General features: G+C 44.6%; 58 protein-coding genes (2 of these 58 running past the window's edge). 25 read left to right on the top strand and 33 right to left on the bottom strand.

Annotated features, from left to right (window positions below; all coding sequences use genetic code 11):
- The 7 genes from VF412_RS01485 to rfaE2 all read left to right on the top strand — a co-directional run.
- Positions 1-1,017 carry the 3' portion of a hypothetical protein gene (locus VF412_RS01485; protein WP_331337421.1) on the top strand. 147 nt of this gene lie to the left of the window's left edge, so 1,017 of the gene's 1,164 nt are visible here — the last part of the coding sequence; its start codon lies off the left edge, out of view; its stop codon occupies positions 1,015-1,017.
- The gene (locus VF412_RS01480) at positions 996-2,279 is read left to right on the top strand and encodes a PQQ-binding-like beta-propeller repeat protein (protein ID WP_331337420.1); all 1,284 of its coding nucleotides are present in this window, start codon (positions 996-998) and stop codon (positions 2,277-2,279) included. Before VF412_RS01485 ends, VF412_RS01480 begins: the two co-directional genes overlap by 22 nt.
- Positions 2,280-2,363: 84 nt before the next feature.
- Positions 2,364-3,143, top strand: coding sequence for a hypothetical protein (locus VF412_RS01475; RefSeq protein ID WP_331337419.1), 780 nt, complete (start codon positions 2,364-2,366; stop codon positions 3,141-3,143).
- Entirely contained in the window at positions 3,136-4,047 is a 912-nt protein-coding gene (locus VF412_RS01470; protein ID WP_331337418.1) for a 50S ribosomal protein L11 methyltransferase, read from the top strand. The genes VF412_RS01475 and VF412_RS01470 overlap by 8 nt, the downstream gene beginning before the upstream one ends.
- A 3-nt stretch (positions 4,048-4,050) precedes the next feature.
- Positions 4,051-4,812 (top strand): 16S rRNA (uracil(1498)-N(3))-methyltransferase, encoded by a 762-nt coding sequence (locus VF412_RS01465; RefSeq protein WP_331337417.1) that lies wholly within the window; start codon positions 4,051-4,053, stop codon positions 4,810-4,812.
- An 18-nt stretch (positions 4,813-4,830) separates the two neighbouring features.
- A complete protein-coding gene (locus VF412_RS01460; protein ID WP_331337416.1) occupies positions 4,831-5,619 on the top strand; it encodes a metalloendopeptidase in 789 nt (262 codons plus the stop codon).
- A gap of 7 nt (positions 5,620-5,626) precedes the next feature.
- Complete coding sequence (rfaE2, locus tag VF412_RS01455; protein ID WP_331337415.1) at positions 5,627-6,097, top strand: D-glycero-beta-D-manno-heptose 1-phosphate adenylyltransferase; 471 nt, start codon at positions 5,627-5,629, stop codon at positions 6,095-6,097.
- Between the two features lie 135 nt (positions 6,098-6,232).
- On the opposite strand, the gene VF412_RS01450 is transcribed toward rfaE2, so the two are convergent.
- The 6 genes from VF412_RS01450 to VF412_RS01425 all read right to left on the bottom strand — a co-directional run bounded on the left by VF412_RS01450 (position 6,233) and on the right by VF412_RS01425 (position 14,004).
- Positions 6,233-6,961, bottom strand: coding sequence for a hypothetical protein (locus VF412_RS01450; protein ID WP_331337414.1), 729 nt, complete (start codon positions 6,959-6,961; stop codon positions 6,233-6,235).
- Between the two features lie 33 nt (positions 6,962-6,994).
- On the bottom strand, positions 6,995-8,053 hold the full coding sequence (locus VF412_RS01445; protein ID WP_331337413.1) for a hypothetical protein: 1,059 nt from the start codon (positions 8,051-8,053) through the stop codon (positions 6,995-6,997).
- A 151-nt stretch (positions 8,054-8,204) separates the two neighbouring features.
- The gene (locus VF412_RS01440; protein WP_331337412.1) at positions 8,205-11,252 is read right to left on the bottom strand and encodes a CusA/CzcA family heavy metal efflux RND transporter; all 3,048 of its coding nucleotides are present in this window, start codon (positions 11,250-11,252) and stop codon (positions 8,205-8,207) included.
- Positions 11,253-11,265: 13 nt separating this feature from the next.
- Positions 11,266-12,198, bottom strand: coding sequence for an efflux RND transporter periplasmic adaptor subunit (locus VF412_RS01435; RefSeq protein WP_331337411.1), 933 nt, complete (start codon positions 12,196-12,198; stop codon positions 11,266-11,268).
- Complete coding sequence (locus tag VF412_RS01430; protein WP_331337410.1) at positions 12,195-13,418, bottom strand: TolC family protein; 1,224 nt, start codon at positions 13,416-13,418, stop codon at positions 12,195-12,197. The genes VF412_RS01435 and VF412_RS01430 overlap by 4 nt, the downstream gene beginning before the upstream one ends.
- Positions 13,419-13,575: 157 nt before the next feature.
- The gene (locus VF412_RS01425) at positions 13,576-14,004 is read right to left on the bottom strand and encodes a hypothetical protein (protein WP_331337409.1); all 429 of its coding nucleotides are present in this window, start codon (positions 14,002-14,004) and stop codon (positions 13,576-13,578) included.
- Positions 14,005-14,231: 227 nt separating this feature from the next.
- Here VF412_RS01425 and VF412_RS01420 point away from each other — a divergent pair, with 227 nt between their 5' ends.
- Positions 14,232-14,720 carry a hypothetical protein gene (locus VF412_RS01420; RefSeq protein WP_331337408.1) on the top strand — a complete coding sequence of 163 codons (489 nt, stop codon included), beginning with the start codon at positions 14,232-14,234 and terminating at the stop codon, positions 14,718-14,720.
- Between the two features lie 4 nt (positions 14,721-14,724).
- Here the strand turns inward: VF412_RS01420 and VF412_RS01415 are convergent, their stop codons facing one another.
- From VF412_RS01415 to VF412_RS01395, 5 genes are all read right to left on the bottom strand, one after another.
- Positions 14,725-15,105, bottom strand: a complete 381-nt coding sequence (locus VF412_RS01415) for a YkgJ family cysteine cluster protein (protein ID WP_331337407.1) — start codon at positions 15,103-15,105, stop codon at positions 14,725-14,727.
- Positions 15,106-15,111: 6 nt separating this feature from the next.
- The gene (locus tag VF412_RS01410; protein WP_331337406.1) at positions 15,112-16,263 is read right to left on the bottom strand and encodes a polysaccharide deacetylase family protein; all 1,152 of its coding nucleotides are present in this window, start codon (positions 16,261-16,263) and stop codon (positions 15,112-15,114) included.
- A 7-nt stretch (positions 16,264-16,270) separates the two neighbouring features.
- Positions 16,271-17,698: a hypothetical protein gene (locus VF412_RS01405; protein ID WP_331337405.1), complete on the bottom strand. Its 1,428-nt coding sequence runs from the start codon at positions 17,696-17,698 to the stop codon at positions 16,271-16,273.
- Positions 17,699-17,799: 101 nt separating this feature from the next.
- Complete coding sequence (locus VF412_RS01400) at positions 17,800-19,086, bottom strand: O-antigen ligase family protein (protein ID WP_331337404.1); 1,287 nt, start codon at positions 19,084-19,086, stop codon at positions 17,800-17,802.
- On the bottom strand, positions 19,086-19,646 hold the full coding sequence (locus VF412_RS01395; protein WP_331337403.1) for an SLBB domain-containing protein: 561 nt from the start codon (positions 19,644-19,646) through the stop codon (positions 19,086-19,088). The genes VF412_RS01400 and VF412_RS01395 overlap by 1 nt, the downstream gene beginning before the upstream one ends.
- A gap of 100 nt (positions 19,647-19,746) precedes the next feature.
- Here VF412_RS01395 and VF412_RS01390 point away from each other — a divergent pair, with 100 nt between their 5' ends.
- From VF412_RS01390 to VF412_RS01380, 3 genes are read left to right on the top strand one after another with little or no spacing between them, the layout of a single operon-like run.
- A complete protein-coding gene (locus tag VF412_RS01390) occupies positions 19,747-20,745 on the top strand; it encodes a hypothetical protein (RefSeq protein WP_331337402.1) in 999 nt (332 codons plus the stop codon).
- A 38-nt stretch (positions 20,746-20,783) separates the two neighbouring features.
- Positions 20,784-21,722 (top strand): hypothetical protein, encoded by a 939-nt coding sequence (locus tag VF412_RS01385; RefSeq protein ID WP_331337401.1) that lies wholly within the window; start codon positions 20,784-20,786, stop codon positions 21,720-21,722.
- Complete coding sequence (locus tag VF412_RS01380) at positions 21,719-22,969, top strand: hypothetical protein (RefSeq protein WP_331337400.1); 1,251 nt, start codon at positions 21,719-21,721, stop codon at positions 22,967-22,969. The genes VF412_RS01385 and VF412_RS01380 overlap by 4 nt, the downstream gene beginning before the upstream one ends.
- 107 nt (positions 22,970-23,076) lie before the next feature.
- Here VF412_RS01380 and VF412_RS01375 read toward each other — a convergent pair whose 3' ends face one another.
- The 12 genes from VF412_RS01375 to VF412_RS01320 all read right to left on the bottom strand — a co-directional run bounded on the left by VF412_RS01375 (position 23,077) and on the right by VF412_RS01320 (position 35,915).
- Entirely contained in the window at positions 23,077-23,940 is an 864-nt protein-coding gene (locus VF412_RS01375; protein ID WP_331337399.1) for a HesA/MoeB/ThiF family protein, read from the bottom strand.
- Entirely contained in the window at positions 23,940-24,914 is a 975-nt protein-coding gene (locus tag VF412_RS01370; RefSeq protein WP_331337398.1) for a hypothetical protein, read from the bottom strand. Before VF412_RS01370 ends, VF412_RS01375 begins: the two co-directional genes overlap by 1 nt.
- Before the next feature lie 9 nt (positions 24,915-24,923).
- The gene (locus tag VF412_RS01365; protein ID WP_331337397.1) at positions 24,924-26,027 is read right to left on the bottom strand and encodes a GNAT family N-acetyltransferase; all 1,104 of its coding nucleotides are present in this window, start codon (positions 26,025-26,027) and stop codon (positions 24,924-24,926) included.
- A 12-nt stretch (positions 26,028-26,039) separates the two neighbouring features.
- The gene (locus tag VF412_RS01360) at positions 26,040-27,317 is read right to left on the bottom strand and encodes a hypothetical protein (RefSeq protein ID WP_331337396.1); all 1,278 of its coding nucleotides are present in this window, start codon (positions 27,315-27,317) and stop codon (positions 26,040-26,042) included.
- Positions 27,318-27,324: 7 nt separating this feature from the next.
- Positions 27,325-28,650: an ABC transporter permease gene (locus VF412_RS01355; RefSeq protein ID WP_331337395.1), complete on the bottom strand. Its 1,326-nt coding sequence runs from the start codon at positions 28,648-28,650 to the stop codon at positions 27,325-27,327.
- Between the two features lie 10 nt (positions 28,651-28,660).
- A complete protein-coding gene (locus tag VF412_RS01350; protein WP_331337394.1) occupies positions 28,661-29,386 on the bottom strand; it encodes an outer membrane lipoprotein-sorting protein in 726 nt (241 codons plus the stop codon).
- Position 29,387: 1 nt separating this feature from the next.
- Positions 29,388-30,695, bottom strand: a complete 1,308-nt coding sequence (locus VF412_RS01345; RefSeq protein ID WP_331337393.1) for an ABC transporter permease — start codon at positions 30,693-30,695, stop codon at positions 29,388-29,390.
- Positions 30,695-31,393 carry an ABC transporter ATP-binding protein gene (locus VF412_RS01340; RefSeq protein WP_331337392.1) on the bottom strand — a complete coding sequence of 233 codons (699 nt, stop codon included), beginning with the start codon at positions 31,391-31,393 and terminating at the stop codon, positions 30,695-30,697. The genes VF412_RS01345 and VF412_RS01340 overlap by 1 nt, the downstream gene beginning before the upstream one ends.
- Positions 31,394-31,490: 97 nt before the next feature.
- Positions 31,491-32,795 carry a class I SAM-dependent rRNA methyltransferase gene (locus tag VF412_RS01335; protein ID WP_331337391.1) on the bottom strand — a complete coding sequence of 435 codons (1,305 nt, stop codon included), beginning with the start codon at positions 32,793-32,795 and terminating at the stop codon, positions 31,491-31,493.
- A gap of 2 nt (positions 32,796-32,797) precedes the next feature.
- Entirely contained in the window at positions 32,798-33,898 is a 1,101-nt protein-coding gene (locus VF412_RS01330) for an esterase-like activity of phytase family protein (RefSeq protein WP_331337390.1), read from the bottom strand.
- A 1-nt stretch (position 33,899) separates the two neighbouring features.
- The gene (locus VF412_RS01325; protein WP_331337389.1) at positions 33,900-34,940 is read right to left on the bottom strand and encodes an aromatic ring-hydroxylating dioxygenase subunit alpha; all 1,041 of its coding nucleotides are present in this window, start codon (positions 34,938-34,940) and stop codon (positions 33,900-33,902) included.
- A 120-nt stretch (positions 34,941-35,060) separates the two neighbouring features.
- Positions 35,061-35,915: a bifunctional 5,10-methylenetetrahydrofolate dehydrogenase/5,10-methenyltetrahydrofolate cyclohydrolase gene (locus VF412_RS01320; protein ID WP_331337388.1), complete on the bottom strand. Its 855-nt coding sequence runs from the start codon at positions 35,913-35,915 to the stop codon at positions 35,061-35,063.
- 166 nt (positions 35,916-36,081) lie between these two features.
- On the opposite strand from VF412_RS01320, the gene VF412_RS01315 reads away from it, so the two are divergent.
- From VF412_RS01315 to VF412_RS01290, 6 genes are all read left to right on the top strand, one after another.
- Positions 36,082-36,372 (top strand): hypothetical protein, encoded by a 291-nt coding sequence (locus VF412_RS01315; RefSeq protein ID WP_331337387.1) that lies wholly within the window; start codon positions 36,082-36,084, stop codon positions 36,370-36,372.
- A gap of 95 nt (positions 36,373-36,467) precedes the next feature.
- Positions 36,468-36,734 carry a hypothetical protein gene (locus VF412_RS01310; protein ID WP_331337386.1) on the top strand — a complete coding sequence of 89 codons (267 nt, stop codon included), beginning with the start codon at positions 36,468-36,470 and terminating at the stop codon, positions 36,732-36,734.
- 2 nt (positions 36,735-36,736) lie between these two features.
- Positions 36,737-37,108: a hypothetical protein gene (locus tag VF412_RS01305; RefSeq protein WP_331337385.1), complete on the top strand. Its 372-nt coding sequence runs from the start codon at positions 36,737-36,739 to the stop codon at positions 37,106-37,108.
- The gene (locus tag VF412_RS01300) at positions 37,109-37,870 is read left to right on the top strand and encodes a hypothetical protein (RefSeq protein WP_331337384.1); all 762 of its coding nucleotides are present in this window, start codon (positions 37,109-37,111) and stop codon (positions 37,868-37,870) included. It begins immediately after the preceding gene.
- Between the two features lie 99 nt (positions 37,871-37,969).
- Positions 37,970-38,449 carry a hypothetical protein gene (locus tag VF412_RS01295; RefSeq protein WP_331337383.1) on the top strand — a complete coding sequence of 160 codons (480 nt, stop codon included), beginning with the start codon at positions 37,970-37,972 and terminating at the stop codon, positions 38,447-38,449.
- A gap of 9 nt (positions 38,450-38,458) precedes the next feature.
- On the top strand, positions 38,459-39,340 hold the full coding sequence (locus VF412_RS01290) for a hypothetical protein (RefSeq protein WP_331337382.1): 882 nt from the start codon (positions 38,459-38,461) through the stop codon (positions 39,338-39,340).
- Here VF412_RS01290 and VF412_RS01285 read toward each other — a convergent pair.
- Entirely contained in the window at positions 39,337-40,599 is a 1,263-nt protein-coding gene (locus VF412_RS01285; RefSeq protein ID WP_331337381.1) for an amidohydrolase, read from the bottom strand. The two genes, VF412_RS01290 and VF412_RS01285, sit on opposite strands and share 4 nt — an antisense overlap.
- Before the next feature lie 54 nt (positions 40,600-40,653).
- On the bottom strand, positions 40,654-42,825 hold the full coding sequence (locus VF412_RS01280) for a hypothetical protein (protein ID WP_331337380.1): 2,172 nt from the start codon (positions 42,823-42,825) through the stop codon (positions 40,654-40,656).
- Between the two features lie 221 nt (positions 42,826-43,046).
- On the opposite strand from VF412_RS01280, the gene VF412_RS01275 reads away from it, so the two are divergent.
- The 3 genes from VF412_RS01275 (at position 43,047) to VF412_RS01265 (ending at position 46,643) form a co-directional block, all read left to right on the top strand.
- Positions 43,047-44,150: a hybrid sensor histidine kinase/response regulator gene (locus VF412_RS01275; RefSeq protein WP_331337379.1), complete on the top strand. Its 1,104-nt coding sequence runs from the start codon at positions 43,047-43,049 to the stop codon at positions 44,148-44,150.
- Positions 44,151-44,238: 88 nt separating this feature from the next.
- On the top strand, positions 44,239-45,528 hold the full coding sequence (locus VF412_RS01270) for a pilus assembly protein (RefSeq protein WP_331337378.1): 1,290 nt from the start codon (positions 44,239-44,241) through the stop codon (positions 45,526-45,528).
- A gap of 2 nt (positions 45,529-45,530) precedes the next feature.
- Positions 45,531-46,643, top strand: coding sequence for a CpaF family protein (locus VF412_RS01265; RefSeq protein WP_331337377.1), 1,113 nt, complete (start codon positions 45,531-45,533; stop codon positions 46,641-46,643).
- Here VF412_RS01265 and VF412_RS01260 read toward each other — a convergent pair.
- Positions 46,576-47,037, bottom strand: coding sequence for a hypothetical protein (locus VF412_RS01260; RefSeq protein WP_331337376.1), 462 nt, complete (start codon positions 47,035-47,037; stop codon positions 46,576-46,578). The two genes, VF412_RS01265 and VF412_RS01260, sit on opposite strands and share 68 nt — an antisense overlap.
- Positions 47,038-47,241: 204 nt before the next feature.
- Between VF412_RS01260 and VF412_RS01255 the strand changes: the two genes are divergently transcribed.
- A complete protein-coding gene (locus tag VF412_RS01255; protein WP_331337375.1) occupies positions 47,242-47,748 on the top strand; it encodes a DUF1993 domain-containing protein in 507 nt (168 codons plus the stop codon).
- 34 nt (positions 47,749-47,782) lie between these two features.
- On the opposite strand, the gene VF412_RS01250 is transcribed toward VF412_RS01255, so the two are convergent.
- Positions 47,783-48,550, bottom strand: a complete 768-nt coding sequence (locus VF412_RS01250) for a DUF1266 domain-containing protein (protein WP_331337374.1) — start codon at positions 48,548-48,550, stop codon at positions 47,783-47,785.
- 54 nt (positions 48,551-48,604) lie between these two features.
- Between VF412_RS01250 and VF412_RS01245 the strand changes: the two genes are divergently transcribed.
- Complete coding sequence (locus VF412_RS01245) at positions 48,605-49,264, top strand: hypothetical protein (RefSeq protein ID WP_331337373.1); 660 nt, start codon at positions 48,605-48,607, stop codon at positions 49,262-49,264.
- Here VF412_RS01245 and aspS read toward each other — a convergent pair.
- A complete protein-coding gene (gene aspS / locus VF412_RS01240; RefSeq protein ID WP_331337372.1) occupies positions 49,248-51,095 on the bottom strand; it encodes an aspartate--tRNA ligase in 1,848 nt (615 codons plus the stop codon). The genes VF412_RS01245 and aspS overlap by 17 nt on opposite strands.
- 263 nt (positions 51,096-51,358) lie before the next feature.
- Between aspS and VF412_RS01235 the strand changes: the two genes are divergently transcribed.
- Complete coding sequence (locus VF412_RS01235) at positions 51,359-51,664, top strand: polyhydroxyalkanoic acid system family protein (protein ID WP_331337371.1); 306 nt, start codon at positions 51,359-51,361, stop codon at positions 51,662-51,664.
- 5 nt (positions 51,665-51,669) lie between these two features.
- Positions 51,670-52,836, top strand: a complete 1,167-nt coding sequence (locus VF412_RS01230; protein WP_331337370.1) for an RNA polymerase factor sigma-32 — start codon at positions 51,670-51,672, stop codon at positions 52,834-52,836.
- Here the strand turns inward: VF412_RS01230 and VF412_RS01225 are convergent.
- Together VF412_RS01225 and VF412_RS01220 are read right to left on the bottom strand one after the other, a co-directional pair.
- Positions 52,833-53,165 carry a hypothetical protein gene (locus VF412_RS01225; RefSeq protein ID WP_331337369.1) on the bottom strand — a complete coding sequence of 111 codons (333 nt, stop codon included), beginning with the start codon at positions 53,163-53,165 and terminating at the stop codon, positions 52,833-52,835. The genes VF412_RS01230 and VF412_RS01225 overlap by 4 nt on opposite strands.
- A gap of 95 nt (positions 53,166-53,260) precedes the next feature.
- Positions 53,261-53,446, bottom strand: a complete 186-nt coding sequence (locus VF412_RS01220) for a hypothetical protein (RefSeq protein WP_331337368.1) — start codon at positions 53,444-53,446, stop codon at positions 53,261-53,263.
- 142 nt (positions 53,447-53,588) lie between these two features.
- On the opposite strand from VF412_RS01220, the gene VF412_RS01215 reads away from it, so the two are divergent.
- Entirely contained in the window at positions 53,589-55,463 is a 1,875-nt protein-coding gene (locus VF412_RS01215; RefSeq protein ID WP_331337367.1) for an acetyl-CoA hydrolase/transferase C-terminal domain-containing protein, read from the top strand.
- On the opposite strand, the gene VF412_RS01210 is transcribed toward VF412_RS01215, so the two are convergent.
- From VF412_RS01210 to VF412_RS01200, 3 genes are all read right to left on the bottom strand, one after another.
- Positions 55,450-56,217 (bottom strand): ABC transporter substrate-binding protein, encoded by a 768-nt coding sequence (locus VF412_RS01210; protein ID WP_331337366.1) that lies wholly within the window; start codon positions 56,215-56,217, stop codon positions 55,450-55,452. The genes VF412_RS01215 and VF412_RS01210 overlap by 14 nt on opposite strands.
- An 81-nt stretch (positions 56,218-56,298) precedes the next feature.
- Positions 56,299-57,084: a FliA/WhiG family RNA polymerase sigma factor gene (locus VF412_RS01205; RefSeq protein WP_331337365.1), complete on the bottom strand. Its 786-nt coding sequence runs from the start codon at positions 57,082-57,084 to the stop codon at positions 56,299-56,301.
- A 71-nt stretch (positions 57,085-57,155) separates the two neighbouring features.
- Positions 57,156-57,671, bottom strand: partial view of a MinD/ParA family protein gene (locus VF412_RS01200; RefSeq protein ID WP_331337364.1) — the 3' portion only. Its footprint extends 318 nt past the window's final position; the window shows 516 of its 834 coding nt (coding positions 319-834); its start codon lies beyond the right edge, outside the window; the stop codon is at positions 57,156-57,158.

The following is a 57,671-nucleotide window of genomic DNA, read 5'->3' as shown; positions in this document are numbered from 1 at the left end:
CTGGATTTGAATCAAAGCGTTTGTTGGCCTTTCTTTACTAGCTGTGATGTAGCAAAATCTTTTTTGTCTCCGCTGGCAGGCGTGATTCTACCAGCCTATTTTTCTTTGACCATTCTTCTGTTCGGACTGTCGTTCCGAAAACCTCAAACAGTCTGGTGGAGTCTGTTCTGGCTCGAGTTTATCAAGCTCGCACTGTCAGCCTTAGACTACAGATTCATGGGGAACTATCACTTCATTCCCCATGTCATCACACTTTATGTTTTATTTTTTCCGCAAAAAAGATCCTGGTCTAAGTTTTGGATTTTCACTCTCTATATCGGGGCAGCTTCTTTAAAATTGAATTGGGAGTGGCTAAGCGGAGCAAGTCTTTCTTGGAAAACTCCACTAGATCGTCCCGAGCTTTTGCCTTGGCTTGCAATATCGGGACTTATCGTAGAAATTAGCGGAGCCCAACTGCTTTACTTTAAAAATTCAATGGCCCGATGGTTTGGATTTTTTCTTTTATTAGCATTTCATGCCGTTTCTTTTTATTGGGTCGGCTTCTTTTACCCATGCATTATGTTGTGCGTGCTGTCCCTTATTTACTTCGAAATCAAAGATTCAAAAAGTCCGATCGCATTTAAGCTTCATGAGAAGAATTTGATTTTACCGGGATGTATTTGGGCCGCGTTCTGCATCTTCCAAGTGATTGCTTTTAGCGATGCAAGAACAGCCTCGCTAGACGGAATGAAACGCCTGGCCTCTCTGAATATGTTTGATGCTAGAAGCACTTGCAAAGGTCTCTTCATCATTCATCAGGATAGCTCGTCCATCGAAATCCCCTTCCAGAATCGCGATTTGCCAGTTCGAAACAAGTGCGACAACATTTTCTTTTTAGCCCAGGCTAGAAAAATCTGTGCGGATTCAGAAAGTCACAACCCAAAAGTCAGCGCCTTCCTTGTCGCACAAAGAACTTCTGATTCAGATTTTATCGATATTGTTCGAGAGGAGGATATATGTTCACGTTTCAAAAATTAAAACATATCTCCTCAGAAAAAGCTCGAATAATTGCGCTTAGCTTATCGCTGATCTATGTCATCTCCATTTTCACCATGTTACACCGAGCACAACCGCTCAACAGTGTGCCTCACTTTACCGTGACCGGTTTTGAGTCCTCTCCAAAAGAAGAGGCTATCGTCACTTCCTTATTCAGAGGAAACAACGAACGCACTGGAAGCTTTAGTGTTCCTGCTGATATCAAAAATGCTCACGTCGCATGGGCGACAGAAGATCTTTTCGCTGATATCCATTCGGCGTCAAAAAGCACACCCGCAGTAGACGCAACGGGAATTTATTTCGGCACGGATTTAGGAATTTTCTATCGCTATTCTTTAGAAGGTAAAAAGATTTGGTCCTTCAAAGTGGATGGCGGAACTCAAGGTATTCACGGGACAGCTTTGTTAGATGAAAAATACGTCTATTTTGGCAGTTATGCGGGAAACTTTTATTGCCTCGAAAAGAGCTCTGGTAAATTAATTTGGACTACGACAGTTGCTCATGCGGTGGGCTCCTCACCTCTGATAAATGGCGAACTTATCATTGCTGCGGCAGAGTTCTCAAAACCTCATGAGGGCTACGTCGTCGCAATAAATAAATTCACAGGCAAAGTAAAGTGGACGTCTGCTTTCTTTGGTGAACAAGTCCACTCGTCACCGGCATTGTCTCCTGAAAATGGAATTCTTGGGGTTGGCAGCAATGCGAATACGTTCTTTGGGATCGATTCTTTCACTGGGGAAATCGCTTGGCAAATTCCGACTGCGGGTCCGATCAAGGGCACACCTGCCGTTTTCAAAGACGCTTTTTTGTTTACCTCTTGGGATAAAAATCTTTACGTCGTGTCGAACACTGGCCACCTTCGACAAAGAATTAATATCGACGGAACTTCTCAATCCAGTCCAGCGATAGATGTTCCGGCAGGAAGGGCCTATGTAACAAGCTCCTCGGGCAATCTTTATAAAATTGATCTCGATAAGTCTGAACCAGTGCAGGCCGTGTCCCTTATCAACGGCGGCATTAATAAAATGAGTATGCCGAGCCCTATTGTGCTTCAATCCTCCCATAGATCATGGGTTGTCAGCTCTTGCTTTGGGGATTCCGTCTGCATTTTCGAGACTCGCCACATGAAGCTACTTAAGCGAGTTCCCGTCGGGGGCCTGGTCTCTGGCTCTTTTGCCGTCTGGGATTCATCTTTATTCGCCAACGTGAATAACAAGGGCCTAGTACGCATTGATTTGAACTAGACCTCCGCCTGGGGTGTCTCACATGTCTCAAGTTTCAAAATAAGACAACCGATAGAGAGTATGACAAACCACGGAAGGGTTTTTATGATGCTCATCTTTTTATGCTTTCTAGGGCTTTTTCAGAATGCAAAAGCTGCAGACATGTCAGTCATTGATGTTCGAAGAAACATCACGCTGGCCGAGGATGATACCGTTTACAAGGATTTCTATATCAATGCCGGCCCCGATTCAGGGTTGAAGAAAAACTTGGTCGTTACAGCCGTTCGCAAAATCAATATTCGTGATGCTGCCGGTGCCAACTCATTCGGTGAAATTTTAGTTCCGGTTGGACAGCTCAAAGTTATTGCAATTTACGATAAAGTTGCTGTGGCTCGCGAGTTCAATCTACTTTCTCGCGATGAGCTTCCCATGCTTGAACAAATAGGCATCATGAGTGGTGATCGCATCGATTTACGCGGATCGTTCATCGATAATTCGAAACCAAAAGTAAAACACAAAGTCTCTGAAGCTCAGCCAACCTCGGGGACCACAGTAGTGACGACCACTTTAACGACGACAACAACAACGACTTCAACCGCATCGGGGGCAGCTCCCCTCCCAAATATTGCTGCTGCTCCTGCCGCTGCGGCTGTTGTTGCTCCAGTCGTAGCTAAAGCGTCAGCTCCACCTGCCACTGAGAAGCTTTTACAAGGTGGTGCAGAGTTAAAGTCCCCGGTGGCAACCGTCGGTCCCGCTAAACAAGCTACAGAGGTAGCCAAAGCGAGTCCGCCTCCAGCCCCAACAACACCTGCTGCCGAAGTGCCCGAAACCGCAGAAAAACTTGAAAAAGTAGCGGATTCTGGTAACAACTCGGAGCATGAGTGACAATTCTTATTTTCGTATTCGCCTAAGCCAAGTTCCTGCGGAACTTGAAGACATCATCACCACATATTGTTTCGACAGTGGAGCCTCTGGAGTCTCAGAGGCTTTGGTGTTTACACAGCCTGACCTTACTTACGATCCAACCGTCGTAAATGTTCGCAATCACGAAATGGACGTGTTCTTCGCTGAAACTCCGAACAAGGATTTCTTTGAAGGCCTTCACGAGTACAACACTCAAATCAAATGGAATATCTTTGAAGAAGAAAACAAAGACTGGCTTGCCGAATGGAAGAAAGGTTTTAAACCTTTCAAGCTTGTCGGTGACTTCTGGGTGATCCCCTCTTGGTTGCAACCTCCTGAAGAATGCAAACACGCGATCTATATCGATCCGGGCATGGCATTCGGTACGGGCACTCACGCCACAACACAAATGATGGCCTTCTTCATTCACAAATTGGCCGAAAAATATAAAGCCAATCTTGCGGACTGGGCGATGCTTGATGTCGGCACAGGAACTGCGATCTTGGCAATGCTTGCGCAAATGAGCGGCATGGGTCTGACTGTCGGTATCGAGATCGATCCTGAAGCACGCCGTGTGGCTCGTGAAAACGTAAAATTGAACAAGCTTGATGAGATCTCTATTCCTGAAACTCAACTTGAAGACATCCGCGATCAGTACGACGTGGTTGTTGCGAACATCATCGATGGTGTTTTGATCAATTTGAAAAAAGATTTGATGCGCGTTTTGAAACCAGGTGGCCACATGTTGCTCACAGGTATTCTTGAAGAGCGTGACAATCACTTCTTTGAAAAATTCCTGGAAGGCTCAGGCTTGAATGTGATTCGCCGTCTTGAAAAGGACGAATGGGTTGGTTACTGGGTTCAGTCCCCTGCCGAGAAAGCCTAGGCCATGAGACGTTATTGGATCGAGAAAAAAGATCTTTTCCAAGATCAAGTGAACTTCACTGGTGACGTCTTTCATCACATCTTCGATGTCTGTCGCCAAGATGTCGGCTCTAAATTTGAAGTGCTGACTGAAGATAGCAAGGCTTTCTTTGTTGAAGTCACTCAAGTTACAAAAAAATCAGCGACAGCCCGTATTCTTGAAGAGCGCGTGATTCCGCCATTGAAAACTCCGTACGTGCACGTAGCTCTTTCGATTTCACGCTTTCCCGTGATGGATGCCATCATGGAAAAAGCTGTGGAGATGGGCGTAAAAAGCATCCAGCCGTTTTTCTCTGAATTCAGTTTCCTTCGCAAAGAAGACAAGCTTTCTGACAATAAAGTCGATCGCTGGGACAAGATCGTTCGTTCCGCCACTCAACAAAGTGGGCGCGGTGATTTGATGAAGGTCCTTCCAGCCATTTCTTTTGATAAACTTTCGGGTTTGATTAACCCAAATGCAGGTCAGGTGGGTCTATTTGCATATGAGGGCTCTTCGACCCTTAGCATCAAAGATTACTGCAACAAGATTCGGGCAGACCATCCTCAAGGAGTCAAAGACATCTGGATCATCGTCGGGAGCGAAGGCGGTTTTTCCCACTCGGAAGTCAAAGAATTCGAGAAACTAGGCCTTCATCCAGTGACTTTAGGCCAGCAGGTTTTGCGAGTTGAAACGGCTTGCATGGCCCTGGTATCAGTCCTAAAGTATGACTTTGATCTCATGCAGTAAGTCCCAGGAGGAAGAAGAATGGATCCTTTCGAGGAATTTGAGTTTAAACCACTCACAGATGGTCTCGGTTTCCACAAAAGAAAGGCTACTGCAGCAACAGCAGAGCCTGAAGCAGCGGATACTTTCAGATCACAAAAATTCATCAAAGACCAAGGCTTGGAACTGATCGAGGAATCATCTGTAGATCCTCTTCGTCCACCACTTCCTCGTAAAAAGGCCACAATTCCACCTCCAACTCCGGATGCATTGACTGAAGTGGGCGGTGACGGTTCTTCATCAGCCGCAGTTGATGAAATTCTTAAGACTCTTCAAAAAAGCCGTCGTTTCGATTTCGAGGAAAAAGCGGCGAAAAATAAAGCCACGGCAGCCGCAACTAAAGAAGAATTCAAAGCGACGACTTGGAACTTCTCTTCGGCCCTTTTGGATTCGATGCTTGTGATCGCGGCAAGTCTTCTTTGCATGATCATTCTTTTGATCGTAACTAAAGTAGATTTGATCGGAAATCTGACTCATCCGGATAATGATGGCATGATCTACGTAGCAACGGCTGCGATGTTTGCAACGGTGAGCTTTATCTATCTTGTCGTGAACCGCGTGTTCATGGGCTTCACTCCGGGCGAATGGGCTTTTGATCAACGCATCGGTCTTCCATCACAAACAAACACAGCAGCTTACGCTTTGAAAGTGGCAGCTCGTAGTGCTCTTGTGATCGTGACTGGCTTTGTGATCTTCCCGATCGTTTCTGCAATTCTTGGCAGAGATATCGCTGGCAACATCACGGGCGCCAAACTTCTTAAAAAGGTATAGTTGAGATATGGGCCAAGTCCGTACTTTTGATACTATCGAAGCGGCTTTGGCTCCTCTTCGTTCTCAAGGTAAAAAAATTGTTTTCACAAATGGCGTGTTCGACCTTCTTCACATTGGACACGTTCGCTATCTTCAAGAAGCAAGATCATTGGGAGATGCTTTGGTGATTGGTGTTAATGCCGACGCCAGCGTGAAGCGTCTCAAGGGTCCTACTCGTCCGATTCAAAATGAAAACGACCGTGCCGAAATCTTAGCAGCTTTGGCTTGCGTAGATTTCACTGTGATCTTCACCGAGGACACTCCAGAAAATCTTATTCACAAAGTAAAACCTGATATCTTGGTAAAAGGCGGCGACTGGAAAATTGAAACCATCGTCGGCGCCCCCTTCGTGATGTCTTACGGTGGAAAAGTCATGTCGCTGCAATTTGTGGACGGCAAATCCACAACAAAGATCATCGAAAAATCTCAATTGGATTAAAACCTAATTGTTTCCATAAAAACAAAATGCACAAATGCTCCTACACTTGCGGCACAGCCCGCGTGCAAGCAGAAAGCTGTACTGAAAATACAGCGCCGACGAGGCAACTCAATCAATTGGCTTTTATAGAAACAATTAGAATCTAAAGCCTAATTTGCCGCTGTAGACTGTGTCTTGATAGCGATCAATTTCTAAGGCAACAAAGAACTTTGAAATGTTCACATTCACACCGAATAGGCTGTGATTATCATCGATCACTTGCTTTTCTGTATCACCGCTCGCCGTGATTCCATTAGCTCCGCCGATAAAAGTTCCTTGCGCGCGAATACGACCTGCACCGAAATACAAAGCCACGTTGTCAATTGCGACGGTTGCAACCAGGTCAGTTCCAATCGTTGTAACGTTCACAAGATTCGCAAAGTTGGCTCCGCCGGCATATACAATGGCCGAAAAAGAAATCGGGAAAAACGTCGCCTCATAAAAACCCCAGCGAACTTGTCCACCAAAGTTTTGCATCTTCTGCCCAGCCGGAGTGAAGTACATCAACGTATCGATGTTGTAGTAAAGACCTTTGCCGATCGTCAGAGTCGTATAGCTGTATTCATCTTTGTCATTGGTTTTGCTGCCTAGATTTGCAACATCCTCCATAGGAATGAATTCGGAAGTGATACCGATCTCAATACCTGTATACCCACCAAGAGGATATGGATCTGCAAGAATTTTAGAAGCCGAACCGAACCCTAAAACTTCCAAAGCACGCTTCTGATCTGACGTATCCAGATTCTTAGGCAAACTGAAAGCCGCCCAGGATTGAGCTGCACAGATTGTGAGACTGATAAAAAGCAAACGGCGCCAAAGCTTCATGGCGCCATTGTCTTCTAAGAATGTAGCTGCTGTCTAGTTAGAAGCTACAATAGTTTGAATTTGACTTAACGCTGAGCTTGCAAGGCTTGCAATTGCAGCGTCCGAACTTTTTGCTAAAGCTTGAAGTTGAGTGACATACTTCGTGTAGTCAGATGTTACGTTTGAAGCAGTCACAGTATTACCGCGAGAGCGACCATCCGTTGTTGTTGAAGACGAGCTTGTTTTTGCCGTTTGATAGCCCGCAATAACTACTTGGAGCGCTAGGTCTACAACCTCCGCAGTCGAGCTCTTCATCGCCGACAACAAGATACTAGAGCGTGTTGAAGATGCGTAACCCAACAAATATGTGTGAGCTGTCGATTGATTCTCTGATGTCAATTGATCGTAGTTAGCTGCCACAACCGTGAAGCTTTGTGAACTATATACAGAAGCTACTGCGTACAAACCTAATGCTTGAGTCTCAGATTTATTGTTTTTCAAAAGGTCCGTTACGATTTCGTAGAAAGTTCCAGCATCGACATCACCGTTCATGTAGGCCGCCAAAAGCTTTCCTACGTTTTCTTTAGTAGGCTGACTTGAGATCAATGATCTCCATTGATCTGCGGTGATATCTTTTTGATCTTGATTAGATGTTGCACCTGCCCCAACTGCTGAAGCCGTTGGACCACCACCGAATGCGCCATTAGCACCGTTAGCGATATCAGAGCCAGACAAACCATTTTGTTGATCGTTACCCACAACGCGAGCTTCTACTTTTGGTTTCTTAGTATCATCAGCTTTCTTTGTAGAAGCCGTTTTTTGAGCTGTTTTAGCAGCCACTGCAGCCGCTTTCTTAGCCTCTTCTGCTTTTTTAGCCGCATCTTTTTTCTTTTTATCGAATGGGTTTACATAATTACGAGAGATTTCACGATCCTCAAGACCTAAACCGAACAAAGTCGCGAGGAATGATTTTGGACGAGGCATTTCGTAAACCACATCTTGGTTCGCCAATACCGCTTGAACAGGAGTTTTGAAGAGGTAACCAAGTCCTCCGATCAAAACGGCTACTAGTGCAAAGATCGCATATTCTAGTTTTTTATCTGCGAAGCTCATGGGGCCTCCCTGTTCTTACTTGTTAGTAAGAGCAGTGCCCGTGCCATTTCCTCTTGAATTTATGCGTATTTAGCTATTCCAAAGTGGGACTGTGACACTTTCGCGTCCCAGTCCGTCAAAGATTCAGACATTTCTCACTCTGAGACAGTCCCTATTCATGATGTAATTTCGAGCTGGTCGCAAGTAGCGCCGGTAGCAAAATCAGACTCAAAATGAGAGACGAAATCAGTCCCCCTAAAATCATCACGGCAAACGGTTTCGCCGTCTCGGAGCCGATCCCTTGCGAGAACGCTGCCGGAGTCAAACCAATGATCGCCACACTGCTTGATAGAATGATACTTTTGCTTTTTTCTTTCAAAGCACGCCACACGTTTTGGGTCTGCGCCAATTCGGAAATCAACATCATTCCCGTTAAGAACGTGATCCCCAAAAGAACAATTCCACCCGCTGCCGCCGAAATACTAAAATTCAAACCAAACATGCGAATAAACAGAAGCCCACCCGTTGCGGCAAAAGGAATTTCCCAAAGAAGGAAGAATACTTTCAACCAGTCTTTAAACCACGAATACAACAAAACAATCATCGCCAATAAACACAGCGGTACAACAAACATCAATTGTCTTGAAGCACGTTGCGCATTTTCGAACGAACCTGACCATTCCAAATGATATTTATCCGGCATCTTCACAGTATTGCGAATCTTCTGATTTGCTTCATTCACGAAACCAACCACGTCTCGACCTCGCACAGAACACTTCACCGCAATACGACGGGCACCGTTTTCGCGATAGATCTTCCCCACACCTTCTGTCAAAGCAGGAGTTGAAACTTCACCCAACGGAATGCGTGCCCCGTCCGGAGTCAACACTGGTAATGATGCTAAGACATTCATTGTTGGTGGATTTGGAATTTCAGGTTTCACAACGATATCAATACCGCGACCTTGTTCGTCCACCAGCTTCGAAGCCGTGCGGCCCATCAAAGCCGTCTCCAAAACATCTTCCGCATCCATCACGCGAAGACCATAACGGGCAAGCAAATCACGATTCAACTTAAAGCGAAGTTCTGGCTGGCCCAAAAGTTCTTCCGCACCAACGTCTTCGGCACCAGGAACTTTTTTAACAACATCAACGATTTGGTCACCGATTTTTTGAAGTTCCGGAATCTGTGGCCCGAAAACTTTAACAACTAACTCACCTTTTACACCGCTGATCGCTTCGTCGACGTTGTCTTTGATCGGCTGCGAGAAGTTGAAATCCACGCCCACGATATCTTTCAATTGTCTTTGAGCAATCTCTACGAATCCATCAATGGTTTTAGCTGAACGCCATTCCTCTTGCGGTTTCATAGAAACGAAGATTTCAATATTATCAAAACCATTCACATCCGTACCGTCATCAGGACGACCAATTTGTGGAACAACGTCCACAACTTCCGGAATCTCTTTCAAGCGTGCACGAATTTTACGTGCAAGCTCTGTGGAAGCCTCTAAAGAAATGGTCGATGGAGCGGTTGCACGAATATACAACGAACCTTCATTCAAGTTAGGTAAGAACTCACGTCCCATGCCCCACATCAAAATCACAAGGACAACCGTAAAAGCAATACCTGCTTTCAAGTTCAACATCGGCATGTGGGCAATACGTTTCGCCCAGTCGGTACATTTCGCAGTGATCTTTTCGATCCACAGATCAATTTTAGAAGGCTCTGACAAACCTATTGGAAGATTCTTCCATGCAAGAGGAATAAACAAGAATGTACCGAGCTGACCACCAATCAAAGCTGTGATCAACGTGATACCCAAAGGTCTAAAGATTCGCCCCTCCACACGTTGCATGCTCAAAATCGGAATGAACGCGATCACAAGTAACAGCGCACACATCAAAGCTGGCGCTAGAACATTCGCAAACGCCTTGACGACCTCTTCTTCATTTTTACGTGAAGACACGGAAAGTTTATGAATCACGGCCTCGGCAGAGAATATGGCGGTCTCGATAATAATACCAAAATCTACAGCCCCTAAAGAGATCAGGTTCGGCGTAAAGCCTAAGGCCTTCAATCCGACAAAGACCATCAGAAGCGAGAATGGAATGATCACAGCTACGGCCACAGTCATTGGCCAATAAGGGCGACCGAACCCAAACCACAAGATCAAAATAACAAGCAAGATACCGAAAATGATATTATGGAAAACCGTATGACTGCTTCGGACGATCAAATTCGTGCGATCATAATACGGTTTGATCTGAATATTTTGAGGTAAAACTGTCGTATTCAGCTTTTCAATTTTTTCACGAATCTGTTTGCAAGTTTCCAAACTGTCAGAGCCATGACGAAGCAAGATAATGCCTTCTACGACATCATCTTCTTGATTACGGCTGACCAATCCCAAGCGCGGCCTATGACTGACCTGTACAGTTCCAATATCACGCACGCGAACCGGAATGCCTTTCTGCGTGGTGATAACTGCTGCCTCCAAACTTTGTGGAGTTTCATACATCCCGATAGAACGAACGATGTATCCCTCTTCACCGTGAGTGATAATAGTGCCACCAGCATTCGCGTGATTTTGCCCTAATGATTGAGCCACATTGGTAATACTCAATCCCAACGCCTTCATGCGAGTGATATCAAGACGAATCTCGATTGTTTTTGTAGGACCACCGAAGCTAACAACATCGGCAACGCCGGGAATACTTTTAAACTCGCGCTCTAAAGTCCAATCCTCGGTCAAGCGCTGTTCATCTAACGGGGCACTGCCCGTCAATGTATAACGGTAGATCTCACCCACCGGAGTTGAATCCGCAGACAATCCCGGCTTCACCCCATCAGGCAAACTAGCATCGCCAAGATGTTGTGAAAGATCCAAACGAGCATCTTTGCTTTTTACGTTATCATCGAAAGTCAGGGTGATAACACTCAATCCAAAAATCGAAATGGAGCGCTGATTGATCAAACCTGGTAAGCCGTTCGTGGCCACTTCCAGAGGTTGCGTTACTTGACGTTCCACCTCTTCAGCAGCCTTGCCAGGATATTGAGTGATGACTTGGACCTGAACATTCGTAAATTCCGGGAATGCTTCAATCTCACTTTGTGCCGCGATCCACACACCATAAGAAATGAACAAAACGAACAGGAACCAGAACAAAACGGGCTGATTGCGCTGGAAGCGAATCCAGGGCTCTAAAATCTTGCGCATGTGGAAGGCTCCCCTATTCTCCTGTTAAACTTTTAAGAAGGAAGATCGCACCTTTCGATGCCACCTGGGTCCCGGGCTTCAGGGCTCCTTCTTGAACAGGGCGAACCAGGCTGAAGTTTTCGTTTTCCGAAATCACATACACCTGCACAAGCTTCTTTTCCTTGCCAAAATCTTCGATCACAAAGCGTTTGTCCTGATGAAAGACCACAGCACTTGAGGGAGCTTTCAACATTTTCTCCCCACGACCGACATCGATGTCACCAAACACGAGGGCTTCTAAAGCGATATTGCGTGGCAAAGTCACAGCAGCTAAACGCACTTTAAAAGTACGTGTTGCGGAATCGATTGTTGGAACAACGCTTTGAATTTTAGCTACGTATTTCGTATCGCCATTTGACGCTAAATAAAACTGAACCTTTTGACCGACATGAACACGAGCTAAGTCTTTTTCTGGCACATCCAATTCGATGGCCAAACGACGAGTATCAAGAACCGTCGCCAAAGCGTCACCCATATTGAACGAAGCCCCTGGATCTAAATTTCTTTTCGTTAAAACACCCGAGTGGCTTGCCGTGAAGATGCAATCATTGCCTTTTATTTTAAGACCTAATTGCTGCTCACGCTTTTCAACACCTTCGATCAACTCAGGAATATTTCTCGATTGAGCGACCTTACGCTCTTCGATCAAAGAAAAACACTCGGCACTGCTGATCATATATAATGGCGTCCCTGCTGAAACAGCCTCGCCTTCACGCTTTAAAATGCCGACAATACGACCTGATACGCGGGCCGATTCAATATTTTGAGCGCCATCTTGCGGAACGACTCTGCCGGAAATACTTAAAGAGCTAAAATCCGGCCCCTCTTCTAACTTCATCCATTCAATTTCTGAAGCGTGGGCATTCAAAGACAAGAATAATACTGCGGATAGTACAAAGCTCTTCATTGGAGAGTTCCTTTCTCACCATTCGCTGCTTCGCAATTTTGCAAACAACGCAGGTGAGCCATGATAATAGAGTTACGTAATTGAATGTCTTGATTCTTTAAATCCATGAGGGTTTTACGAGCTAAGACAAGCTCGGCATAACCCAATTTTCCTGAACGATAAGCTGAATAGGTGCTATCCAAAAGAGCTTCAGCCAAAACCAAATCAGTCTTGCGAAGCTCTACCAATCTTTTTTTGCTGCGCTGATATTCCGCGGCCGCATCTGCTTGATCTGCATCGGCGCCGACTTTTTGAAGTTCTGCCGTTGTGTAGTCGATACGTGCCTGGGCTTTTGCACGTTTGCCTTCTGCTCCCTCATAGAATGGGAAGAACAAAGGGATCGTAATACCGACTCCATAAGTTGTTGTCCATTCATGACCACTTGGACTTGCTGGCAGATAGACGTAGTGATTTCTTGTAACTGACAAATTCAAATCCGGAACCTGGGACCACCAGGCGGTATTTTCCGTTGCTTTAGCAACTTCCATTCCTGAGGCAGCTCGGCCTTGATCCGACGTCCTTCCACCTAACTCTGCAACAGTTTGTGCATCAATATCGTCATCCAGGCTCAGAACAGGAAGTTCCGTAGCGGACGTCTCACCTAGCAAGCGTTGCAACTTGCGACAGCTAGAGTTTTTCTTATCCGTCGCCGTTTGCAGATCATTCGCCGCTTGGCGAGCTTGCAAAGCCGAACCGATTTTCTCTGCCTGAGTTCCATGACCGGATTCATAAGAAGCCTTCATAGATTTATACACAGTTTCCAAATCGTTCGTTGTTTCTTTTTGCATAACCTCTACGGCTTGCGCTGTCGCACAGTCTAAATAAGCTTGAGAATATGTGCGTGCAACATCATATCGTTTTGCATCCAATTCGTTTTTCTGCGAATGGGCTTTTGCGGTATCAAGTTCACTCAAAGCAAATGCTTTACCTGGAATTCCCACAGGCAACTGCACGCCCAAACTTTGATCAGAGTTATCATCACTGTTCGTGTATTGAAGTTGCGGCTCGTTGAAAATAAACCGACGCCAGCGATCTCGCTCTGACAAATCATATTGAATTTTTTGATTTACGATTAAAGGAGAAGACTCTAATGCCTGATGAACAACGCTATTGAGAGTCCAATTCTCTGTGGCCTTCGCCTGATTGAATAGTAAAAGTCCAATGACCCAAATGTGCCCCATAAACGCCACCGTTTTTATACCTTAATTTGCGCTAAGGCAGGGTTTTTAACTCGGCTTCAGTGAAAGTTTATATTATTAACATTTGTTAATTACAAGAATGAAAACTCGAGGGGCTTCTTTTTGCCAAAAGTTAAGCCCCTGGTCGAGGAGACAATCTTTAGTTTGAGCTTTCCTCAATTTCCACAGCGCCGCCCGTTCTGCCGCCAAGAAGACCCAACAAAAGGTTATCGAAAGCCAAAACATTCAACTTTTGACCAACTAGATGGCCATCTTGAGCATAAACCAAAACGTGATTCAAATCTCCGCCATCCGCATCTTCTGATTCAGCTAAAATGACTTCGAACGTGTCATTATCAACAGTCACGTGCGCTGTTTTTTCGTCAAGTACCACGATTTGCGAGCACGTGTTTTTCAAAGGTGCATAGACTTTTTGACCAGCTTTATTGATCGAAAATGGGTGAACCACACATTTCTCCGCCAAAGTTTGGATGTCTTGAACAATCTTTTTGCCTGTTGTTAAAGGACGAGCCATTGCAGAAAAACCAACGAACGAAATAGCGATAAGCGCAGCAATTTGTGCTTTCATAAAAAACCTCTCTAAATTTTGAAAGTTTATTTGCGCCCCGAAAAGTCATCTCGTTCTTGAGATGGTAAAAGTGAGCACGATATTTTAGGAGAAGGCCTGTTGATCCACGCAGCCTTAAGGCGCTCTAAATATTCTCGACGCACATGGCCTGTCAATCAAATCCTAACAAAAGATAAAAATATATAGTGCTATATATTTAGAGTCCTTTAAGCCTCAACAAGGAGGGAATGATGCTTAAAATTGGAATGTTTACATCGGCTTTGCTTCTGGTCTTATCAACAAGTGCGTTTGCTCTGCCAAACTGTTTGGACAATCGCGGAGGAGTTTTGGACGTGAATAACGACCAAGTTCTTCAGTGGAAAGCTGATGGGAAGCTTCAGTACCATTCTCGCGGCCACATCAAAGGAACATTTGTTCGTAGTTACCCAGAGTACACAGGCCACGCCCACTTCGAAGTCCAAATTGGCAACGACAACAGCGACACCATCGAAATCGTATACAACCAATCATTCGGCGAGCTTCCAGACATGCAACCTGGTCAAGATATCGAAGTTTGTGGCGATTACATCACGACAGGATATCAAGGACACGGATCTTCACCTGATGGAGCGATCCTTCACTGGGTTCACCAAAACAACAGTGGCCACGGTCACCCATCAGGTTACGTCGCAGTTGACGGAACGCTTTATGGTGATGGCAACGGCTACGGAAACTAATGAGTTATTTTGCAGAAGCCCCGGGACAAAAACCGGGGCGAGGCCCGATGGATGGAAACTGACGGCAAGTATCAGGACGCTTCTCGTAAACCGTGCAAAGTCTTGTCACGGAATCTAAAAACAAACAGTCACTATTCGATTTTTGCGTCAGCATAAAGAACTCAGTCCCCTGGCGATAGGATTGAATAATACCTTCTTTGGACAGACGCTTTGCAAGCTTCTTCACGGAACCTGCTGCCTCATCTTCATCCGTAAGACCTAAACGAATTAAATCAGAAAGTTTTATTTCAACAGGCATTGTGCAACAGCCTGAATAACAGCCATTGCACATTCCAGAACGATATTGCTTCCAAGTCGAAGGACGATCTACGTCAGGTTTTTTCATTCACTCTTAAGGGAGGTGCTTTTTCACCAGTTTACTGTTGTATCTCGCGGACGGGTCCGCTGGTTGAAGTTGTACAATACTGTAGCCACGACTGTAAAGCTCGCTCAAAAGTTGCGGCAAAATTTCCGCTGTCTTTCTTTGGATGTCATGGAAAAGAATCAAGCCCTTCCCCTTCGCATCCAACTGAGTCAAAACGTTATGAAGAAGGTTCTCATTTGACTGAGCCTTCCAGTCTTCGCTGTCTATGCTCCAATAGAACTGCGCCACACCGTTATCAGCCAAGAATTTGCTCAACTCTGGCGTTGTAGCACCGTAAGGGAAGCGGAACATTGGATCTACCCAACCTACAACGTCATAGATCGCCTGATGACCGCCTTGGATTTCCGCAACCGCTTTATCATAGGCAAACTGAACTCCACCGTTGGCATGACCGCACTCTTTTAAGTTGCCGATGCAGGAATGAGTCACCGTGTGTGACCCCAACATATTACCGCTTGCAGCCACAAGTTTTGTGATTTCAGGATTGGCGCGAACATTCTTGCCCATCTCAAAGAAATGGGCTTTCGCATTCACCTCTTTAAGACTTGCTAGGATTGACTTTGTATATTCCACGCTAGGGCCGTCATCGAAAGTTAGAATCACTTCTTTCTTTTGAATATCACCCGTCACAGCAAGATATCCCTTAGAATAATCGCGCTTTTGAATGTTCACCTGGAACTGGAAGTTATTTGCTGGCGGAGTTGTCGCATCAGCTGGTTTCATCGCGTTCACTTGCACCGACAAGGTCGCACGTTGAGCTGCGTAGTAACGCTCTAGTTGTTGAAGTAAAGCCTGCTTACAAGAACCCACAAGAGCCGCATTATGCGGATCTTTAATCTCTTGCTCAAAAATTGAAAGAGACTGTCCATCCAATGCCTGCAATTCCGAGCAAAGCTGTTCGCTCATTTGATCTTTTTGCTTTGGATTTCTAACAGAGTCCTCACGCCATTGCGAGAAAAGCGCTTCCGGATTCGAATCAGAAGCCTCCCATTCTGCCAGGGTTTTAGCATCTTGGTTTACTTGCACGGATTTGTGAATGCCGCTGCTGAATTGATTTCCACAACCCACAAGCGAGCCTGCAGCGATAACAAACAGTCCTGATGCTAACAACTTCTTCATAATTCACCTATTGAGTCATGTCAGAGCCTTGCCCGACATTGAGCATGCTCCAAGCGACTTCTTTTTTATCACCGTTCTGCGATTCGACCTCAGAAAGGCTATTCTGTTTTTTTAAGCTAAATTTTATTTTAGAGTTTTCAATAATCACACGCGGATCTGGAGAGTGATTGTCGAAGATCAACAGATTGCGAGACGCTTGCGCTGTCACCACATCCGGATTCCACAGATAACGGAAGTAAATGATCAAAGAACCAAAAAATTGACTCAACAACACTGACAGTAAACCCAACGCCAATAATCCGATCTGCGGCAATGTGGTTTCCCATCGTGCTGGATCTAAAACTTCAAAACGTGTATCAACCGACAGCTTTGCCGCTTCAAGCTTGGCTAATGCCGTGCTCAAATCTTTGTACTTTGTAAATTCCAACTCAGATTTTTTTTTCAAATCATCTGCTAGCTGCGCCTGATACGGCAATTGCTTAGCCTCGGATTTTAATTGATCAATAGACTTTTGAACTTGGGCCAGCTTGTTTTCCAAAAGACTATTTTCGATTCTCAAAGATTCAATCTTGCCACCGATTCCATACAACGCGCTTTCTTTTTCAGCCGTGCGACCTTTTTGCAGGTAATCGATCATTTTTTGATTCTCAGAGATCTTCAATTTGATTTCGTTCATACGAACCAATAAATCGGAAACGTACTCGCCCATCTTATCTTTAGACGCCAAAGGAAGAATACTTTGATCTTTATTTTGCACCTCAGCCAGCTGTTTACCGATATCAGTCAAATTTTTATCTGTAATTTCTTTTTGTGTGCTGATGAAGTCTTCAACACGCATGATTTCTTCAAGTTCGCGTTTTTTTAAAAGCTCGCCAGCAAGTTCTGTTGCTGTGTTTGCCAGGAATAGCGACATCGCGCGGTTTGGTGTGCCCACAGAAAGCTTGATCTCGAAATCTGAATCCAATGTCGCCTTCGTCCACTTGTCGAGTTTCTGCAAAACTTCGATTTTTGTACTGGGATCGCTAGCGACAATTTTGCTCATGTATTCGCTTTTGAAAAGCTCATACCCCTTGCGCTCGTCCATGGAAATTTTATTACTGTTGCCACGTTCATCGACTTTTTGTAAAAGAGCTTCGAAAAATTCCCGGGTCTTCAAATACTCGATGTGTTTTGAAAGAAGGCTGGATCCTTTTTTCGACTCTTGAACGGATTTTGAAAGGCCAAAGAATTGGCTTGAAAAAGCTTGTAGGGATGAGTTCTGGGTGTCATTGAAAACCATGCTTGTCGTCGCAACATATGGAATTTTGAAAACGTAAATAACAGAACTTATGGCAAAAAGGACAACCGTAAAAACCACGAACATACGCCAGTGAGACAGATAAAGCTTAATGATTTCACCGACTGTGAGTTCAGGTTCAATACGTTGATCGGCCATAATCCAGCTCCTTCCGCAATGACTCGTAGAAGCATTCGTTGTGCCATTATTTCAAGGGGTTGGCCTGTGTTTAATTTGTAATGAGAATTAAGAGTTTGAAATTAGTTTTCCAGAGGGCGCGAAATTGTCACCGCCGCCGCGAGAATCCCAAATACCATCCAATACATACGATCTGCCATGCCGCCGATAGAAAGATGGATGTGATAGATCACGAGTATGGGAATGTGCGAAAGAAGATAGATCGCCACTTGGCGTTTTGCGATGTCAAAGGACTTCATCGCCTTTAAGGATCCAAACAACATCAGAATCAACGAAACTCCTGCAAGAACTAGCAAAGGCCATCCTCCCACAACACCCGCCGACACAAAAATGTTATGGGGATCCTTCATCGCATTGTAGTTAGAAACATCTACCTCGTTTCCCGATGCGAACTTCGACATCAAGCCATGACCTAACCATGGCTGTTCCATGAAGATCTCGCTGCCGCGCTGTACCTCTTCCCAACGTGATTGAACTCCATCTTGCGCTTGTCGTGATCCCAAGGAAGTTTCACCTGTAGCGATACCATGAGCGAATTCATAAGTTTGGAAACCAAAAAAGATTGTAAAAGTCGTTATAAAACAAATCGCAGAGAACTTAAAAATACGTCCCGCACTTGTTGCTGTCTGATGAAGTATCATCGTTAAGATAAACGCGATAACTGCCGCCGCTGCCGAAGAACGGGTTCCTGTTAAGATGATCGCAAGGAAGCTTGCGATCAAAACCACGACATCCCAAATCTTATGTTGCAGTTTTTGATCTATCAGAATGGTTCCAAGGGAAAAGATGTAAGCAATGGTTGCACAAGATACCATGTGTGGAATGTGTTTGAAGACTCCGATGAAGCGGCCGCCTTTGAATTCCACCCCACTTGCAATAGGTAAAAGAATGAGCGAAATCAAAACAAGGGCTCCGGTCCAGCGTTGAATAAACCTTAGAAAGTCCTCGACATTCCATAAACTGGGAATCACTAAGCCATAAACCACCACCATAAAAAGCGAGACGCCCAACGCGCCCACTTGCATCCACGGTGACTCTTCTGAGTTCACATAGTGAACCTGCAAAAGAGTTTGCACTGTCAGTGTGATCATCAAAAAGAAAACGAAGAGCTTATAAAAACCGCTTAAGTGCTGACGATCGCGAACTTTCATCCACAACAAAATTAGCGGTCCCCCAAACAAAATGCACAACACAACGTTGATGTAGGGATGCATCCCCTGCTGAAAAATCAAATACGGAACTTCTCGAGGAATCGGCAACAACGCGCCAAGAGACACCTTGGCAAGAAATGCCAAAGCAGCAAGCGCCTTGATTAGAAATAAAATCCTCTTATCGTTCGCTTTGATCATTATCTGTGACCGGAGTTTCTTTCGATCAATAAGCCGGTAAGAATAATTCCCAAAGCAACTGACACAACTGTCAGGTTACGAGCCGTTTCTGGAGAAATCATTGTCGACCTCTGAGGAACATAGACGAAATCATCCTGCGCAAGCTTTAAATTTCGAGCGCCGCCGTACTTGATGATTTTTTCTGCATCGACTTCATAGGCACCTTGATACTCGTCAATAGCTTTGGATTTAAAATCCTCCCACGCTTTTGGCTCCTGCTTACGCACCAAAACTTCGGTGACGTCTCCACCTTGCGCAGAACCACCTGCAAGAGTGAGCAACTTCAAAAGATCTGTATTCGCTGGCACATAGTAAATACCCGGCTTATTCACAGCACCGAGCAGTTGTACGCTGATCAAAGACTCTTTTTGAGTTGAACGGAAAATATATTCAGACGCTTGTTGAGGCGGTTGAATATCGTTCAGCAAAGTCGTGCCATCAGGGTGGGCAGCGTGGGCCGATAAAGTAACGAGCGAAAAAATCATTGCACTCGTGAAACGAATGCATCTCTGCAAAAGCATACAACTTCCTCCATCACTATACTGGACCTACATCGAGACCCTAGACTCTTGTCAATAAATTTCGATGACTTGACTTCGGTCTATGCATAACAATTATGAAATGAACACGACTGTCGTTCCCGAGCACGAAAAACTTTTTGATGAAATTTGCAACAAACTTAACGAGCTGAGCACTTCGCAAAACGCTGATGGGGAGCCCATTCCAGCGCAACCGAAGTATGAGCAAATGCAAGTTCAGATGAAGAAATTCCATTCTGATTTAAAGGGCTCTCAAGAAGAATTGCTCGAGAAAATTAAAACTCTCGAAAATGTTTCTTACGGACCTGCAACGATGGATGCCCAGATGCAGCAACTGATCGATCAGCTTGCGGCAGAGCGAGGAAACAATGCAAAGCTCAGCGCTGATCTAGCAAAATCTCTTGAACTGAGCTTGCAACTACAACTCGAGATTCAAGGTCTGAAAGCGCGCGCTTTGCAAATGCAAAGCGAAGACAAGAAATACAGCCAAGCACTTTATGACAAAAACCGTATTCTTCAAAGAGACCTCGACCTTAACGTCGCATTGAAGGAAGAGATTTCGGTCGAGTTCGCAAAAGCCAAAAATGCTTTCGCCCGCGAGCAAGAGCTGTGGGAGCAAAAGCAAGAACAGCTTGAAACCGAAATCCAGACACTGAAAAACGAAAAGCACGAGCAACAACAAACGATTGAAGCAATGCAAGCGACGATCATGGAACGTGACGAAAAGATCGAATCTTTGAATCAAGAGATCGAAAAAATTTCCACCTCTTTCAATGAGGTAGAATCCTCAGCTGCTCAACAAAACGACGTCTTGAAAAATTTGATGGCGGTTGCTGAGACGAAAATCATCGAGATGAAAGTGGCTCTTGATAAGAAAGCTTTAGAAGCTCAAGACTATTACAGTCATTTGCAACAAGCTCTTACTCAAGCTGGCATTATGAAGCAGGAAAATGCAGCTTTGAAAGAGTACGTAACGAAGCTGAACTATTACCATCAGCAGGCTCAACAGGCACAAATGGCCGTAGCTCAAATGGCTCAGGTCGCAGCTCATCAAGTCCAGACCCAGACCACTCAAGGTTAATGTTGTCCTCCTCTACTTTGGTTTCCTAAAATAGAGGAGTGATCAACCCATTAAATCTATTCAAGCCCTATTTCGATTTAACCCTCGGCTCTAAGAAGACGCATATCACTCGCGTTTTAGAACGACCGGGTTTGTGGATGACTCCACAGCAACTCGATAACTTAATTAAAGATCTTCGCTCTGTCGTAACTTCTTTGAACATTGGCGATTTGGATTATGGAATCGTTAAAGGAAGCAAGCAGGCTTTAGACAACGCGGTTATCACGTTGATCTATGATGGCCCGTCGGGAAGGCCCTTCGCCTTCAATGCCCTGACAATTATGAATTGCACGGTTCGTGGTCACAGCCAGCAGGTGGTTCACTTGGGTCTTGTTGTTGTTGATCCAAACAACCGAGCAAAAGGTTTATCCTGGATCTTGTACGGCCTCACGACATTCCTTCTGTTTATTAAGAATCGCTTTAAGCCAGTGTGGATCAGTAATGTCACGCAAGTTCCCGCGATTATCGGGATGGTCTCTGAAAGTTTTGGAAATGTTTATCCAAATCCTCAGGCACAAACTCGCAGAACTTATGATCACTTGGTTTTAGCTCGAGAAATCATGACTCGCTATCGCTACGTATTCGGCGTTGGCCCCGATGCAGAATTCGACGAAGAAGCTTTCGTGATTCAAAATGCATATACGGGCGGAAGCGACAATTTAAAGAAAACTTTTGCTCAAGCACCGAAACACCGCTCTGCGATTTACAATGATTTCGCAGGGAAGGTCTTGGATTATGATCGCGGAGACGACATCCTGCAATTAGGTCAAATGGACGTCAGCAGTTATTATCGTTATATGATCCATTCGATCCCGAAAGGATCTTTCTTAGTGCTAATTTATAAAGTGTTCTTCAGTTTTATGGAGTTCTCTTTAGTTCCTGTGATTCAGTGGTTCTCGACCAGTAAGCAAATGGGAAGCTTGAGGCCACGTAAATGAATTCAATAAATAATATCAACGTCTTTGATGCTTGTTTGTCTTTATTAGGTGCTATTGGCATCTGGCCAGCATTGCGTCGTCTGTATCGTCAAGAGTCCATGAACCCACTTGAAATTCGCCTGTGGGGAATGCTGGCTTCTTTGCTAGCGCTATTTGTCGTGCGCTTCCCGCTTGTGGCATTTGATATTCATGCCTTTGGAGGAGCCACTTATATTGCCGCTATTTGGTTTGCGTTCTTTGTGTTTCTTTATTTTGAAGGTCTTCTTCGCAAACACATGCCGTTCCTGCTTAAGCTTTACATGGCTACCGGAAGCTTGGTTTTTGTTGTCGATTCCTTGATGAATAATCTCTCTGGAAATCGCGAGCATCTTTTAGCCTTCGGATTTTTTATGGTCACCGCTCAGCTGGGCGTGGCCCTAGTGGCACTATTCAGAAATCGCAAAGAGCACAGTCGCTCTGAAAACACCCTCATTGATATCAGCATTCTTGGTTTGGTTCTATTAGGACCCATGTTCTTATCCGATATCACTACTTATGGACTTGCTCACTTACCGCGCCTTGGGGCTTTAGGGGGCTTGCTATTTACTTACTTCTCGCTTTTCAACCAAGCTTTAGTGAAAGATCGCAGTTTCATTCTGCGCAAGATCGGCAAAACTGTGATTTTCGCTGCGGTTTTGTTAGTACCGGCTTCATTACTTTTTGAAGACTTCACTTTGGATATAGGCATTCGCATGTTCGTATTCTTCGTGGATATCTTGTTGGTTTTCCGCATTCACTCGGCGGTGAAATTTCTTAATGGTGAAGACGATTTCTTTAAATTTGTAAGCCAATTTGTGGCGTCAGAGAAATTTGATCTGACAAGCCTGAAACAAAAAGTTTCTGAAGTATTTGCGAAAACGGACTTCAAGATTATGACTGCAAAAGAGCTTACCGGTTACGACATTGAAAAGATCACGTCGCTCTTTGATCATAATCAAACTCATTTGTTTAACTTGGAAGACATCCGCCAGATTCTTTTTGATGAGGGCAAGAAAGCCAATCTTCCAACGGAAGAAGTCCAAATTTATGAACAGATTCAACATCTGCTCGACGAAAACAGCATGAATTACCTGTGTTTGCTGTCAACGAAGACCGGGGACATGCTTTTATTGCACATCCCTTATGTGGCCTATAGTCAAATCGTTCAAACTAAGACCGCCTTGATTCGCGATTACGCGAAGCTGCTGGAACGGACTACAACAGCTTAAGATACTCAATACATTTTCCAATAGAGCGGCCATAGTCCATTCCTTTATTTAGAGTCTTAAATGTCTATAAGATCTTTACTAAGCAAAGGAAGGACCAGGATTAACAATCATGAGAGGCTTTGGAGGAACTTACGAACCAAGGATCTTTTGAAGACGGCAATCAAGAAAGGAAGTGGCTTTTCTACTTTCATTTTCCAGGGATTCCAGAAAATACCTCTGTAGCTTGCGGAAGTCTTCTTTTTTAAAAGCACCTTCAAAGCTTCATAACTCATCATGATGCCTGTTCCCCAAACCATCGGAGCCAAAGAAATTCGCTTTCTTTTGCCAGTGATCATCTCAGCAGCATATTTCATCACAACGTTCTGTGCTGTCGAGGAATGAGTCAGGACATATTCCATCTCTTTTCCCGAGCATTCTTTCACCATGGCGTCTGTCAAACCTTCAGGACGAAGACCAACGCTTGGAAAATTTAGAAACTCCTCCGGTCTCGGATCTTCAGGTTTCACCACATAAACATTTGGCAAGGTCGATGCAAAGGCATCAATCACCGTTTTTTTAAAGTCACGGCCTGCTCGCATCAACAATAAAGTAGCTCGCACATCATCACAGCCATTAATAATTAAATCCACGCGAGGAACAATCTCTGAAAGACGATCAGGCCACTCGCCTCCCCAAACTTCTAATTCAAGTTCCGGGTTGATTTTCATCAACGCTTCTTTGGTTGATTCGGCTTTTGATTTTCCAACGGTGTCCAAGTTTGAAAAAATCTGACGATTGAAATTGCTCACTTCGAAGGTATCTATGTCAGCAATGATAAATTTGCCAACTCCACAACGAGCCAAGCATGCCAGGGCTGCTCCCCCCATTCCGCCTACTCCCGGAATAAAGATCGTGCTTCTGCGAAGGGTCGCCTGTTCTTCTTCAGTGATGAATCCTAAATTGCGGGTCACAAATTCTTCATAGCTAAACATTAGGTCCCCCACTGAAAATCTTGCCAGCTAAGGCGTGCTTTCTCTGGAACTTTATAATTTTTGGGAAGTGGTCCTACGCGCAAGATATTGACGATGTACTTGCCCTTTATTGAAATCTTCGAAGCGACAATATCCAAAGCTTTTTTGTCATCAGTTAGCAATGACAACGGGGCACCATAAAGACGAAGCTCAGTCAAAGCAAGCCATCCACGCATAAAGGCACGGCCTTTATCAAAATCCTTATCTGAATCGCTTAAGATCACAGCCAATCCGGATGCAGATTGAATTTGTCCTGCTTCACTTACCAATGGTTTTGCTATCCCCATTGAAGCTAAAGTTTTAAATACGCCCGCCTTTAGCACAATCGACGCCCCCCAAGCTTCAACACCTGCAAGACTCATCGACTCGGTATTCAAGCCATCCTTCGACCATCTCGGATGAGAGGGGCTAAAACGCATCCATGAATAAAGCTCTTCAATATAACCAGGCAATGTCAAAAAATGGTAATTGACGTTGTCATACAGGTTGGAAATTTCCTTTAGATCATCAGGTGCCGTCAAAAACTCTAAGGTAAATCTGTCACCAGAAATGACTTTGTCGGCGATTTCAGATTTCTGAGGAAACTTTCCACGATAGCTAAAGCGCTTCGATAATTGAGCAAAGAGGGGATCTTGCTTTGCCCCCTGCTCGATCTTCAGGTGAGCCATGGGCGCACTTTGCTCAGGAGAATCCTTAACCTCGATAACTTTGATGCCATAGCCTTGTGCAGACAAAGCAATATGCAAAGTTTCAACAAAGGCACCCAATGATTGGCGAAGATCCTTGAACATAGGATCACCCACAGGAAGCAGACGCTGGAAGTCTACGTAAATATCCACGCTATCCTCTGACGGAAACGCCAAACGGAAGGGTTGAACATTATGAGCACTGATACTGAAAGTGGCGGCTTTTAAAATCTCGTCTTTTTGTATCATTTGATACCTCTAGATCGCTTTTCTATACAAGCATAGTTCATGCATGACTTCTGCATTTAATTTTTCGGCCTGGCGAAGAGATGCTTTATTATCCAGTGAAATCCAGGTCCCACCGAAGCGCTTGTAACCGCGTCTCTTCAAAGCAGACATAATATCGTACAACATCACTCCATTCAGTCCTTGGGATTGAAATTCCTTATAAACAGAATAGAAAATAATCGTCGCTGATTCACGATTCATCTTGTGTCTCAAGAAATGCCACGGAGTCGTAATACCAAAGCGCGAATGAATTGCCTTCAAAAATGGATTCAAATTCGGAATACAGATTAAAACACCGACAGCCTTTCCTTCGTAATTGGCTATCACAGATGTTTCTTTATCAATGATCATCATCATGTCTTTCGCCTGGAAGTAAATTTCTTCTTTCGTCAAAGGCACAAACATCGGATTTTCTGAAAAGCCATGATTGAGGCACTGGCGCATAGCCTCCATGACTTTTTCTAAGTTATCACTTTGCAATTTCTCGAAAGTGTACTTCGGATTGGCCATGATTTCTTTTTGTTTCGGTCCAAGCAAAGTTTCCGGATTGAAGGCTTCAACGTTCACCTCATGAGTGACCATAGGGAATGTTGCCTCATATCCACATTTTTCCAAAAGCTTCGCGATATATTCCGGCGAGAACACTTGATCTGTATAGTGATAATTTTTATGGATCTTTGTAATCACACCGATCATCTGCATCGCAGTCATGTTGAAGTTGCCGATCACTTCGTTACAGCCGTGGCTACGACCGAATTCCTCAGCTTTCGCGAGCAAGGCCTTTGCGACTTCAACGTCATTAATGCATTCGAAAAACCCATAATAAGAACGGTTCCATCCATACTTTTCATTTGATGCATGATGAATATGAGTCAAGATCCGACCTGCGATCTTGCCATCCTTGAAAGCCGTGAAGTACGAAAAATCCTTTTCTGTTCTAAACAAAGGATTTTTCATGCTCAAAAAGCGTTTCAAATCTGATTTTAGTTGAGAAATGAACGGAAAATCCTCGGGATAAACTTTAAACGGAGTTTGAAAGAAGCTTTCAAAGTCTTTCTCTTTAATCTCAATCATAGGAATCCCTTTCTACATCGCCCAACGAAGACCGATACTGCCTTGAATACCATAAAGAAGGCGAAGCTCGGTGTCTTCTTTGCCGTAAGAACTTAAAATTTCAAAATAACCTGTCCACGCGTCGCTCAATGCCTTGTCCGCACTAAACTGAAAAACACCAGACTGATCTTGCATGGAAAGAATATTTCTCATGTAGATACTGGCGTCTTTTTTTCTTCCCAGATCAGGAATGCGCCAAGACACATACAAATAATTTTGTCCTGGCAATTCCAATCCGGAATGAGCATAGCGCTTTAAATTTTCAACTAGGTACGGATTTGGATAAGTGATCCCTTGAATTGCATATTTTAAAGCATCTTTATCCCAACCAAGACCGTTATAGAACCATTCGATGCGGAAATCCGTGCGCCCCTCATAGCGAAGGCCCCAGTCAGCAATCGTAAACATTTGGCCCGAATCTGGGTTTGTCTCTACAAGCTGAACATAGCCACTGCCATCCAAGGCAGGATCATAACTGTAACTGCCTATGCTGTGACGAAGATCTGCATAAAACGAAAATGCATCCGTGAGATACCAATCAAAATATTCACCAAAGAATGGGCGGTTATCACCTTCATTCCCGACGACCGCGCCTAAAAATGAACTTCCCGCCCCGTGATATTCAATCTTTAATGTGGATTTTGGCTCAAAATCTTTTTCGACTTGGAAGGGTTGTTCGTTATTGCTAATCGGCTCATCAATCAATACCAAACTCCAATTGGGCGATGGAGTCCAATTCAAGCGTCCCAACACCAAACCTTTTTGCACGAAGAAAAAACTTCTTTGGTCGTTGCTAAAGTGAAAGAACACGTTCGACGGATTAATAAATTCGCCCGGTCCCCACTGATAAACCTGCAAGCCAACAACAGCTTTCCATTTATCTGAAAGATCCCAATCAAGATAACCCGCCGTCAAATCCAACTTTCCCATAGAGGTACGATCTGTTTCGTTGGGATTTTTCTTTTCGGTCTCTGTTCCCGTCACCGTCCAGCGAGGACGAAGAACCCATTTTGTACTTTTCGTCAAAATATTGAAGTCATCACGGAAATCCACCACACCCGTATGAGTTGGAAGATCGAAGATTTGATTGCCCGGGTTCACATCATTATCAAGAGGCTCGGAATAGGTATAGTAAAGATAGCTTTCAAATGTGTTACGAAAATCCATTTGCACCGCGTGAGCCTGTTCACCGTGCAGAAGCAACAACAGCCCTGCCATTGCAGAGCTGACAAGACAGCGAGCCTTTTTCATGAGGCCTTTAGACATGCCCAAGGTTCTCCACAATTTTCTTTTTCAAAGTGCCGCGACAGACAATGGCCGTAACTATTAAACCAATTACGACCAATACAACAGCCGCCAACGCATAAACCCAAAGTTCAGCTTTGATATGGAACGGCACCGGCATAGAAAGAAGACCTGCTTTATAATAAATGCCGGCGTGATTTACCAAGAACGTCGTCACTATCGCAGCAACGGCACCAATGATCACCCCGAAAGCAGATAAAAAGAACGACTCCCACATGAAGATAGAACGGATCGATGCTGGCATAAATCCAATACTTCTTAATGTGCCAATTTCTTTGGTGCGTTCTTTAATAGATTTAATTTTTGTATTCGCAACAGACAGTGTCGTAATCGAAATAATGACGATCACGACAAAGTTCCTAAAGACAGACAACAAGTCGATGGATTTACGATAAAGCTCGCCTACCGGATGATCCTGCCAGCGTGTTAGGCGCAAATCAGGAAAACTTTTTTCAATTTCTTCTGCAAAAGATTTTTCAAACTGATCGCGATATTTTTGATCCTTCAATAGAAAAGTCACATAAGACACTTTATCAGTGTTCATAAGTTGTTGAGCCGCCGGCAATGGAATCGCCATATAGCGATTGTCGATTTCTTGATATCCACCATCGATAAAGCCGGCGATATCGAAATCCATTGCATTTAACTGCCCTGACTCCGTCGTGACACTGAGCTGCACCTGTGGCGAATCACATTCAAAAGGACGTTCTTCAGCGATATATCCTTTATCAGGACTCATCACTTGAACCACCTTAACTGGATGACAGCTTAAAGACCGACCCAAAATTTGTCCTACCAGAACCGAATTCGGATTGCTGACAAGATGCAAGGGCTTTCCATAAAGAGCATTCCAGCCCCAGTCAGGCTCGCGGATTCTACGACCTTCTTCGACATCCAAAGCCTTGCCGAAAAAGATCACCGAGGTTTTTCCATTAGTCACCATGCCTTGAAGATTTAAAAAGCGTGCGGATTCTTCAACAATATCAGAGTGCTTCTGCTTGAACTCTTTAAGCGCCTTCTGCTCAGGTGCGGTCACAGCAAACTGAAATGGCTCGGCACGACCCTCGGGAGTTTGGGCCTTTGCGTTTTCCACGACAAAATCCCCGAACATATTTCTTGAATGATAACCATCGTAATAAAGATCACCTACATCGCGAATATAGCCTTCAAAAAAAACGATGGAATAAAATGCCGCAACAACGGATAACAACGCCGATAATGAATGGCGCCAATTCACCCGAACGTTCCTAAAAGCTAAAGAAATCAGCCGTTGTTGCATGAACTAAATCCTAGCGACTCAAGTTATTGATGTTGAAGAGCGAAGCTGGATGATTTTCAGCTTTTGGTTCTTCGTAATTGATCACACTCTTATTATTTTTGAATTTTGCATCAATAATAGTCATTTTACTTACAAACGGAGTCTTCTTTCCCCCCACTGATAAAGAGTTCTTGTACTCCATATCACCCACTTTGAAGACTTGACCTTGCAAAGTCAGGAACTCGGCCTTTTCAGCCAATTTAGTTCTGCCGTTGATATAATAACGGATTTGATCGTAAGTTAAATTCGGAGATTTCGCTTTCAAAAGCAATACAAAGATCTTATCTGCACCACGAGCTTCTGTTTTTTCAAGTGTCGCGGTATAATCGCGCGCATAGTGAGTACTTGCAATATCGCCATTTGCAGCCTGACCACTCAGCTTTTGACGCGGAGAAATCGATACCGGCTTTTTCAAGCTTGGTTTAAAGAACCACATGTTGCGATCATTGAACAGGTACACTTCGCCTTTTGTGCGAGCAGGACTTGTTGCTTCAACCAATGCATCGTGATCTTTTGCTTTAACGATAAATTCTCGCTCTGAAGACTCACCGTCTTCGGTTGTTTCAATTTTTGTCTTCCAAGTCAGACCGCCTTCGATACCACCACGTGCTTGGTCAGACGCTTTCAATAGATCTGAAGCTTGGTCCGCATAGGCATGAGTCGCGACTAGAAGTAATGCAAAGAAAAGTGTTTTCATCTTAGGCTCCCGTGTCTGCTAAGAGTTCAATGATTTTGGATTTATTTTTAATATAACTGACAATGGCGGCACTTAATGTGGTCAGGATAATCAAGAAAGCCGCAGCACCAAGGCACAAACTTGCATTCAAAATCAAAAGGAACTGAATCGAACCTTGAGTTCCCGGAGGACTAAATTGAATATTCGCCGAGTTCACAATGGAAGCGATGACGATCGAAACAATGAGTCCGGCAATCACACTGAGAAGTCCCAATAAGAACACTTCCTGTACAAACAACGACGACACTTTCCTAGGTGTAAAGCCGATGGCGCGCAAAGTCCCAATCTCTTTCAAACGCTCGAGCAATCCCATTGTCGTTGAGTTTACCACTGACAAAATGATAGCTCCGCAAATCAGGAAGATGAAGAATGTGATCATCACATAGAGAAATCCCATAGAACCCACGTAGTAAGAGTTCCATGCCTCGTCATTATATTTATAAACTTCCAACGGAAGCCCTTTGGCATCGACTTCTTTCTGTAGCCACTTTTTGAAAGAGTTGGTATCACCAATATTTTTCAAGTACACAGCCATATACTCGATGCCATCCGTTGCATAAAGTTGCTGTAACAACGACAGCGGCGCACGTAGACTAGTATCTTCCGCCATGGAAAGACCTGTCGTATGGAACGTTCCTAAATTTGCATTCACGGCGTTCAGGTCGTTATAAAAACTTTTTCCAGCTAACTGAACCGTCCGTTGATCCTCAGACAATTTGGTCATGTCTTGAGGAATCGCTAAGAGTTCGGCCATGCGGTGAGTGATGGAAATTCTAAGTGGATCTTTGATAAAATCATCAAATTGATCCCCTGGCTTACGCAATACCCAGTCAGAGGCCCACTTCAAAGGCTCGGGATGCATAGTGGTTTTCTGATAAACCTCTGGCTCAAATCCCAAGGCAATAAATGGCACCGATTTCTTGCCGTTTGAAATAAGCCCCGTTCCCGTTAGATATTTTCCCGTAAACTCAATATCATCGGCTCGAGTTTTAAGAATGGCCTCAAGTTGGGCAATCTCTTCACCATTTAAAACATATTTCTTTGGCTTCGAGAAATACGACGTCAGTGAATCTTTCTTTACGATGGCGATGTGCCCTTTGTGATTAAGATAAACGCTGGCTGCACGCAAACCACTTTGCGCGCGCACGAGGTAGGCCCCTAAAAGGACCAAACCGATGTAGCCCGTAAGAATAGCAATCCCTGTCGCAAGACTGCGGCGTTTATTACGCAAAAGATTGCGGAATGCGAGCTTCCAACTGAGTGATTCCATTATTTATTCTCGATCTGTCCGTCAGCGATGCGCACCACTCTGCCCACACGCCCCATCAATTTTTCATCGTGAGTACAGAAGAAGAATGTCACATGACGTTTTTGATTAATCTCTAATAGAAGATCGATAATTTTGTGAGTTGTATCCGAATCCAAGTTCGCTGTTGGCTCGTCAGCAAGAATCAAAGCCGGCTCTGTCACCAAAGCACGAGCGATCGCCACACGCTGCCGTTGACCACCTGAGAGCTTGTTCGGAAGATAATCACGGAATTTTTGCAAGCCTACATCATTGATTGCCTGTTCAACCCTGCGTTTACGTTCTTCCGCAGACAATTCGTGTTGTACAATCAAAGGCAATTCGATATTTTCGAAAACCGTTAAAACCGGAATCAAATTGAATGATTGGAAAATAAATCCAACACGACGATTGCGCAAATGGCTGCGCTCAAGCTCTGACATCTTAGAGATGTCTTTGCCTTCAATTTCTACCACACCTTGATCCGGCTCGTCTAAACAGCCAATCAAATTTAGCAGCGTACTTTTTCCAGAACCAGAAGCACCGATTAAAGCAGTGAATTCCCCTTTGAATAAAGTGAGATTCAACCCTCGCAAAGCTTTCACTTCTGTTTCGCCAAGTTGATAGGTCTTAACAACGTTCTGAATTTTAACTATGGGCTCTGAATTCATAAGATTAATCATGAATTTCTTTTGCTTAGAAGGGCAGAGTTTACTGCCGAGCCCAGACTTTAGGAGTGGACGCCACCGCAAACGACGCGTCCAATTGATCCCTTAGAATTTACATGACGTAGTGAACGTACATCTTCAAATAAAAACCTTCCGGGAATTGCATCAATGTAGGATGATCCGCGGCATGGCCTCCACGCAAAACACTGCGCACTTCTGTGTAGTTTCGCAGAGACGCTTTACGAATGGCATCGCGGAATTCCTCTTCTTCCAACAATCCAGAACAAGAACATGAAGCAACAAAGCCATTCTTCTTAGTTAAACGGAAGGCATGGGTGTTCATTTTCACGTAAGCCGCTTTTCCAGTGGGAATATCCTTCTTCGCTTTAATAAAAGCCGGAGGATCTGCAATCACGATATCGAAATGTTGGCTTGGCAAGTTAGCTAGCCCCTCCAGCACATCCATTTCGTGAACCGTTACTTTCGCCCCCTCACGTTCCGCATTTTCTTTTGCAAAAGCCAACGCGGATTTGGAAACGTCCACCAAATGAATCTCGACTTCAAAGCCCAACGATTTCAAAGCCCGAGTAATTTGTGTCGACCAGTGACCGACATAGCAGCAAAGATCAAGAACTCGAATTGTCTTTGTCTTTTGCTCTTTCGCCCAATTCTTAAATAGATTGATCGCCAAATAAATATTATGTGTCTGATCTAGAAAGAAACCCGTCTTTTGACCTTCTTTAAGATCGCAGCTCATTTTGATAACACCGTCGTCACCAGCGGCGTTCAAAAGAATCTCGACGTGCTCTAAGCTAATGTCAGACAAATCCTTGATGACCTTCGGCGCATCCACCGTCATACCTTCAAGCTTACGAATGCCCACGTCATTGCGAATAACAACGGCCGTGTCTTCCCAGCCGAATTGAGAAAATCCTTGAACCTTCGCTTTTTCAACTAGGCCTTTGAAGAATTCTTCTGAATTCTTCAAAGCTGTATCCATCCCCGCTGTCACCAGTTGCGCAACAAAGACTTGAGCTTTCTTGCCATTTTGCTCGATCAAATAATAATCAAGCACCAGACCTGGAATGTAATCCGATTCACCAAAGCATAATCGGAAACTTCCACGGAAGCCCGCCGCTTTACGCACACGCCATGAATTCAAAACTTTCTCGTGCAAGAAATCAAAACCCATTGGTTGCGCATCTTGAGAATTGAAAGTCAGCGCACGGAATGCAATCAAAGAATGAGGATTGCCGTAACCACGAGCTAAGAATCCACCTTTGGCATCCTGCAGTTCCACGGCAGAACCCGGAGGCAAACCTTTCGGCGAGACAGAAAGTTCATTTGAGAACACCCAAGGATGTCCACTGCGAATACGTTTGTCAGCTCCGGTACGAAGTCTCCATACAGTCATCATAATTACTCGCCCTCGACAGCGAACACCACGAACTCAGTCAGTTCGTGCTTGGAAAAATTATTATCTACAATCGCAAGCAATGAACGACGGCCATCTGGCAATGCCGGTCCCCAAGAAAGGCCTTCAAAGTTTTGAATTGTTTTATCGCCACGCTCTTTAGTCAAATCGGTTTCGAAATCCACAAGTTTCACTTTGTCGACGGTGGTGAATTTCGCGCCTTCCAATTTATTCACATCCAATGTGTTTGTTGCCTTCGATAAATCCGCCAGATAAATCGCAACAGTTTGTGCCCAACCCGCGCCGATCATACGCACACCACGTTCCATCACTAGAATCTTTGTCTCGGAAAGGGCTAGGATTTCAGAAACCCCGCGCATGATCTCTTTGCCTTTTTGATTATCGTGAAAAGCATCGATGTGGTAGACGAATTCAGAAACAGGTTTGTAATTGCCCGCACCTTTATCTTCGAATTTCAAAATACGAATGAAATCTCCGTCTGCTTCTTTGCCGCTTACGATATCTTGAGCAAGACATGCCTCAGTACTTGTAAAAACATATTTGCCGTTGGCAAAAGAGGTGAGACCTTCAAATGCCAGATTGTTCTGAATGCCCTTTGTTTGTTTGCCAGTAAGCTCTGGCAAATATTTATCAGGAATTGGGAAATCAGACTTCCAAACACCTTCTGGTGTCACCCGGAATACTCGCGGCATCGCACGAGGTTTCGCATCGTTACTGCCTTCGGAAGAGATCAACAAATCCCCACCCGGCAAACGAGCAATACCTTCCGGATCAAGCAATGCTTTGCGCTCGCCCTCTGGAGGAAGTCCTATCACAAAGTGCACAGCCTTCGGAGTCAACGTCACCGCTGCTTTATCAATCTTCAAATCAAATTCGTAATAACGAGGATCACCCGCGCGACCTTTATCATCAGATAAAGCCCACAAAGTGCTGTCTTGATAAACAAGCGCTGACAAACCACCAATGGTAGTCTTTTGAAATTTCGTTCCTGTTGGGATCGAAGTTTCTCCGTAATATTGCAAGCTCAAGGCATGAGCCGAACAGGCAATAAGAACGAAGAATAAAGACGACAAGATATATTTCATTTTAACTTCTCCAACGAAGTTCAGTTTCTTTCACGGGATGTTGGAACGGACGACCCGCTTCCAAAGCCTCATGATATTCTGTCTTTAAAGCATAATACCATTTCGCTTGTGTGTCGGCGTCTTTGATCAGCATCAAGCTTGGGTCATATTTCAGACCCTCTTGTTGTTTTGTGACAGCGTCCATATCTTGACCCAAGAAAACTTGACCGAATTTGCGAATCGCTGGCTTCAACAAAGACAACCAAGGGATATCCCAATACACCAACTGAGTGATGCGTGTGTTTTTCTCATCCACAGGAGTTAACGCCGTATAAGAATAGAAATTGCGACGACCCACTTCGATGTGCTCAATACGAACACATGGTAAAGTGAATGTGATCTCTGTTGTCGGAACTCCGCCCAGCAGACGATATGCTTTAGAGTTTTTAGAAGGTTGATGGCGAACCATCGCAAAACCGAAATCCACCGGAGCAAATTTCTTTTTCTTTTCCAGCATTGATTTTTCAGAACGCCAGAACCAACTCTTATGAACGTAAGGACCGTGAGCTGGGTCCATCAAACCGATCACCGCGTGATCAACGTGGCAAGGGAAATTCACCACGAAGGTCATCTTTGGTTTCACGTCACTACCAAATGCCTTCATCACCGGAGGTTGTGGTGCTTTGCTCATATCGAAATTTTTGTCGCCTACAAAAACCCAGATCAAACCTTGTGCCTCGTGAACTGGGTAAGAGCGCACTTTGATTTTGTTCGGATTTAGATCTTGATCAGGAAGCAAAGAAGGAATCTCTGTGCAAGTACCTGTGCAATCAAATTTCCAACCGTGGTATGGACACTCCAATTGATCGTTTACGACTCGACCATAACTAAGTGGAATTCCACGATGAGGACAGATATCCCGCATCGCCGCTACTTTTCCGTGAGAGTCGCGATAGAAGACAATCGGCTCGTTCATGATTTTACGAGCTTGAGGTTTTTGTCCAATCAACTCGTGACTTGGCAAAGCCACATACCAAACATTTTTCAAAAAGCCAGAATACATAACTCAATTCCTAAAAAAGAAGTACTGAGAGCCTGTTTGAAAGGTCCGATACAATGTCAGGCTCTAGAAAGATGGTTCTATTAGAGCCATCCTCGAGGGGCAAGAAGAAAGCCGAAGTCTTTATTTTCCGAGGCGTTTTTCAGCCAATAGGCAGGTATTTTGTAAAAGAGTTGTGATGGTCATTGGCCCCACGCCTCCTGGAACAGGAGATGCTGCTTGAGCCCATCCTTTGAGCTCTTCGAAACGAACGTCCCCCATCAATTTTCCACCCTGGCCGGATCCATGCATACCGACATCAATCACGATGGCGCCTTGCTTGAAGTCCTCTTTGCCCAGAAGGTGCGGTCTGCCTGCTGCAACCACAACAAGATCTGCCTGACGAGTGTATTCCGAAAGATTCTTAGTTTTCGAGTGACACAAAGTCACCGTGGCATTGGCCTCCATCAACATGTGAGCCATTGGTTTGCCAACGATATTGCTACGACCCACAACAACAGTGCGCATTCCTTCAACATTGATTTTGTAGTGCTTAAGAATCGTCATGATTCCCGCAGGAGTACAAGGACTCACGAACGGTCTTCCCGCGAAGAAATATCCTAATGAGTTGTATGTCAAACCATCAGCATCTTTCGCCGGAGAAACTAATTTCAGAACCTCATCGCTACTCAGGTGTGAGGGTAATGGAAACTGAACCAAAATAGCATCCACATGATTGTCGACGTTCAATCTTTGCAAAACTTCATTCAATTCATCCTGTGTCGCAGAGGCTGGAAGAGCATGAATTGTTGAGGTCATTCCCAAGGCTTCACAGGCTGTCTTTTTATTTCGAACATAGACATGACTTGCTTTATCCTCACCGACAATGACAACCGTCAGATGAGGGGCGCGTCCGGATTTTTCTTTGAATGCTTGAATTCTTGGGACAAGGGATTCTCGAACTTCCTTAGATACTACTTTGCCATCTAAAACGAGCATCGCGACACCCCCATTTTGCTAAGGCTTAAATTTCACGTATTTTCCAAAGAAATTCAATGCTTTAGTCAATCCTGACCAAATCCAAAATAAGCTCGTCGAGTCATTTTATGCTTGCTTTGAACCGGGCATTTTTGTACAAGTTCTTAAAAACATTAGGGGATTTGAAATGGCAGACAAAGTTAAGCTCTCAAAAGACGGCAGTTCCATCGACTTCGTTCAGTCTGACAGTCTTCCGACGTCCCTAAAAAAGTTCCGTCAAAGCCCAGAAATCGAGGGCTTCTACCGCTTCGTTTTCGAAAACGATCTTCAAAAAGAATCTTACGAGATCCTGGATCGTATCATTCAACAACGTAAAGCCAAAAAAGCTGGCGCGAAAAAAGAAGCTGCCGCCGCTGCCAAAGAAGAAAAGGCTGCTGCGAAAAAAGCTGAAGCTGTGAAAGCTGCTAAAAAGAAATAACTTATCAAAGTCCGGACCTCCGGACTTTGTTTTTTGTATAATCCGTTACATCCTCGCCCATTCATTGCTTTCTCTAGTCCGCACTAGGAGAAACAATGAAACCTCTTTTAAAAAATAAAAAAGGCCAAGGCCTCATCGAATATCTCATCATCGTCGCTATTGTTGCAGTCGGTAGTATCGCAGTGATCAAAGTAGTTGGCGCGAACATCGACGTGCAATTTGCAAATGTTGCCACGGCCTTAGGCGGAACTGATTCTAAAAAGAAAAGTGCTTATGAAGTCACTGAGGGTTCTTATAAGAAAAAGGACTTCAGCAACTTTTTCGAAGACTCAGTAAACACGAAAAGCAAAAACCAACAATAGTTATGTTGCATTTTCTACGAAACCGAAATGGGCAAGGTATTTTGGAAAGCCTTCTGGCTTTGCCACTTGTAATCTTGTCCACATCCTCCATTTTATTTCTCTGCTATCGAGGAGTTGTCTACTTCTATGCCGATTTCTATTTGCATGAAGCTTTGATTTGCACCGATGAAAGTTCAGATCGTTCCTGCTCACAAGAATTGGAAAACAAGCTGAATGCCGTTCTGATCGGCAATGAAAAATCAACCGCTCGAGTTCATCGGGGGCCTCGGGAGGCACAGGGTCGTTTGGAAATTCATTTTCCTTTTATCGCATCTAATTTCGGGCCACCGCTGGTGATAGAGAAACGCTTATCCTTTCCGGTCAAGGCGGACTAGATGTCCACGTTATCAGTTAATAGCAATAAACTTCGACGACACAGAAGCATTCTATTGTTACGAAATCAAAAAGGCTTTGCCATGGCGGTTATCATGGCTTTGCTTCCCATTCTAATTTCAGCAGTTCTTGCTACCTTCGGAGTGATCACGTTCACACAAACCGATTTACGGCTGAAATATATTTGCCGACGTGAAAATATTCAAACTCAAGAGCGAGCGGCAAAGCTTTTAAAAAGTTTGCTAACAATGAACCCCGAAGCCAGTTATTTACAAAAGCGACTTAAGACAGCCGTTGCAGCTTGCGGATATACAGGCGCTGGTTGTGCCGAACTCACTCGAGTTCGAGCAACAATTGTATTGTTCAAAATTAGACAGCAGCAATTGATCAGTCAGGCAAATATCATTTTACAACAAGGATATCACCGAACCCTCACGCATATTTCTCGTGAAGGACGCGATGTTGTGAATTCGGTGCCCTTATTTAAGGGTCAATTCAATTTGACGCCGGGATCGGGGCCTCTATTGGCTATCCGTCCGGAGGCAATGGCCGAACCTCCGACATACAGCCCTGTGGAGAATTTTTCTGACAGGCAAGCTTTGGAACATCGCTGGCAATACCGCCTCACCACTTCGCAGCCACTGAATATCTTTCTAGATCAAAGTTTCCACTTTGATAAAGGCTGCTCGGTGACTTTAAAGCAGGATGGTGACGAATGGGTAACTCAAATCAAAAAGGCCAAATCCTTGTCGAAGTGGCTTTAGTTTTTCTTTTAGTAATTTTGATTTTCTTCGCAGCCTTTAGCCATTTAAGCCAAATCAAAGCACACCAACAAAAATTCCAATTCACTAAGGAGTCCCCTCGTGGAAAAGCTTCGTCAACTCAAGTTCGATACTAAATTACTTCTTATCTCTTTCTTGGGATTTGGTGTTCTTTCATTCATTCTTACTTTTTCAAAAGGGACGCCTCCTGCGCCTGTTCCAAAAGAAGATGCACCCAGTTCCGTAGACACTTTTATTCCGAAAGGTTTTGTTTTGGTTCCTCTTGAACTGGCAAATGCTGAATCGCTGGGTTCGCTGGTCAGTGATGTGGGTGGTGTTGTGGATTTATATTTGGCAAACAAGGACGGCCATAAAAGCGGATTAAAAATTGCTTCCCGAATTAAGCTTCTGCGTGCGCCGCTCAATCCGCAGCAATATGCCGTACTAGTGAAAGAAAATGAAAGCAGTCGACTGTTAAGCATGACGGGCCCCTTTATCGCTGTGGTTCAAAATCCCGACAGCAAGGGAACTGAAGTGGCCCAAAGTAAAAAAACCTCAATCAAAATTGACTATCAAAATTAGGAGCGTCAGATGAAAACATTAAAATATATTTCAGTCTTTGTTCTTTTGACGACAAGCCTGCATTCATTTGCAGAAGATATTTTGATTCAAAGTCCCGGCGCAAGCCCAACGATTTTCAATGAAGTAGCGCAAAACACAAAAAGTGTGATGACCTATATGAACTTGCAAATCTCACGGGCCCGCAAAAACCCACTGCAAGAGGAAACTCTGTTCCGCCTGAGCGATCAACTCGATCGTCCCACCTCCGATATTTTAAAATCTCTTGAAAGTATTCAATCACAAGCTCCTTTGACTGAAACAAGTCTTCACTTTGTTCATGATTTGAGCGAGAAACTTCTGACTCATCCACTAAGTATTTCAGATGCAAAGACGCTTAAACTTTTGAACTGCAAATCTGCAATGTTAACTGAACAGATTTATCCAGAGTCATGCAAGACATCGAAAGTAGACCTTCAGGCAATACATAGACAATGGCCTCAAGCTCAAACATTGATGGTGGAAACCCAAACCTTTGCTATTGATGGAACGACATATCCAAGTATATTGCCACTAACGAATTATCATTGGACGTTGTTGTCTAATTCACAAAAGCCCTTGCACTATTACGGTACTTACGAAGGCTTCTTGCAGCAGGCTTTCGGCATGGAAAACCTTGTCGATGGATCTTGCGAAGGCTTTTCGAACAATATCGATGACTTTGAAGTGTCATCACAGGCTCTGGTGTTTTTCTCTAAAGAATGTACTAAGAAGCTTGTTCATATCGAGCAAAAAACTTCCTTTGCAAATTGGCTTGAGAACAATAAAAAGTGGGTTTACCCAACCGCTGGTCTTTTAATGGGTGGCGCAATTATCGCCGCACAAGGCAAGACGATTGTCATCGACAAACCTTAGAGCAAAGATTTCCCGCAGAAAACGACTTCCTTAACGACTCCCTCTTCAATAAGAGAGTACGAATTTGGAGCATACTGAGCATCTGGATGGGCATGAGTTTGTTCAATCGAACCAGTGAAAGCGCGAATACGATCTTTTGCGCTTTCTTCCAAAGCTTTTTGATTTGCCACAAACGATGGTGGCTCTACGGGACTATCGCAACCAAATGAAATTGGAATTTGGGCCGCCTGCAATGCTCCCCATGGAAAAACATAGCGATAAAGATCGCGCAACTTTTCCTTCAACCATACACGATCACTCAGCCAATGACATGGTTGCATGTGACAGCGAACGTGCAGTGGCTTCATCATTTGTATTGTTTCCGGACGCAGAACTTGCACATGCTCCAGATTCAAACGCCCTACGAACCCCTGTGCAGAGATTTTTCGCGCTAAAGCCACGATATCATGAGCAGCCTCATCACCGATAACATGTACAGAAATCTCGAGACCTGCTTCCCAAGTCCTTTTGATCATCACCTCCACATCAGATAAATTCCAAAGAACTTTTCCGCGAGGGCCATTGGGCAAGCCGTGATAAGGCTTCGATAAATACGCAGTCTCTGATCCTAAGGAACCGTCGTAGAAAAATTTGATTCCTCTCGAACGAAGCAGAGCTGTCTCGTGCTTTTTTGCGTACAAAGCAAGTTTCATCGCGTCTTCAAAACCTTGAAGATCATAACAGGTGAAATTCTCTTCTAGTGCTACTGTCAGACGATTTTCACCTTCTAATTCAGTTAAGGAATTCCACAAAGATTCACTGCCGGTCATATCGCGCACGTGAGTAAAGCCGGCATTGTTATAGACTTTGCAGCCAGCAAGAATATTATTTTTTTGCTGAGACGGAGTGAACTTCGGTAAGCGGTCCCAAGACTGCAAATGCACTGTCTCTGTAAGAATCCCTGTCTCTGAAGTAAGGCCCAGCTCTTTCAGAGCGGCGGAGTTCACCCATGAGGCATGACCATCACCTTTTGCAAGATACACAGGCTTATTTGGAAATAGCTTATCAAGAAGATCTTTATGCGGAGCCGAAGACCACTGACTGTCGTGCCATCCAAATCCTACAATCCAATCGCCACGCCGAAAAGACTCTTTAGAAAGATCCCAGTTGGTGATGTCTTCTGCACTTTTCAATGATTGCAAATTCAAGCCTGAGGCTAATTCACCGGTTGCCAGAAAGTGAGTGTGACTGTCGTAAAGACGTGGAATTCTAAAAAGCATAAGGCCCTCTGTTTTATCAGAGAGCCTTACTTTTTTTAAGTTTTAATTTCTAAATTAGCGACCTGTACCGATTGGAGTCACCGCAGTCACGCCACCAGTTGGAGTTGGGACGACACCCGTGCCGATGACACTTCCTAACGGAGTCACCGCTGTCACACCACCATTACCGATCAATGTACCCGTACCCAATGTCGATACGCCACCTAGGCCAAGAACTCCACCGACACCGCCGCCGATGTAACCTGTCATTGAACCTGTGCCGTAACCGTACATAACCTGCTGCATTCTAGCCATCAAACCGTACAACTCTGTTTGCAAGCTCGCATACACTTGTTGTTTTTGCATTTGTTGCTGAACGTAAGTTTGTTGTTGTTGCATGTAGGATTGGTACTGCTGCATTTGCATTTGCATCATCTGTTGTTGCATTTGCAACTGGCCAAGACTTCCAGCAACGCCGCCAAGACCCATCATAGAGCCGTCCATCATTGAGCCCATCGGCATTCCCATCATGCCGCCAGCAACACCACCAAGCATCGATCCCATAGGCATGCCCATCATCGCACCCATCGGCATTCCCATCATACCGCCGGCCATTGAGCCCATCGGATAACCCATCATTGAGCCCGCCATAGATCCCATCGGCATGCCCATCACGCCACCTAAGATACCACCGGCCATTGAGCCCATTGGCATTCCCATCATGCCGCCGGCCATTGAACCCATTGGATAGCCCATTCCTGTGCCCATCATAGAGCCCAATGGATAACCCATACCCATAGAACCCATCGGCATACCCATCATACCACCAAGAATGCCACCAGCCATGGCACCCATTGGATAGCCACCGGCCATAGCGCCCATTGGATAACCACCACCAGCCATAGAACCCATCGGCATACCCATCATGCCGCCCATAACTCCGCCGATCATATTACCCATTGGCATACCCATCATGCCACCCATCATTGGGTAACCCATCGCTCCCGCGTAAGGACCGCCCAAGCCCCAAGGACCAGCAGCACCCCAAGGACCCATACCAGGAAGGAACATGCCTCCCATCAAAGAAGGATTCATTCCCATCATTGCATATGGGTTCCCCCACATACCGTTACCCATTGCGCTTCCGAATGGACCTTGCATGCCGTAAGGACCACCGTTGTTACCAGCACAACCAAATGCACCAGCACCGATACCACCGCCGATGGCACCATAAATTCCGCCGCCACCACCAAGAGCTTCTTGCATACCTTGCGCGAAGAACGGCATACCGTAACCCCAAGAAGGGAACGGATTTGTTGGGTAACCTAGATTTGCGTTTGAGTCAGTAACCATCTGATTCGTTTTATAACCCATGTATGTCGCCATACCGCCTAGAAGGACGTTACCGACAACACTGCCCCAATCAGTCTCTGGTTTTTGATAAGTGTAACCGTTGCCAGTCAAAGCACAGTTTTCACAGATGCCACCTTCAAGATTATTTGCCATTGCTTCTTTTTTCGCGTCAGCAGCATCTTGTCTAGCATCTTTAAGACGATCCTTCTCACTCTTGATTTGACGATCAAGAGCTGCGATTTCACGTTTCAATTTATCTTGTTGAATTTTTTCTTTTCTATAATCAACTAGGGCCTTCTTACAGTCTTCAATCGTGTAAGCACCTTTGTCTTCAGCTCTGAATTTTCTTACAGCACATACGGTGCCAGAGACAGAACCCAATTTAGATTTGTCACAAAGCTGTGCCCACTCATTGATTTCAAATGGAGTTGTTTCTTCAGTCGCTTGTGCCTGAACACCTACTGCAGATCCACCTTCGTCAACCGTTACAGATGAGCCACCGTCGTCACCCTTGCTGTTCGCATCAGCTTGGCCAATTCCTTTATACTCGTTACAGTTTCTGCCCGAGTCGATGTGGTTGATAACGAAATCTGCATAGTCTGCGCTCAAGACACCATTGATTGCATTTTTAGAATCGCGCATATCGCGTGAAGCTAAACGACTCAGCTCAGTTTTCTTTTGTTTTTGTTGTTTCTGAAGATCAATAATGGATTGCTGAATCTCTTTTACTTCATCGTCTTCGCTAGAAGCACCAGCGCCGGCGCCGTATTTGTAAGGGCAAGATTGCATTCCACCCCACATGCCATATCCATAAGAACCAGCGAATTGTGCATGGGCAACAGTTGCGAAACTCATCAGCATGAGTGGCGTTGCAATGCGAATCCAAAGCTTCATAATTGATCTCCTGAAAGGATAAAACTTCTATATCGTTCTACTCATCGTCAGGATTGGACTAGGACTTGACTCAAAATCAGGCAAATCTATGGAAAACATGTGCAAACTGGACTGTCGATCAGCATCGGTTTACTCAGATTTTCGGTCGTCATCCGTGACAACAAGAGGACTCCTTGCAAATTCCTTTGCACTGCCCTTTTTGAAATCCTACACTATTCAATATGACGAAGCACACGATTCTTTGTGTAGATGATGAAATAGATAACGTAGACGCGTTGGAACGGCTCTTTCGTCGTAAGTACACTGTACTAAAGGCCACCTCAGGAAAAGAGGCCCTTACCGTCCTCGACCAAAATCCAGGACTACTCGCACTCATAATTACAGATCAAAGAATGCCGGAAATGACGGGGGTGGAATTTTTAGAGAAAACTCTAGAATCTCATCCTGAGACAGTTCGTATTCTTCTAACTGGATACACCGATCTCGAGTCTGTGATCATGGCCGTCAATAAAGGACAGATCTTCCGCTACCTCACGAAGCCGTGGGACCCTGTGGATTTGACGAACACAGTCGATCATGCCATCGAAAGATTTGCGATCGGCCAGGAGCTCAAACAAAAAAATGCCGAGCTTGCGAAAGCTCTTGAGGAATTGAAAAGCCTTGATGTAGCGAAATCTAACTTCATGATTTTGATTAATCATGAGTTGAAAACTCCCCTGACATCTATTTTGAGTTTTTCATCTTTATTGTCTGAGTCAAATTTGAATGATGAAGACAAGTTGATGGTGAATCGAATCACGCGAAGCGCAGAGCGCCTGAAAAATCTTGTGGAAGATGTCTTGTTGATCGTGCGTGCAGAGACAAATCAATTAAAGATCGATACTCAGAATATTGCTTTCACTCAATTTGATGACATTCCAAAAGATTTGCAAAACATGCTGACACAGAAGCAGCAAACTGTTGTTTCCAAGCTTGAACCGATCGCCGTGAAAGCGGACGTGCGTTTGATCAAACAAGTGATGCAACGATTGATTCACAATGCTTCGAAATTTGGAAATGAAAGCAGTGAAATTCATATTGAAAGTATGAAGAACGGCAACAATCTGCGCTTCATTGTTTCGAACAAGGGGCCTCACCTGCCTTCAACCGTGGTAGAGAAGATCACGAAGCCTTTTTATATTGATGAAGATGTTATGCACCACTCGACGGGAACAGGTTTGGGACTTACGATCTGCCAATCGATTCTGAAATCTCATAACTCGTTCTTACAATTTAAAAACACCGGCCAAGGGGTGATGGTGTATTTCGATTTGGCCTTGGCATAGCCTGCCGAATCCCCGTGTCCGAAGACAGGATACAAACCACAGGTTGAAGTTCTAATGAAAGGCCTAAACATTGCTTTGGGCCTTTCTCATGAAAACTCTTACCACCTTCCTATTTTTATCTATTGCAACCCTTCCCGCCTGGGGAAAAGATCTGACATTGACGTTGGGTGAAACACAAGGAATTCCACTTAAAGGATCTGCTCAGGTTTGGATTCAAGATAGTCAAATCTTGCAGGCCGATTCTACCGGAGGACGAGTCAGCTTGAAAGGTCGCCATGAGGGGCAAACCACCGCGCGCATTGGAAATGAACTTTTTCGTGTTCAAGTTGTACATCCTGCAAAGAAGGAGATATTCAAAAACCTACAAGACAGCCTCCGCAGTTTCGTCGGCCTACAGGCCGAAATCACTGACGGGGACCTACTTGTCACAGGACGATTGTATCGCTTCGAAGAGTGGCTTCGCCTGGCTGAAGTCATCAGGGCCACTTCCATCAACTATCAGATGCGTGCTTCTATGAGTGAGCCATTACAAAAAGAAATTCAAAAGTATTTTAATGAACTTTTTGAAAAAGCAAAAATCCCTCCACAATCTGTGATTTTTGAACCCGCACCGGAAGTGCGTGTGACGGGATCAGCACTCGCACTGAAGAAGTACATTTCTTTACTTCGTCCTTTTGGCATTCAGGTTATCAAGGATGAACAGAGCCTTGACATCGCACCGACAGTGAAAGTTCAGATCACAGTGGCAGAGGTTGATCGGGATTTTAGCGTCGCCCATGGGGTTCAATGGCCGGAATCGTATAAAGCCACGATCTTCGGTTCTGGGGGCGCAAGCCTAAGTGACTTCGAACTTTTTATTCGCGCCAACGAATCCAACGGGAAAAGTAAAATCTTAGCGAGTCCAAATCTTCTCTGCCGTAGCGGTAACGAAGCAGAATTTCTCGTGGGCGGAGAAATTCCTATCAAAATCATCAATTATGAAGTTCACGACATCGTTTGGAAACGCTATGGCATTCTCTTGAAGGTCAAACCCAAAGCAGATGCTGCCGGGCGCATCAGCCTGTCGATTGATACTGAAATTTCTAAGTTAGACATGGCTCACAAAGTTGACGACATCCCAGGAGTTCTAACGAATCGCGTTTCAAGCCATTTTGACCTTACAGGAAGTCAGACAATTGCTCTATCGGGTCTCATTAAAAATGAAGACTCTAAAAATTCGTCTGGCATTCCGGGAATTTCAAGCATTCCAATTCTAGGAGCACTTTTTGGAAGCAAAGATTTTGCTGAGAACCGCTCGGAGCTTGTGATCTTCGTTCGTCCTTCCATCATGAAGGCTGGCGAGGAAATGGATTCACCCGAACACGTTGGAGAAATCTAGTCATGGTTGAACAAGCGAAAGAAATCTATGACCTGATTCAAAACGAAATCTCCCGTTTGCCAATGAACGAGTTTATGCTTTCAACGGATGAAGAGAATGTCCTTCGTTCAAAGAAAATCGATATGGTTATTGACGATCAATTAAAAAGCAAAGAGGCCTCTTTGCAAAAACGCGTTCGCGCGGAATTTGAATCCTGGGGACCTCTTGAAGATCTTATGACTGATGAAGGAATCACGGAAATTCTCGTCAACGGCCCTCAACATATTTGGTTTGAAAGATCAGGAAAGCTGCATCGCCACGAAGACCTGTTCTTTTCAGACCTGAGCTTTCGCAACTGTCTAGAGCGAATTTGCCAACGTTCGAATGTGCATATCTCTGTGGAACAACCTTGTGCCGACGGGCAATTTATGGATTTTCGCTTGTCCTTGATAGGTGCGGATCTGACACAGTCTGCGCCGCACTTATCATTGAGACGCCACCCTAAGAATCCATGGACATTCCAAAAATTGATGACACATGGTTGGTGCGATTCAAGTACATTTAGAATTTTGCAGCAAATGACGAATGAGCGAAAGAACTTCCTTGTCGTCGGTTCGACGGGATCAGGAAAGACATCCGTGTTGAACTCATTTCTGAACCTGCTTCCTGAAAATGAGCGTGTTGTTGTGATCGAAGACACCTCGGAAATTTGTCTTCCCAATAATGCCAGTATGAAATTGCTGACTCGAGACGATCCTCATGGATTATTGCCGACGGTGGACCAAGCACAGTTGGTGAAACGGTCTTTACGTTTGCGACCAGATCGGATTGTCATGGGTGAAATTCGGGGATCTGAGGCAAAGGATTTTTTAATGGCCCTAGCCACCGGGCATAACGGAAGTTTTGGGACTTTGCACGCGAATGATGCAGCCCAGGCGTTGATTCGCTTGGAAATGTTGATTCAAATGGGCGCACCTCAATGGAGTTTGACGGCCATTCGAAGATTGATTCAGCTCTCCCTGGATAACATTGTTGTTTTAGGACGAGCTGAATCAGGTCAAAGAATTCTTAAGGGTGTGTATCGAGTTTGTTCACTGGAAGACCATGGCTTCCTAGTGGAGCGTGTGGACTCGTAATTGGTAACACCTCGGCGTCTTCTGCGCCTAACATCTCTTCTGAATGTGTGATTCCCGCGTCCTCACGAGCAAGCTCTTTCGGATTGCTAAAGAACTTTTTGTTCAGATCATCAATCACTTGTTTCTTGCTGTTCTCTGGCGTGTTTCTATACGTCGCCGCTGGAGTTGGTGTTGGTGTTGGCGTCGGCTCTGCACCCTGCGCTTCGTTGGATTCAGCCAATGAGGCCGCCTTCAGCTTTTGCGCCGCTTTACTTAACGTAATGCGATCCCCTAACGAATTGCGACCTTCTGGTCTACCCGTTAGTTGCGCGCCTGGACGTGCCGGTTGTGAAGACGCGATGTCTGCAACCGACGTTCTGGCACTGGCTGGAAGAATACCGCTGATTTTGTCCATTCCACACCTCCGTGTGTGTTCGAGAAAGCCATCCTAGCCTTCACAAACCACGTATCGGTATGAAACGTTCGAACTTGAGACATTTCTGTGATTACTAGACCTTCCTCTAGAGCCGCGCCGCTGCTGCGAAGAGCAAGGTGTTGTCAGCGCCCCTTCCACAGAATAGATTTCTGCAACAGCACCAACTTTTTCCGCGGAGGAATCGTGATCTACGAACTGACAAATATTAACTTCATCAAAATGCTTAATAATCTAACTGCAATTCTTGACAAAGCAGCCGCTCATGCAGACGCGAAGAAATTCGACATGGAGGTGTTGTTGCAATCACGTTTGGCTCCCGATCAATTTCCGTTGATGCGCCAAATTCAAATCACTTGTGATACAGCGAAGTTGGGTGCTTCTCGTTTAACTGCGAAAGATGCTCCAAAGCACGATGACACAGAAAAGACTTTGGCTGAGGCAAAAGCGCGCATCGCAAGCACGATCTCTTACCTTCAGTCACTTTCCCCTGCTGACTATAAAGAGGCAGCAACTCGTCATGTGACAACTCCACGTTGGGAAGGACAATACTTGCTTGGTGAAGAGTTCGTTCTTCATCATATGATTCCAAATTTCTATTTCCATGTGACAACGGCTTATTCAATTATTCGCCATAATGGTGTCGATATTGGTAAGAAAGACTACTTGGGCGCAATGCCATTCAGAAAGTAGAAATAAAAAAGGGACCGTGAAGGTCCCTTTTTTTTTAAACAGAATAGAAATTCCAAGGACTGGCCGGGTGCCCTAGAAGTCTTTCACAGATGCGCTTCACTTGCGGATCTTCTTCGCCGGCCCAGAAGGTACGACCAATTAAGAAACTTAATGCAAACTCACGCCAATCTTTGAATTGGTCCACGACTAAAGGAGCCATCTTTAAGATCTCTCCCCAAGCTTCGTTATCATCTAGATATCCGGCGACATACGACAGACGAGCCACATGAACCAAGCGCGCCGCGTCCCAGCCAAGAATTCCGCATGAGCCAATGAAACGATCCGTTTTTCTCATCCATGTTCCCAACTCACGATAATTGTCGTCGGTCATTTGCATGTCTTCGCCTTCGGGGAAATCGAAGTTGAAAATCTGTTTAAACTTTTCCAAAGCCATTGCATCCATCAAACCATTTGCAGGGATGCAGTTTTTAAGAACATTGAATTTCGTTCTATGACCTTGAGTTCGAATGTTTTCGATGACCTTCAGAGCAGAGGCTTTGTCAGATACTTCCCAGAACTCTTCCAGGATACCGATGCAATCAGTGCGAATTTCAGCTCCCCAGTTCATATCAAGGCGGAAAAAATACTCGCCTACTTCTTCGAGAACTTGTTCGCGCATGTCTGGTGTCAGCTCTTTGCCGTCTTGAAGATCCGAACCGATGACATCATACAAATCATCAAGAACGTGATTCTCTTCAACGAAGACAGCAGCCATGGCCATCATCTTTTTTTCTAAGTCTGTTTCGGGAAGTACGCGTTGCATATCTTCATTCAATTACGTTTCCACTCTAATATCAATGTGTTAAATTGGAAGTCTATGTTGAAGAAGCTCTTGTTTGGCTTTGCGGCCCTCTTTCTGATTCTAGTTGGCTCTTTAATTTTGATGATGGGCTACGTCTTCAATCATCCTCAATCCATTTTTGATGCCTTTAATTCGGTAACCTCAAAGCTCACCCAGGGTGAACCCTATGAGGAAAAAAGCGAATTCTTTTTACAGGGGATCAAGACTTTGCACTTCACTTCCGGACGCGCCAATTTGCAGGTCATTCCCTACGATGGTCCAACTTTGAAAATGGAACTGACGGGAAAAATTCCACGCTTTGAACGTGGACCTTTTATCGCTCAAGGTGGAAGCCCGACCCATTTAGTGTTAGAGATCCACGAGCCTCTTGCCAGTAACTGGGTTCACATCAACATTAACGGCCATGAAAGCAGTTCAGTTTCTGATTCCTCGTTGCTAGCAAAAATCTATTTGCCGAAAACTTATCAAGGTGAAGTCACAGTGGAAAACATCGAAGGTTCGGTGGAAGTTTTAATGCCGAAAGGAAAACTGTATGAGTTTGACCTGCAATCAGGAACTGGCAAGATCGATAATCAAATCGCGGGACAACCTTTAGAAGGTATTAATCCCGCAGAGGTGGGCAAGATGCATATCGTGACCACCTCTGGGAATATTTTAATTAAGAATGCTTTTTAGCTTCCTCAAGAGCCTTCTCTGCAAGAGGGCTCAAACGGACACCGACTTCCGCCAACTGGTCACGATTCACTTCACTTGGACAATCTGCCATTAAGTCTGTCGCTTTCGCAGTCTTAGGGAAGGCGATCACTTCACGGATCGCATCTGTTTCACAAAGTAGCATCACCAAACGGTCTAGACCCCAAGCGATACCGCCATGAGGAGGTGTGCCGTATTTCAATGCTTCAAGGAAGAAACCAAACTTGTGCTGAGTTTCTTCTTCGCTCATGCCCAACAAACGGAACATCGCCTGTTGAATTTCGTTTCTGTAAATACGAATAGATCCACCACCCATTTCGTAACCGTTACAAACAAGGTCATAAGCTTTCGCCAAGATCTTGCCATAGGCCGCTTCGTTATTGCCAAGCAAGTCATCGAAGTAAGCATCTTGCGGTGAAGTGAATGGATGGTGACGAGCCACCCAACGCTTTTCATCCGGAGAGTACTCGAGCAATGGGAAGTCCACAACCCACAAGAAGTTGTACTTGGATGTGTCGATCAAGTTCAATTCTTTACCCAAATGCATGCGCAAAGTAGACAACGAAGCACAAGCGACTTCGTAATCGTCGGCAACAATCAAAGCACAGTCACCAGCACCAGCGCCCACAGCTTTAAAAATCTCTGCTAATTTTTCAGGGCTGAAGAATTTAGAAACTGGGGATGAATAGGTTCCATCCGCTTCCGCTTTAATCCAAACAAGGCCCTTAGCACCTGCACGTTTCGCCATATCAGTCAATTTATCGAACTGACCGCGAGAGTATGCGCCCCCCTTAGGGACTGCGATACCACGCACGATTCCGCCACGAGCCAGAACGTCGTCGAAAACTTTGAAACCAGAAGTCCCTACTTCCGCAGAGCCGGAGGGTAGACCGGTGACGACGGATTTCAAATCTTTGATCTCCATACCGAAACGCGTGTCAGGTTTATCATTACCATATCTGTCCATCGCATCTTGAAAAGTCATGCGAGGAATTTCTTTAACGTCGATGCCTTTGATCTCTTTCCAAATCATGCGCAACATTTTTTCGTTCATTGCCATGATGTCTTCTTGGTCGATGAAAGACATTTCCATATCGATTTGTGAAAACTCTGGCTGACGATCCGCACGCAAATCTTCATCGCGGAAGCAACGAGCGATTTGGAAATAACGGTCATAACCAGAGATCATCAACAACTGCTTCAATGTTTGCGGCGATTGCGGCAAAGCATAGAACGTTCCTTGATTCACACGTGAAGGCACAAGATAGTCACGCGCACCTTCGGGTGTGGATTTGTAAAGAATCGGAGTTTCAACTTCCAAGAAACCGTTATCAGACAGGAAACGACGAACGATCTGTGCCACTTTATGACGAGTCACCAAGTGATTCGTCAGACGTGGTGAACGCAAATCAAGATAACGATATTTCAAACGCAACATTTCATTAACGTTTGTGTCACTCACCTGGAACGGTGGTACGGCAGATTCATTCAAGATCTCGCAACGAGTCGCTTCGATCTCGATCTCACCTGTTTTGATTTTTGTGTTCTTCATGCCTTCAGGACGTGCACGCACGATACCCTCAACAGCAAGAACGAACTCACCACGCAAATTTTTAGAAGCAGCAGTCTCGGCTTTATTTGGATCCAAAACAACTTGTACGATCCCTTCACGATCTCGCAAGTCGATGAAAACAAGGCTTCCGTGGTCACGGCGAACATCCACCCATCCCATCAGAACAACTTTTTGACCCACATGAGAACCGCTCAATTTTCCGCAGTACTCCGTCCTCTTTAACTGGCTTACGAATTTCATTTCTCGAACCTTTTTGTGAAGGGATTAACAAGCGCTGACGCGCGCTTCTTTGGGCATACTGTCACTCATAGAGGAAACAGTCAAAAAGCATCTGTTTATAGCAGCAAAAATTAAATGTTATGGGGGACCACTCACGGGCATTTTTGTGCGCCTAGGCTTAAGGCTCGCTGCACTCCTCCACCGGAAAATTCAAAAGCTTTTTTTCATTGGGTGATAGAGCTATACTCGAAAGCTCTCGGCTTGTTTTGAAAGGACGTTTTTCCATGCCTAAATTTACCATTGACCATCAAAGCTCGCAAAGTGCCCAAGTCGCTTACTCAAAAATTAAAGAATTTTTGGCTAACGATCAGGACATCCGCAAGTTTGATCCTAAAATTAATTGCCAGTTTGACGATGGTGCAATGAGTTGCAAGATGAACGGCTCGCAATTTAAGGCTGACATGAATGTTGCCGCTGCGGGCAATGGCAGTAAGGTTACCGTCATCGTGGATCTGCCTTTGATGCTCACTCCCTTCAAAGGTAAAGTTACCGAGACATTACAAAAGAAACTTGCTAAATATTTGTCCTAGGCTCTATGGCGAAAACTAAGGCGAAGACATCCTCTTCTTCAGACACTTCGAAAAAGAAAGTCGGTGCTGCTAAAGCATCGACAGGGAAATCTACGCCTTCAGCGTCCGCCGACAAGCCTGCCAAAAATGCAAAAGCAAAACCCGATAAGACAAAGTCCGAAAAAGAAAAAGTAGCTGTCAAACCTGTTGTCGCGGAAATCGTCGAGGACGTGGATCACGAAGGTCTTCATACTGGCGAGGCAGAAAAAGCTTACGCCGTTCCATCTAATGAAGATCAAGATTTTGAAATCCCGGAAGATGCTAAAGACGACAAGCAACTTGTGGTTGCTGATTCCTCAAAAGCCATCACTTCTGCCGATCCTTTGGTGATGTATCTGAATGAAATTCGCAGATATAAAGTTCTAACTAAAGAGGAAGAAGCCGCAGTTGCAAAAAAATATTTTGAAACTAAAGATCCTGAGGCAGCTCAGGCTTTGGTAAAAGCCAATCTTCGTTTCGTCGTAAAAATCGCCGCTGAATATTCTAAATTTGGCGCGAAGATGATTGACCTGATTCAAGAAGGCAATGTCGGACTTATGCATGCTGTTCGCGAATACAATCCCTACAAAGGTGCGCGCTTAATCACCTATGCTGTGTGGTGGATTCGCGGTTACATCCAAGAATATCTTATGCGCCAATATTCTATGGTCCGCATCGGCACCACTCAGAACCAAAGAAAGCTTTTCTATCAATTACAGAAAGAAAAAGAAGCTCTGGACGCCATGGGAATTGAGCCGAACGCTGCTTTGATCAGCGATCGCTTGGGCATTCCCGAGGACGAAGTCCGTGATATGGCGATGCGCATGTCGGGTCGCGATGTCAGTCTCGACAAGCCCCTCGATGAGGAATCTGGAACAAGCCTTGGAGATCTTCAACGCGATACTTCAGGTCAAAACCTGGATGAGGCTCTCGCCAACGAAGAACAGCTGGATATTTTGAAGAGAAAAATTGAAGAAATCCGTCCTGAACTTTCTGATCGCGAAAAAATTATTCTCGATGAACGCATACTGAATGATGAGCCACTGACTTTGCAAGAGATCGGCGAAAAATATGGCATCACTCGCGAAGCCGTTCGACAAATGGAAGCTCGCTTGATGAAGAAGATCAAAGCGAAAATGGAAGAACAGATCTAGAATCTATTTGGAGTATCAAAGACTCCATCCACTTGATATTCATCTATTTCAGGTCTATCTGGCAATTTATCATCCACGGCTGCATCTGAGCGACATGTTTTACTATGCATTTCCAAACGCATGATATCGTAGATCTTCGCATTGTCAGAGTAATACTGACAGGCACGGATACCTGGGATATTTCGTGTCGAGTTGGCCCTATGCAAGTCCTCTTCATTCATAGGAGTCGAGATGTTGGGAACAGGCTCTTGAGATGTCGATATTGACGGCGTCGCAGCCCGTATATACTGAGGAGCAAGAGCAAGAAGCACCCAAAGAGCTTTTCTCATAACTACCTCCACATCATCACTTTACTATAATTAACCGAGAGATATTTAAAACTGTCATATCACGCAGGACACGGCAAAGATCCGATGGCCTTAGGTCAGAAGGTCAATTCGTATGAGCCAAGTTTCATTACTTTCGGATTTTCCACGGCCGATTCTCTTTTTGGTTGCTCTGCATGAACATCTTTGAAAAAGATTTGAGTCGATCCCTCTTCGGCATTTGCACCTTTAAGGATCATGAATACGCCCATAGCCACGGTAATTAGTTGGATTAGCTTTTTCATGTATCTGATCATACGTAAGCGCAGCAAATCTTCTCCACTCATATTTGACGCATCTCGAGACCTACTTCAAGAAACTTACAAAATAAAAATCTGGGCAGGCGCAAGGAACCAGCCTAAAATATCTAAACATTGAGAGGCGGAAATGCAGAAATTAAGTACCTTGAAGGAAGCCGAAGATTTTATTTACTCTCGCTTGGGAAAATCGGTAGTACTTGCCACTCCCTTGGGTCTCGGTAAGCCAAACCAATTGCTTAATCTCGTTTATGATCGCGCAAAGAGAGATCCCTCTATTCGACTGACAATGTTCACCGCCTTGTCATTGGATATTCCTGATCCGTCGTCTGATTTAGAAAAACGTTTCGTAGAGCCCTTTTACAAAAAACACTTCGGCGAAAATTATCCACGACTGCATTACATTCAAGATTTGCACAAAAACCAAGTTCCCAAAAACATCACATTGCACGAGTTCTATTTTCAAGCAGCGACACTTCTTCACAATCTCGAAGCACAAAAAAATTATATCAGTTTGAACTATACCCACGTTGCACAGAACATTTACAATCTAGGGACCAACACCATTGTTCAATTAGTAGCCGCTTCGCCTGATGGAAAGAAGTTTAGTCTAAGCTGCAATCCCGACTTAACCTTAGACGTTTACGACATCTACAAGAAACACGACAAGCCTCTGTTAATGGTCGGAGTCATTCATCCAGACCTTCCATATCTTGGCGGGGATGCAGAAGTGGATGCATCGTTCTTTGATGCATTAGTGGAATCTTCTGAAGTTCGCCAAACGTTGTTTGCTCCACCCAAGGTGCCTGTGAACTTTGTGGATCATATGATTGGCTTCCATTCTAGCCGTTTGCTTGTTGATGATGGCACTTTGCAAATCGGTATTGGCTCATTATCAGATGGCTTGGTCTATTCCGCATTGATGCGCCATCATCAAAATGACAAGTACAAATCCATCTCTCGCACATTCGATGAAATGTTTGCTCCCCCTGTGGGAATAAGAACTTCGGATTCAGTTTTTACGGAGGGTCTTTACGGCACAAGTGAAATGCTAATGGACGGCTTTATGAACTTGCGCAAAGGCGGAATTTTAAAGCGTATGATTCTGGATCGTGACGAATCCGCAAAGAGATATCTTCATGGAGCTTTCTTCTTAGGATCTAAAGACTTCTATGATTGGCTTCGCAATCTTTCCGAAGAAGACTTTGACGGACTGTCGATGACTCGTGTTTCTAAGGTCAACGATCTTTACGATGCTCACGAATTGGCATTACGTCGTCAGCGCAAGAATGCCCGCTTTTTTAATACCTGCATGACAATGAACCTTTTAGGCGGAGCCGCGTCTGAAACTTTAAGCAACGGCCAAGTAGTTAGCGGAGTTGGTGGACAATACAATTTTGTCGCAATGTCAGCTGAACTGCCAGATTCCCATTCCGTATTGATGATGAAAAGCACGCGTACAAAAAAAGAAAAACGCACTTCAAACGTTGAAATCAACAACGCTCACATCACAATTCCACGCCACTTACGTGACATCGTAGTGACCGAATATGGAATCGCCTCTTTAAAAGGACAAAGTGACAGCGAAGTTGCAAAAAGGATTTTGGCAATCACCGATTCGAACTTCCAAGAAGAACTTCTTGATGCGGTCAAAAAAGAGGGCAAGATCGAAAAAAATTATCAGTTGCCCGAACAAGTCCGCAACAACACCCCCGCACGCTTGAAAGAGTTTGCAGAAAAAATCAACGCGAAAGAAAACTTCCCAGTTTTTCCCTTTGGGAGCGACTTTTCTAAGGATGAACAGAATTTGCAAAAAGCTTTGCTGTTCTTAAAGGACAGTCCTCCGCAAAGACTTATCGGCAGCCTGTTGAAAGGATTCTCGACGTCGGATTCAAAATGGAAGTCCGAACTAGAACGAATGGGCTTTCAAAAAACTGAAGGAATTCAGGAAGGGATCTTCCGCAACCTTCTTTTAGGCGCATTAGAAAGTACTAGCTCGGATTAAATTTTTTGAAATACTCGAGAACGTACTTCTCAAAATCCGGCTCTGTCACAGTTTTATTGAAAAGTTCGCGCAGTTTGACATTTGCCGGGTCGCGCTTAAATGCCACGCCATAGCGATTCATCGCCACAATCTTAGGATTGATTTGCAGTTTATCGGCAAACTCTTTCAGTCGCGGATCTGTTGCCATTAAATACTTAAAGATGTGGGCATCAGTAAAAACATAATCAATTCGTTTGTTCGCAAGCTTCAAGAGATTGGAAGCGTCGTCTGGCGCTGCTTCCAACTTCAAACGACTTTCATCATAGATTTTTCGAACTTGCGAACGAATCGTATAGCCCTTGACATTGCCGCCGCGGTATTTTGCTAGATCCTTTGCCTCTTTCCACACGATCGGCCGGTCTTTACGCTCAATGATGACCCAAGGCGTTTCATAAATGATAGTTGAAAGATCCAGGCCATCGACAAAATCGTCATCAGCAAAAGAAGGAAAAAATCCGGAAACATTGGGACTACGGAAACGCAACGTTCGAATCCTTAGAATCGGCACGATTAAAACTTTCAGATCGTAGCCCATTTTTTTAAAAATTTGAGTGAGGGCATAAACAGCGGCACCCTGCTCAGGCATATTGTCAGAAATAAATGGAGGAAGTTCGAGGCTTTCCACGACCACCTCGCCCTTAGAGCCATCAAAGGCATAGGCTCTAGCAAAATGACTCGACAAGATTAAAACCAGTACGATCAGATATTTTGTCATAGGACATGATTTATAAATAAAAATGGGAGTCTTATCTAGACTCCCATTTATTAAATTATCGAAATAAATCTCAAGTCGAAATTACGCGATCTCTAGCTCACCTGCGCCGATCGTCGCAGCCAATTTTGCACGCAATCTTGCCACAGCTTGAGCATGAAGTTGGGATACGCGGGATTCAGTCACGCGCAGAACTTGCCCGATCTCCTTCAAGTTCAAATCTTCATAGTAATAAAGTGAAAGCACCAAGCGTTGTCTTTCAGGAAGCTCTTCAATCGCTTGAGCGACAACTTCTTTGATGTTCTTTACATTCAATTGATTGAACGGAGAGTTCGTTCTAGAGCCTTCCAAGATATCCATGATGGATTTCTTGTCAGTGTTACTGAAGGTTGTTGCTTGGTCGATTGGCAACAAGCTCACCGGACGAACTTGGTTTACAAGGTCATGGAATTCATCAATAGAAACATTCAAAGCCTTTGCAACTTCTTCGTCGGTTGGTGTACGGCCTAGATCTGCTTCCAATTGAACCATTGTCTTATCAAGAAGCTTCGCCTTATCACGGATCGAACGAGGAACCCAGTCTTGTGCACGCAACTCATCAAGAATCGCACCACGAATACGGAATTCAGCGTAGGTTTTAAATTTATTATCACGAGTTGAATCGTATTTCTCGATAGCATCCATCAAACCGATAACACCGGCAGAGATCAAATCATCAAGCTCGATATTAGAGGGAAGGCGCACTGCGATCTTCTGAGCGATGAATTTAATAAGAGGAGCATATTCTTTAATTAAGTCGTCTTTTTTTGTGGGTGCGAGCTGACGTGGCTCATCCTTGTACTTCTTCAACAATACCGCATTTTTCCCCATATTTTTCCCTCTTAAAACCTATGTTAACAAACAGGTGCTGGTGCTGAAAGTCCAAATCTCAGCGAAATCATCTATGCAAATCCAACGACCTGATCCCAAAACATCTGCATACCGCCGCCAGCTTCAATCAGCCTCGAGGACTTCTCGATCTGAACAGAAATTTGACGGATTGCTTTGGAAGATTCTGCGCCGGCATCCTGTCTCACGATGAGACGTTGCATTTGATTTGCTTTTTTCAAAACAACGTCGTTCGGGACCGATCCCCAGTAATCAAGACCAATGTACAGAAATTTATTTACAACATCATTGAAGCGCTTGTACAAGCCAAGGCCTTCCTCTTCGTCGCGCACTTGATTGCAAATGATCGAGAAGCGATTCACTTTGTATTGCTTGTGCAAAACTTTGATCAATGCATAAGCATCTGCAAAGCTCGCCGGATCTGGAGTGATTACCACCGATACTGTTTGTGCGGCAGAGTTCAAGAACAAAACATTCTCTGCAATGCCCGGAGCCGTATCAATCAACAGATAATCAAATCCCAATGGTAAAGAGCTGACAGCTTCTACCATCGCTCTTCTTTCAAAGTG

The organism is Bdellovibrio sp. (genome assembly GCF_036384735.1).
In the GTDB taxonomy this organism is placed as follows: Bacteria; Bdellovibrionota; Bdellovibrionia; order Bdellovibrionales; family Bdellovibrionaceae; genus Bdellovibrio.
Note: the sequence above shows the minus strand (reverse complement) of the source record. Positions and strands in the feature narration are given on the sequence as shown.

Coding starts and splice junctions, on each gene's coding strand:
- VF412_RS01480 (WP_331337420.1), top strand. CDS start 996: ATGTTCACGTTTCAAAAATTAAAACATATCTCCTCAGAAAAAGCTCGA.
- VF412_RS01475 (WP_331337419.1), top strand. CDS start 2,364: ATGATGCTCATCTTTTTATGCTTTCTAGGGCTTTTTCAGAATGCAAAA.
- VF412_RS01470 (WP_331337418.1), top strand. CDS start 3,136: ATGAGTGACAATTCTTATTTTCGTATTCGCCTAAGCCAAGTTCCTGCG.
- VF412_RS01465 (WP_331337417.1), top strand. CDS start 4,051: ATGAGACGTTATTGGATCGAGAAAAAAGATCTTTTCCAAGATCAAGTG.
- VF412_RS01460 (WP_331337416.1), top strand. CDS start 4,831: ATGGATCCTTTCGAGGAATTTGAGTTTAAACCACTCACAGATGGTCTC.
- rfaE2 (WP_331337415.1), top strand. CDS start 5,627: ATGGGCCAAGTCCGTACTTTTGATACTATCGAAGCGGCTTTGGCTCCT.
- VF412_RS01450 (WP_331337414.1), bottom strand. CDS start 6,961: ATGAAGCTTTGGCGCCGTTTGCTTTTTATCAGTCTCACAATCTGTGCA.
- VF412_RS01445 (WP_331337413.1), bottom strand. CDS start 8,053: ATGAGCTTCGCAGATAAAAAACTAGAATATGCGATCTTTGCACTAGTA.
- VF412_RS01440 (WP_331337412.1), bottom strand. CDS start 11,252: ATGCGCAAGATTTTAGAGCCCTGGATTCGCTTCCAGCGCAATCAGCCC.
- VF412_RS01435 (WP_331337411.1), bottom strand. CDS start 12,198: ATGAAGAGCTTTGTACTATCCGCAGTATTATTCTTGTCTTTGAATGCC.
- VF412_RS01430 (WP_331337410.1), bottom strand. CDS start 13,418: ATGGGGCACATTTGGGTCATTGGACTTTTACTATTCAATCAGGCGAAG.
- VF412_RS01425 (WP_331337409.1), bottom strand. CDS start 14,004: ATGAAAGCACAAATTGCTGCGCTTATCGCTATTTCGTTCGTTGGTTTT.
- VF412_RS01420 (WP_331337408.1), top strand. CDS start 14,232: ATGATGCTTAAAATTGGAATGTTTACATCGGCTTTGCTTCTGGTCTTA.
- VF412_RS01415 (WP_331337407.1), bottom strand. CDS start 15,105: ATGAAAAAACCTGACGTAGATCGTCCTTCGACTTGGAAGCAATATCGT.
- VF412_RS01410 (WP_331337406.1), bottom strand. CDS start 16,263: ATGAAGAAGTTGTTAGCATCAGGACTGTTTGTTATCGCTGCAGGCTCG.
- VF412_RS01405 (WP_331337405.1), bottom strand. CDS start 17,698: ATGGCCGATCAACGTATTGAACCTGAACTCACAGTCGGTGAAATCATT.
- VF412_RS01400 (WP_331337404.1), bottom strand. CDS start 19,086: ATGATCAAAGCGAACGATAAGAGGATTTTATTTCTAATCAAGGCGCTT.
- VF412_RS01395 (WP_331337403.1), bottom strand. CDS start 19,646: ATGCTTTTGCAGAGATGCATTCGTTTCACGAGTGCAATGATTTTTTCG.
- VF412_RS01390 (WP_331337402.1), top strand. CDS start 19,747: ATGAACACGACTGTCGTTCCCGAGCACGAAAAACTTTTTGATGAAATT.
- VF412_RS01380 (WP_331337400.1), top strand. CDS start 21,719: ATGAATTCAATAAATAATATCAACGTCTTTGATGCTTGTTTGTCTTTA.
- VF412_RS01375 (WP_331337399.1), bottom strand. CDS start 23,940: ATGTTTAGCTATGAAGAATTTGTGACCCGCAATTTAGGATTCATCACT.
- VF412_RS01370 (WP_331337398.1), bottom strand. CDS start 24,914: ATGATACAAAAAGACGAGATTTTAAAAGCCGCCACTTTCAGTATCAGT.
- VF412_RS01365 (WP_331337397.1), bottom strand. CDS start 26,027: ATGATTGAGATTAAAGAGAAAGACTTTGAAAGCTTCTTTCAAACTCCG.
- VF412_RS01360 (WP_331337396.1), bottom strand. CDS start 27,317: ATGAAAAAGGCTCGCTGTCTTGTCAGCTCTGCAATGGCAGGGCTGTTG.
- VF412_RS01355 (WP_331337395.1), bottom strand. CDS start 28,650: ATGCAACAACGGCTGATTTCTTTAGCTTTTAGGAACGTTCGGGTGAAT.
- VF412_RS01350 (WP_331337394.1), bottom strand. CDS start 29,386: ATGAAAACACTTTTCTTTGCATTACTTCTAGTCGCGACTCATGCCTAT.
- VF412_RS01345 (WP_331337393.1), bottom strand. CDS start 30,695: ATGGAATCACTCAGTTGGAAGCTCGCATTCCGCAATCTTTTGCGTAAT.
- VF412_RS01340 (WP_331337392.1), bottom strand. CDS start 31,393: ATGATTAATCTTATGAATTCAGAGCCCATAGTTAAAATTCAGAACGTT.
- VF412_RS01335 (WP_331337391.1), bottom strand. CDS start 32,795: ATGATGACTGTATGGAGACTTCGTACCGGAGCTGACAAACGTATTCGC.
- VF412_RS01330 (WP_331337390.1), bottom strand. CDS start 33,898: ATGAAATATATCTTGTCGTCTTTATTCTTCGTTCTTATTGCCTGTTCG.
- VF412_RS01325 (WP_331337389.1), bottom strand. CDS start 34,940: ATGTATTCTGGCTTTTTGAAAAATGTTTGGTATGTGGCTTTGCCAAGT.
- VF412_RS01320 (WP_331337388.1), bottom strand. CDS start 35,915: ATGCTCGTTTTAGATGGCAAAGTAGTATCTAAGGAAGTTCGAGAATCC.
- VF412_RS01315 (WP_331337387.1), top strand. CDS start 36,082: ATGGCAGACAAAGTTAAGCTCTCAAAAGACGGCAGTTCCATCGACTTC.
- VF412_RS01310 (WP_331337386.1), top strand. CDS start 36,468: ATGAAACCTCTTTTAAAAAATAAAAAAGGCCAAGGCCTCATCGAATAT.
- VF412_RS01305 (WP_331337385.1), top strand. CDS start 36,737: ATGTTGCATTTTCTACGAAACCGAAATGGGCAAGGTATTTTGGAAAGC.
- VF412_RS01300 (WP_331337384.1), top strand. CDS start 37,109: ATGTCCACGTTATCAGTTAATAGCAATAAACTTCGACGACACAGAAGC.
- VF412_RS01290 (WP_331337382.1), top strand. CDS start 38,459: ATGAAAACATTAAAATATATTTCAGTCTTTGTTCTTTTGACGACAAGC.
- VF412_RS01285 (WP_331337381.1), bottom strand. CDS start 40,599: ATGCTTTTTAGAATTCCACGTCTTTACGACAGTCACACTCACTTTCTG.
- VF412_RS01280 (WP_331337380.1), bottom strand. CDS start 42,825: ATGAAGCTTTGGATTCGCATTGCAACGCCACTCATGCTGATGAGTTTC.
- VF412_RS01275 (WP_331337379.1), top strand. CDS start 43,047: ATGACGAAGCACACGATTCTTTGTGTAGATGATGAAATAGATAACGTA.
- VF412_RS01270 (WP_331337378.1), top strand. CDS start 44,239: ATGAAAACTCTTACCACCTTCCTATTTTTATCTATTGCAACCCTTCCC.
- VF412_RS01265 (WP_331337377.1), top strand. CDS start 45,531: ATGGTTGAACAAGCGAAAGAAATCTATGACCTGATTCAAAACGAAATC.
- VF412_RS01260 (WP_331337376.1), bottom strand. CDS start 47,037: ATGGACAAAATCAGCGGTATTCTTCCAGCCAGTGCCAGAACGTCGGTT.
- VF412_RS01250 (WP_331337374.1), bottom strand. CDS start 48,550: ATGCAACGCGTACTTCCCGAAACAGACTTAGAAAAAAAGATGATGGCC.
- VF412_RS01245 (WP_331337373.1), top strand. CDS start 48,605: ATGTTGAAGAAGCTCTTGTTTGGCTTTGCGGCCCTCTTTCTGATTCTA.
- aspS (WP_331337372.1), bottom strand. CDS start 51,095: ATGAAATTCGTAAGCCAGTTAAAGAGGACGGAGTACTGCGGAAAATTG.
- VF412_RS01235 (WP_331337371.1), top strand. CDS start 51,359: ATGCCTAAATTTACCATTGACCATCAAAGCTCGCAAAGTGCCCAAGTC.
- VF412_RS01230 (WP_331337370.1), top strand. CDS start 51,670: ATGGCGAAAACTAAGGCGAAGACATCCTCTTCTTCAGACACTTCGAAA.
- VF412_RS01225 (WP_331337369.1), bottom strand. CDS start 53,165: ATGAGAAAAGCTCTTTGGGTGCTTCTTGCTCTTGCTCCTCAGTATATA.
- VF412_RS01220 (WP_331337368.1), bottom strand. CDS start 53,446: ATGAAAAAGCTAATCCAACTAATTACCGTGGCTATGGGCGTATTCATG.
- VF412_RS01215 (WP_331337367.1), top strand. CDS start 53,589: ATGCAGAAATTAAGTACCTTGAAGGAAGCCGAAGATTTTATTTACTCT.
- VF412_RS01210 (WP_331337366.1), bottom strand. CDS start 56,217: ATGACAAAATATCTGATCGTACTGGTTTTAATCTTGTCGAGTCATTTT.
- VF412_RS01205 (WP_331337365.1), bottom strand. CDS start 57,084: ATGGGGAAAAATGCGGTATTGTTGAAGAAGTACAAGGATGAGCCACGT.